This is a genomic window from Mycobacterium kyogaense, from assembly GCF_036946525.1.
Taxonomy (GTDB): domain Bacteria; phylum Actinomycetota; class Actinomycetes; order Mycobacteriales; family Mycobacteriaceae; genus Mycobacterium; species Mycobacterium kyogaense_A.
In genome coordinates this window covers 1-56,437 of record NZ_JAQIIY010000011.1, presented here as the reverse complement: position 1 = coordinate 56,437, position 56,437 = coordinate 1, and the positions used below count along the sequence as shown (strand labels likewise).

The following is a 56,437-nucleotide window of genomic DNA, read 5'->3' as shown; positions in this document are numbered from 1 at the left end:
CTCTGTCTCGATCGCGGCACCGGCCCGGTGGCAGGCACCCGTGAACACCGCGAGGTCGACGCTGTTCGGATCGACGTCGAGGACATACCCGGGTGGACGACGCACGATCGGTGAGGCCATCTGCGTCTCCGCCGACCCGCCACGCAGGGCGCGCCGCAGGTTCGACACATAGGCCTGCAGGCTCGCCGTGGCGCTGGCCGGGACGTCGTCGCCCCACACCGCGTCGACGAGACGGTCGACCGAGACGACCCGTCCCGCAGCCAGTGCCAGCATCGCCAGGACCACCCGCTGCTTGGGCGGACCGATGTCCACCGGGGTGTTCCCGTCGGCCACCTCGAGGGGGCCGAGCAACCGATACTGCACCGGCCCAGGGTGTTACGAGGCCGACTTGTATTCGCTCACCGCGTCGTCGAGGCGTTGCAGTGCCTCGCCGTACCGTGCGAAATCACCACTGCGTTGCGCCTCTTGGAGCGCGTCCAACGCGGTGTTGACCTGCTCCAGCGCAGCCGATTTCGCCGCGGAGAGCTGCGTCGGACCGGTGGGCGGCACCGCCACCGGGACCTCCGGCCGGTTCTGCGGAGTCTGGCCCTGCTGATTCGGCGGCGCCGCGGCCGGCGGCTGACCCGTCTGCGGACGCGACTGTGGTTGCGCCGCAGGGCTGTCCGCCGTCGGCGCCGGACCCGTCGCAGTGGCGTCGGCACCCGGACCGAACAGATCGGTCAGAGCGTCACGCACCGTCGGGCCGTAACCGATCTTGTCGTTGTACATCATCGCCACGCGAATCAGACGCGGGTAAGACGACGCTGCATCGCTGGCACCCGGCGAGGCGTACACCGGTGCCACGTACAGCAATCCACCCTGCCCCAACGGCAGCGTCAGAAGATTGCCCCACCTGATGCGGTTCTGGTTGTCGCGGCCGATGACACCGAGATCCTGGCTGACCGCGGTATCGGTGCTGATCGCGTTGAACGCCAGCTTCGGGCCGTTCACCTGACCCGGGATCGTCAACACCGTGATCTTGCCGTAGGTGTCGGGATCGGAACTGGCGCTGATGTAGGCCGCGAGGAAGTCACGCCGGAACCGGTTCATCGCACTCGTCAACTGGAACGATGTCGAGTTGTTGTTCTCGGCAAGGTTTTTCGCGACGATGTAGTACGGCGGCTGATAGCTGCTCGCGGTCGGGTTCGGGTCCAGCGGCACATCCCAGAAGTCCGACGTCGAGAAGAACGTCACCGGATCGTCGACGTGGTACTTGGCGAGCAGTGCCCGCTGCACCTTGAACAGATCCTCGGGGTAGCGCAGGTGCTGCTGCAGCTCCGGGCTGATCTCGCTCTTGGGCTTGATCGTGCCCGGGAACACCTTCTCCCACGCCTGCAGCACCGGATCGGATTCGTCCTGCGCGTACAGCGTGACCGTGCCGTCGTACGCGTCGACGGTGGCCTTGACTGAGTTGCGGATGTACGACACCTGCTGATCGGGCTGCAACCGGTTCAGCGCGACCTCGTTGGAGTCGGTGGTCGCCGACGACAGGGACATCAACTCCGAGTACGGGTAGTTGTCCAACGTGGTGTAGCCGTCGACGATCCACACCATGCGCTTGTTGACGATCGCCGGGTAGGTCGTGGTGTCGGTGGTCAGCCATGGCGCGACGGCCTTGACGCGGTCGGACGGATCACGCTTGAACAGGATCTTGCTGTTGTTGTTGATGACGTTGGAGAACAGGAAGTTTCGTTCGGCGAACTTCGCCGCGAACACGCTGCGGTTGAACCAGTTCCCCAACGGCACACCGCCGGCACCGGTGTAGGTGTAGTTGCGGGTGTCGGTGTTGGTCTCGTAGTCGTACTCGCGGTCGGCACCGTTCTTGCCGACGATCGCGTAGTCGTCCGCGGCGCTGGCGATCACCGGGCCGAAATAGATCCGCGGCTGATCCAGCGGCGCCGGTCCGGGCGAGATGACCTCACCGTTGGCACCGACCACGCTGGCGAGGAACTCCGGGTAGCCGCCGTTCTGGTTGGGGTCGTTCGCCACGCCGCGCACGGTGTTGGCGGGCGAGGCGATGAACCCGTTGCCGTGGGTGAACACGGTGTGCCGGTTGATCCAGTCACGCTGGTTGTCGATCAACCGGTCCGGATTGAGCTCACGCGCGGCCACCACGTAATCCCGCAGATTGCCGTCGGCATCGGGATAGCGGTCCATGTTGAGCTGATCGGAGAAGAAGTAGAAGTTCTTGCCCTGCTGGAACTGCGTGAACGCCGGCGCGACGATGTTGGGATCCAGCACGCGGATGTTCGAGGTGGTGGCCCGGTCGGCAGCCACCTGCTGCGCGGTGGCAGGCGCATTGCCCGGGTAGTCCCGATAGGTGACCGTGTTCTCTTCCAGGCCGTACGCCTGGCGGGTGGCCGCGATGCTGCGGCCGATGTATTCGCTTTCCTTCTGGGCGGCGTTGGGGCGCACGCTGATCTGCTCGACCACCAGCGGCCAGCCCGCGCCCACGATCAGAGACGACAGCAGCAGCAGTACGACACCGATCGCCGGGATGCGCAGATCCCGCAGAACGATCGCGGAGAACACGGCGGCGGCGCAGATGACCGCGATCGCCATCAGGATCAACTTGGCGGGCAGCACCGCGTTGATGTCGGTGTAGCCGGCGCCGGTGAACGGCTTACCGCCGCGGGTGTGGCTGAGCAGCTCGTACCGGTCGAACCAGTAGGCCACCGCCTTGAGGAGCATCAGGACGCCGATCAGCGTGATCAGCTGGATGCGCGCCGCCCGCGACAGTGCGCCGGTGCGGCCCGACAGCCGGATTCCGCCGAACAGGTAGTGGCCCAACAGGTTCGCGATGAACGCCAGGAACGTCGCGACGAACAGATAGGACAGCACCAGCCGGTAGAACGGAAGGTCGAACGCGTAGAAGCCGAGGTCGATACCGAACTGCGGGTCGGCGATCCCGAAGTCGCCGCCGTGCAGGAACAGCTGCACCTGCTCCCAGTAGCTCTGCGCGACGAAGCCCGACAGCAGACCGATGAACGCGGGCACCCCGAGCCCGATGAGACGCAGGCGCGACATCACCGCGGTGCGGTACCGCGCGATCGGGTCGTTGGGGCCGGCCGTCGGCACGAACACCGGACGGGTCCGATAGGCCAGCGCGAGCGCCGCGAACACGACCGCGCCGATCAGCAGCCCGACCACGAGGAAGATGAGGAGACGGGTGACGATCTGGGTGGTGAACACCGACCGGTAGCCGAGTTCGCCGAACCAGAGCCAGTCGACGTAGGCGTCGACCAACCGGGGCCCGATCAGCAACAGCAGGACCACCACCAGCGAGATGGCGATCAGAATCCTGCTTCGCCGCGTCAGCTTCGGCATTCTCGCGGCCGGCCGCATAGTCACTCGACTACTCCACTCTCGGGTGTTCTCAGTGTTTGTCCAGTCACTCTACTGATCGAGATCGCCGACCTGACTCAGCAGCGAGGAGGTTCGCCACCAGCCGAAAGCGTCCGCAGCCCGTCGATGGCATGGGTGAGGGTGTCGACCTTGATCAGCTCGATGCCCTTCTCGTCGGCCGAGGTCGCCTCGTCGCAGTTGTCGGCGGGCACCAGGAACACCGATGCGCCGGCATCCTTGGCCGCCACGATCTTGTGGGTGATCCCGCCGATCGGGCCGACCTCGCCGTCCCCGGTGATCGTTCCGGTGCCGGCCACGAACTTCCCGTCGTTGAGGTCGCCCGTCGTCAACTTGTCGACCACGGCCAGGCTGAACATCAAGCCCGCCGACGGCCCACCGATGTTGGCCAGGTTGAAGTCGATGCTGAACGGGGCCCACGGCGCGTCGAGCACATTGACCCCGAGGACTCCGTGCGGACGGTCCGGGCGCGACCCCAGGGTGATCTCGGCGATGCCGGCAGGCTCGTTCTTGCGCCGGTAGTCGACGACGACCTTCTGGCCGGGCTTGGTCGCCTGCACGATCTTGCTGAACTCGTCGAGGTTGGCCACCGGGGTGTTGTTCACCGCGTCGATCGCATCGCCGGCCTGCAGCTTGCCCTTCGACGGCCCCTTCTCGTCGATGCTCTGCACGGTGATCGCCATCGGGTACTTCAGGTAGGACAGCGCGGCGTACTCGGCGCTGTCCTCGGAGTTACGGAAGTCGGTGGTGTTCGCCTCGTCGATCTCCTCGCGCGACTTGTCGGGCGGGTAGACGAGTTCGCGCGGAATCAGCTGATCGCGGCCCGACGCCCAGAAGATCAACGCCTGCCCCAGCGTCAGCCCGTCCATCTGCGAGACCGTGGTCATGTTGAGGTGCCCGCTGGTGGGCTTGACGTCGGTGCCCTCGATGTCGACGACTTCCTTGCCATCCACCTCACCGAGCGTGTTGAACGTCGGCCCGGGCCCGAGCGCGACGTAGGGCACCGTCACCGTCGTCGCGAGCACACCGAACGCGATGATCGGCACGAGCGCCACGATCAGGGTGGCAATCCGCCTGTTCACGCCGTTCACAGTAGAGGCCAGGTGCAGGTTCACTCTCAGCGTGACCCGCGTGCGCCCATCGACGCGCCGCGATGAGTACCGTTGGGGGCATGCCTGACCTGCCTTTCGGCTTCTCCTCCGGGGACGATCCTGAGCGCGATGACCGCAAGAAGGACCCCGGCTCGGGCTCGGGTTCCAACAGCGGCCCCGGCGATCCGTTCGGCGGCGCGTTCCCCGGCGGCCAATTCGACATGTCGCAGCTCGGGCAGATTTTCTCCCAGCTCGGCGAGATGTTCAGCGGCACCGCGAAGTCCGGTGGCGGCCCGGTGAATTACGACCTCGCCCGCCAGCTCGCGTCGAACTCGATCGGCTTCGTCGCGCCCGTCTCCGAGCAGACCACCTCGGCGCTGAGCGACGCGGTGCGGCTCGCCGAGACCTGGCTCGACGGCGTCACGCCGCTGCCGGCCGGCACCACCCGGACGGTGGCCTGGACGGCGACCGACTGGATCGACAACACGATCCCGACGTGGAAACGGTTGTGCGATCCCGTCGCCCAGCAGCTCTCGACGGTGTGGGCGCAGGCCCTGCCGGAAGAAGCCCAGGCGATGGCCGGCCCACTGATGGCGATGATGTCGCAGATGAGCGGCATGGCCTTCGGCTCCCAGCTGGGCCAGGCGCTGGGCACCCTGTCGAAAGAGGTGCTGACCTCCACCGACATCGGCCTGCCGCTCGGCCCCGCCGGCGTCGCGGCGTTGATGCCCGAAGCGATCGAGGCGCTGGCCGAGGGCCTGGAGCAGCCACGCAGCGAGGTCGTCACGTTCCTGGCCGCGCGCGAAGCCGCGCACCACCGGCTGTTCAGCCACGTGCCGTGGCTCTCGCCGCAGCTCCTCAACGCCGTCGAGGCGTTCGCCAAGGGCACCAAGATCGACATGAGCGGTATCGAAGAGTTCGCCCGCGACTTCAACCCGGCGTCGCTGACCGACCCGTCGCAGATGGAGCAGCTGCTCAACCAGGGCATCTTCGAACCCAAGGCCACGCCGGAGCAGACCGCCGCGCTGGAACGGCTCGAGACGACGCTCGCCCTGGTCGAGGGATGGGTGCAGACGGTGGTGTCCAACGCCCTCGGTGATCGCATCCCCGGCACGGTGGCGCTGTCGGAGATGTTGCGCCGGCGCCGCGCCAGCGGCGGCCCGGCTGAGCAGACGTTCGCGACGCTGGTCGGCCTCGAGCTGCGGCCCCGCAAGATGCGGGAAGCGGCCGCGCTGTGGGAGAAGCTGACCGACGCCGTCGGTGCCGACGCGCGCGACGGCGTGTGGGCGCACCCGGATCTGCTCCCCGACTCGTCCGATCTCGACGAGCCTGCGGCCTTCATCGACCGCGTGATCGGCGGCGACACCAGCGATCTCGACAGCGCGATCGAAGCCGCACTTCGCGAAGGCGATCAGGACCCACCGCGCGACGCCTGAGGGCCTGTGGATAACTACGCTCGGCGGGTGAGCGACGTGTCACTGTCGTCGCATGACGCGCTACGCCCTGAACTCGGCCACCCCCGTGCTGTCCCGCCCGGACGGCACCGTGCAGGTCGGCTGGGATCCGCGTCGCGCCGTCGTCGTGCACCCGCCGCCCGGCCTGGCCGCCGGCGTCCTCGCTGACCTCCTGCGCGCCCTGCAAGCCGCAGCAACCCTGCCCGAACTGCAGGTACTGGCCGCCGGACGCGGCACCGACGCCACCGTCGTCACCGACCTGATCACGCACCTCGTCGACTCCGGGGTCCTGACCGCAGCACCACCGCCCCCCAACCGCTCGGCGTCGGTCCGCGTCCACGGCGACGGACCACTGTCGGACCTGATCGCCTCCACACTGGCCGGCTCCGGCATCCGCGTCAGCTCCAGCAGCAGGCCCTACGCCTCGCCCGCCGGCGCCGACCTCGCCGTGCTGACCGACTACCTGGTGGCCGACCCACGCGTGGCACGAGAGCTGCACGAGGCCGGTGTCCCCCACCTCGCCGTCCGCGTCCGCGACGGCACCGGCCTCGTCGGCCCCCTCGTCATCCCCGGCGCCACCAGCTGCCTGCGCTGCGCTGACCTGCACCGCAGCGACAAAGATCCCGCCTGGGCAGCCGTCGCCACACAACTGACACGCACCGTCGGCACCGCCGACCGGGCCACCGTTCTGGCCACCGCGGGGCTGGCGCTGCGCGAGATCACCCACATCCTGCGCGTCGTCCACGCCGACGGCGGACCCACCGCAGCGCCGCCGGCGACCGTCGACACCACACTCGAATTCGACCTGAACAGCGGCACCGTCACCGCGCGCCGATGGTCCCGGCACCCCGACTGCTCGTGTTGAGCGGCACTAACCGGTTGGAAGTTCAGCTCGGTCGTGGATGATGGACTGGTGAGCGACATCAAGCGCGGGGCGCGCGGCGCGCAACGCCAAGCTGGCCACGTTGCCGGTGGGTATGGCCGGGCGTGCAGCGCTGGGCTTCGGCAAACGGTTGACCGGCAAGTCCAGGGACGAAGTCAACGCCGAGCTGATGGATAAGGCCGCACAGCAATTGTTCACTGTGCTGGGCGAACTCAAGGGCGGCGCGATGAAAGTCGGCCAGGCCCTGTCGGTGATGGAAGCCGCCATCCCCGAGCAGTACGGCAAGCCCTACCGCGAGGCGTTGACCAAGCTGCAGCGCGAGGCTCCGCCGCTACCCGCAGCAAAGGTGCACCGGGTGCTCGACCAGCAGCTGGGCACCAAGTGGCGGGACCGCTTCCAATCCTTCGACGACAAGTCGGTGGCCTCGGCCAGCATCGGCCAGGTGCACAAGGCGGTCTGGGGTGACGGGCGCGAGGTCGCCGTCAAGATCCAGTACCCGGGCGCCGACGAGGCGCTGCGCGCCGACCTGAAAACCATGCAGCGGATGGTGGGTGTGCTCAAACAGCTCAGCCCCGGCGCCGATGTGCAGGGCGTCGTCGACGAGCTGATCGAACGCACCGAGATGGAGTTGGACTACCGGCTCGAAGCCGACAACCAGCGCGCCTTCGCCAAGGCCTACGCCGGCGATCCGCACTTCGTCGTCCCCAACGTGGTGGCCAGCGCCCCCAAAGTCGTGATCCAGGAATGGATCGAAGGCATCCCGCTGTCGCAGATCATCCGCGAGGGCACCCAGGAGCAGCGGAATCTGATGGCCACCAGGCTTTTCGAGTTCTGCAACGACGCACCGACGCGGCTGGAAATGGTGCACGGCGACGCCCACCCCGGCAATTTCATGCTCATGCCCGACGAGAAGATGGGCGTCATCGACTTCGGCGCGGTCGCCCCGATGCCGGGCGGTTGGCCGGTGGAGCTGGGTCAGATCATGCGGTACGCGCTGGACAAGAACTACGAGAAACTGCTGCCCACGATGGAGAAGGCCGGCTTCATCCAGAAGGGCCAGCAGGTGTCCACCCGCGAGATCGACGACATGCTCAAGCAGTACGTCGAGCCGCTGGAAGTGCCCGAGTTCCACTACAGCCGAAAGTGGTTGCAGCGCATGACCGCCCTGGAACTCGACAAGGCCGCCGGGCAGATCAAGGCAGCTCGGCAGATGGACATCCCGCCGAAGCTCGCCATCCCCATGCGCGTCATCGCCTCCATCGTGGCGATCTCCTGCCAGCTCGACGCGCACGTGCCGACCCGCGCCATCGCCGAGCGCACGGTGCCCGGCTTCGCCGACCCCGACGCGGTGTAGCGCCGGGGTCGGACGATCAGGCCGCCACGGGTTGTTTGGCGTCCTTGCGCGGGCGGCCGCGTGGCCGTTTGCGGGCGATGACGGTGCCGCGTTCGAAGATCTCGCCGCCCCACACACCCCACGGCTCTTGCCGTTCCAGCGCTGCAGTCAGGCACTCCCGCCGGAATGGGCAGTCTCCGCACAGCGCCTTGGCGCGTTCGAGATCGCGCGGGTCCTCGGCGAACCACAGGTCGGGGTCCTCGACATGACACGGCACCGCCAGCTTCGATCTCTCACATGTCAGGGAAGACATGTCCGGTCCTTTCGCTTCCTGGTCGTTTTCGTCTTGTCTTGTGCTCGCTCGGGGATCGGTGACCAGGTCTGTCAAAAGACGAAGGCCACGGATCCGGTGTCGGGTCCGTGGCCTTGGGGGGCGGTCGAGGCTTTACCTAATGAAAGCCCCTCACGGACGCGGCAGCCGTGCCGGCGGCGGCGCGGCGCTTAGGCGCGGCGGCAGCGGTGGCGGCGACAGCAGCGGGTGCGGAATGCACCTCGGCAATGGCGCGCGGGAACCACGGGGTGCCGGCTACGGCGTAGAACATGTGATTGCTGATCATGATGACGGCACCCTCCTTTCGCACGCGGACGTTCGTGTGTTGCTCTGAGGTTAGACGGTAGCAGGAAAAACTCTCAACACATTTTTGACCAGCGCTTTTGGCGCGATCTTTACGTTTTCTGGCGCTCTTTGACCAGCGTGAGCACGTCGGCGCCGTACTGCTCCAGCTTGCGGGCACCGATCCCCGGGATCGCCACGAGAGCAGCGTCGTCGGTCGGGAGCGACTCGGCGATGGCGATCAGCGTGTTGTCGGTGAACACCACGAACGCCGGCACGCTCATCTCCTTCGAAATACGCAACCGCCAGTCCTTGAGCTGCGCGAGCAACTGTTCGTCGATGTCGGATGGGCAGGATTCGCAGCGGCGGAGCATGATCGCCGCCGAGGCGGTCAACGGGGTGTTGCACACCCGACAGCGCGGCGCGGGACCGCGAGGTTTACGCGGCCGACTGGGGCCGTCGTCTCGCTGCGGCTGCGGGGCGACCCCGTTGAGGAAGCGCGACGGTTTGCGCCCCTGCCGCCCGCCGGGCGTGCGCGCCAGCGCCCAGCTCAACGCCAAATGCACACGCGCCCTGGTGATTCCGACATAGAAGAGACGACGCTCCTCCTCGACCGGCTCACTGTCGGGGCCGTGTGACAGCGCGTGGGAGATCGGCAGCGTGCCGTCGGCCAGACCGACGAGGAACACGGCGTCCCACTCGAGGCCTTTGGCGGCGTGCAGCGACGCGAGCGTGACGCCCTGCACCACCGGTGGATGGCGCGAGTCGGCACGCTGCCGCAGCTCCGTCAGCAGCGTGCGCAGGTCGAGCTGCGGGCGTTGCGCGACCTCGTCGTCGACCAGATCAGCCAAGGCGGACAACGCTTCCCAACGATCCCGCGCACGTGTACCCGCCGGCGGCTCCGCCGTCAGACCCAGCGGTTCGAGGGTCGCGCGCACCAGGTCGGGTAGTGGACCGTCGACGTCGCGCTCGCCGGCCCGCTGTAAGGCCACGAGCGCCTGACGGACCTCCTGGCGACTGAAGAAGCCCTCGCCGCCGCGCACCTGGAACGGCACACCGGCCTCGGTGAGCGCCTCCTCGTAGACCTCCGACTGGGCGTTGATCCGGTAGAGCACCGCGATCTCGGCCGGCGACGTGCCGGACTCGACCAGCCGCTTGACGCTGCGCGCCACCGCCGTGGCCTCGGCGACCTCGTCGGGATGCTCGGTGAAGGTGGGGTTCGGGCCGGGTGGACGCTGACCGACCAGATGCAGCCGGCTGCCCGCCATCCGGCCACGGGCCGCGGCGATGACCCGGTTGGCCAAGGAGACCACCTGCGGCGTCGACCGGTAGTCGCGCTCCAGCCGGACAACGGTCGCCTCGGGGAAGCGCCGCGAGAAATCCAGCAGGTAGCGGGGTGAGGCGCCGGTGAACGAGTAGATGGTCTGGTTGGCGTCGCCGACGACGGTCAGATCGTCACGATTGCCGAGCCATGCATCGAGCACCCGCTGCTGCAGCGGCGTCACGTCCTGGTATTCGTCGACGACGAAGCAGCGGTAGCGATCGCGGAATTCCTGGGCGACCGCTGCGTCGTTCTCGATGGCGGCCGCGGTGTGCAGCAGCAGGTCGTCGAAGTCGAGCAGCATCAGGTCGTTACCGCGGGCCTTGAGTGACTCGTAGCCGGCGTAGGCGGCGGCCACCTTCGCGGCGTCGAACGGGATGTCGCGCCCGGACCGCGCGACCGTCGCCGCATAGTCCTCAGGACTGATCAACGACGCCTTGGCCCACTCGATCTCGCCTGCCAGGTCCCGCACGTTGTCGGTGCCGGTGGGCAGCCCGGTGCGATTGGCGGCCTGGGCGACGACGGCGAACTTCGAGTCCATCAGCTGCCAGTCGGTGCTCCCGACGACGCGGGGCCAGAAGTAGGCGAGCTGACGGCGCGCGGCGGCATGGAAGGTCTGCGCCTGCACGCCGCCGGTCCCGGTTCCGTCGTCCAGCGTGCGCAACCTGGCCCGCATCTCCCCCGCTGCACGCTGGGTGAACGTCACGGCCAGCACCTGCCCGGGGGCGACGTGCCCGGCCGTCACCAGGTGCGCGATGCGCCGGGTGATGGTGCGGGTCTTGCCGGTGCCCGCGCCGGCGAGCACGCACACCGGCCCCCGCGGCGCGAGCACCGCCTCGCGCTGCTCCTCGTCGAGATCCTCGAGCAGCTGGTCGCGCGAAGCCGTCGGGGACATGGCGACCATCATGTCAGCGCGGCCCGACAAACGCGGGCTGCGCCGGGGCATGTTCGACGGGTCGGCTACGTTGAAGGCCTTATGAGCGCTGACGACACTGCTGCTGTGACCATGTACACGACGTCGTGGTGCGGGTACTGCGTGCGCCTGAAGAAGGTGCTGAAGAACGAAGGCATTTCGTTCACCGAGGTCAACATCGAAGAGGACCCGGCCGCGGCGGAGTTCGTCGGATCGGTCAACAACGGCAACCACGTGGTGCCGACGCTGAGGTTCGCCGATGGTTCGACCCTGACCAACCCGAGCGGGGCGCAGGTCAAGGCGAAGCTCGCCGTCTGACTCAGTACAGCGCCGGGGTCAGTCGATCGCCGGGGTCAGTCGAGCGCAGCCCAGGATTCGATGATCTCCCGGGCGATCGAGATGGAGCCCGGCAGCAGCAGCCGCGAAGTGCTCTGCGAACTCCAGTCCCCCTGATCCAGCGCCTCGCGGATCTCGGCGCGGGTGAACCAGTCCGCCTCGGCGATCTCACCGTCGTTGAACGCAAACGGCTGCTCGGGATCTGCCTGCGCGTGGAAGCCGACCATCAGCGAGCGCGGGAACGGCCACGGCTGAGAGCCGAGATATTCGACGTTGGTCACCGTGAGACCGACCTCCTCGGCGATCTCGCGGACCACACACGATTCGAACGACTCGCCGGCCTCGACGAAGCCGGCGAGGATCGAGAACAGCCGCGGCGGCCACACGGTCTGGCGCGCCAGCACCGCACGGTCGTGTCCGTCGTGCACCAGGCAGATCACCGCCGGGTCGATGCGGGGGAATTCTTCCTGGCCGGTCACGGTGTTGACTCGCGACCAGCCCGCCTTGGTGGCTTTGGTGGGTGCGCCGTCGACAGGACTGAACCGTGCGCTGTCATGCCAGTTCAGCAGCGCGGTCGCGGTCGCGGTCAGCTGGGCACTGACGTCGTCGAACACGTCGCCGGTGCGGCGCAGGTCGAGCACATGGACGTCGGCGTCCGGGTCGTCAGGGGGCTGCAGTTCGGAGCGCACCGCCCACACGTGGCGGCCGTCGTCGAGCCTGCCGAGGAACACGGCGTCCTCGGGCGGTGCGTCGGCGACATCGGCGGCGCGGTTCAGGACGGCCTTGCCGTCGGCGATCAACACCTGGTTGCGCCGATCCACTCGTAGGAGCAGCGCGTCGGCCCAGCCGGCGATCGCCGCGTCGACGTCGGTGCGCAGTGTGTCGGCACGGTCGGCGCCCACCCGGGACAGCAGCGGGATGTTGCGCAGTCGGAAGCTCGTCACCAGGTCCCCAACTCGACGTAATGGCGTGCTTGCCTCGCAAGTTCCCGCCCGAACGTCGGTTTGGGCGTATGTGGGGTGCGGGTCATCGTTCGGCGTCCGCGGAGCGGATGTAGAGCAGCCGATCGCCGAGTTCGAGCGCGTCGACCTCCGGATCGTCCACGCGGATCAGCGTGCCGCCCCGCACCACACCGAGCACGATGTCGGACTGGTGCCGCGGCGAACCGCCCGCCTCCTTGGGCGTCACCTCCCGCTCGGCGATCGCGAACCCTTCGTCGGGAGTCAGCAGGTCCTCCATCACCTCGACGACGCTGGGCGTCTGCACCGCGATGCCGAGCAACCGGCCCGCCGTCTCGGAGGTGACCACGGTGGAGTCGGCCCCCGACTGCTTGAGCAGATGCTGGTTCTCCGCCTCGCGGACCGCGGCGATGATCTTGGCGCCCGGCGCCAATTCGCGGGCGGTCAGCGTGACGAGGACCGCGGTGTCGTCACGATTGGTGGCCACGATGATCGACTTGGCGTGCTGGGCGCTGGCCAGCCGCAGCACCTCGGAATCGGTGGCGGAGCCGCGAACCGTGACCAGGCCTGCGCTCTTGGCCCGTTCCAGCGCGGCGGGGTCCTCGTCCACGACGACGATGTCGGCGGGCGCGACCTCGTCGCCGACCATCGCCGCGGCGGCGGTACGGCCCTTGGTGCCGTAGCCGACGATGATGATGTGGTTGCGCACTCTGCTCCTCCAGCGCTGGATTTGGTAGACCTGGCGCGACTGCGTGGTGAGGGTCTCGACGGTGGTGCCGATCAGCACGATCAGGAACGCGATACGCAGCGGGGTGATCACCAGGACGTTGACCAGCCGCGCCGAGGGCGTCACCGGGGTGATGTCGCCGTAGCCGGTGGTCGAGAGCGAGACCGTGGCGTAGTAGACGCAATCCAGGAACGTCAGCGGGTCGTTGGGGTTGGGCGCACTCTCGACATCGCGATAGCCGTGGCGATCCAGGTAGACGATGAAGACCGCGGCGAAGAGCGCGGTGAGCGCGTAGATGACCCGGACGGTGATCCGCCGAGCCGGGCTGACCAGCGTGGTGGGGATCTGTACGCGGTCGGTCAGCGCGTGCACCGGCTGATCGGCCAGCGACTGGTCGAACCGGCGGAGGCGCCGGCGCAGCGAGCCCTCAGCCACGGGGGCCAGTCACGATATGAGGCTGTCGCACCAGCACAATGTAATCATGACCTCCTCTCCCGCTGCAGTGCAGCAGCTCGCGTCGTCATCACGCGGTACGAAAATGGGCATCTGGCTGATCGGCATGGGAGTTCTGCACTTCCTCGCCCCGAAGCCGTTCGATTCGATCGTCCCCGAGGAACTGCCCGGCACGCAGCGGTTCTACACGTTGGCCTCCGGCGTCGCCGAGGTCGGTGTGGGTGCCCTCTTGGTGACGCCCTCGACTCGCCGATTCGGCGCCCTGAGCGCGATCGCGCTGTTCATCGGCGTCCTGCCCGGCAATGTCAACATGTGCCGGTTGTGGTTCAAGGATCCGAGCAAGTCCCTGCCGATGCGCCTGGTCTCCATCGCACGGTTGCCGCTGCAGATACCGATGATCACCCAGGCGCTCAAGGTCTACCGGGAAAGCTGACGTCAGGCCGCGTCGGTGCCGGCCGGACCCGCGGGTTCGGCGGGATCGGCGAGCAGCGCCGCGAGTTCGTCGACGTCCGGCCACTCCTGCGGCGTGATCGTCCGTCCTGACCGGACGTAGTGGAACGCCGCACGCACCGAGGACAGCGGACGGCCGTGCAGCCGGGCCCACGCCAGCCGGTAGACGGCGAGCTGAATTGCGTTGTGTTGCAACTCTTCCTGCGTCGAAGGCGGGTCACCGGTCTTCCAGTCGAGCACGGTGACCCCGCCGTCGTCGTCGGCGAAGACCGCGTCGATGCGGCCGCGCACCACCCGGCCGCCCAGCATCATGTCGAACGGGACCTCGACGTCGATCGGTGTGCGCGCCGCCCATTCCGACACCGCGAACGCGGACTGCAGATCTTCGAGCTCGCCGCGGTCGTGCCGGCCGGCGTCGACCGCACCGGGCAGATCGTCGAGATCGAACAGCTTCTCGGCTTGGTAGTAGCGCTGCACCCATTCGTGGAACACGGTGCCCAGCAAGGCATGCGCGGCCGGTGGGCGAGGTAGGCGCCGGTGAAGGCGGCGCGCCGCGGCCTCAGGGTCACGACCCAGGTCGACCATGGCGCTGACCGACACCTGCACGGGCAGCGGTGGAACCCCGGCCTGGTCGGCGCGTTCCCGCTCGGCCAGCAGCGCGTCGACATCGGCGATCCAGCCGTGCGCGTCGTCGACGGCCGCCGCCACCTCTCCGGCCATGGCCGCGGTCACCAGCGCTGCACCCTGATGCACGCCGGTGCGCCGGCCCGCCAGCGGGTCATGCGGCCACATCGCCTCGACCACGCGGCCGCGCAGTGGGTTGGGTTCGCCGTCGGCGGGCGCATCGGCCCACACGTCGACCTCACCGCACGGTGTCCCCGCCGCCTCCGCCGCATCGATCGCATCCTTGAGTTCGGTGAGGAACGTCGACGGTCCGCGGGGCTTGGACTCCGTGGCGCCCCAGTGATGACCCGACACCAGCAGGGTGTGCTCGGCGCGGGTGAGCGCGACGTACAGCAGCCGCCGCTCCTCGTCGGCGCGCCGTTGGTCCAGGCTCCGCTTGTGATCAGAAATGGTGTCGGACAGCGACTTTCGATCGTTGACCCGCGATGTGTCCAGAACGGGTACGCCGAGCGCGGACACCGCGGCACAGTCACCGCGCAGCAGCGGAGGCAGGTCCGCGGCATCGGTGAGCCACGTCCGCGGTGACGCCGTCGACGGAAACACCCGACCGGACAGATGCGGCACCGCCACGATCTGCCATTCGAGACCCTTGGCCGCGTGCACGGTCAAGATCTGTACGCGGTCCGCGGCGACGGTGACCTCGGCGGGCGCTAGGCCGTTCTCGACCTGCTCGGCAGCGTCGAGATAAGCCAGCAACCCCGACACCGTTGCGCCGGAACGAGTGGCGAAGTCGGCGACGACGTCGGCGAAGGTGTCGAGATGTTCGGTACCCGACCATCCGGCCGACACCGGGCGGGCGGCCCTGGCCTCGGCATCCACGCCGAGCATCCGGCGGACCTCGGCGACGAGATCGGTGAGCGCGCCGTCGAGATGAGCGCGTAGCGCCGTGAGTTCGCGGCCCAGTTCGACGATGCGGGCCAAGCCGTCTGCCGAATAGGCCGCCGCGGGACCCGGATCGCAGACGGCGTCGGCAAGGCACGCCGCATCCGCCTCCGGGCCGAGTTGCGACAGGACCTGCTCGGCGCTGCCGCGCTCGGCCGCCGGTGCGTCGTCGAGCGCGACGGCGCGACGCCAGAGCGCCACCAGATCGGCGGCACCAAGGCGCCACCGCGGGCCGGTGAGCACCCGCACCGCCGCGGCTCCCGCCATCGGATCGGCGGCGAGCCGCAGCATCGCCACGACGTCGGCGACCTCGGGCACCGCCAGCAGCCCCGCCACCCCCACCACCTCCGCGGCGATGCCCTGACGCGCCAGGGCATCGGCGATCGGCGCCGCATCGGCGTTGCGCCGCACCAACACTGCGGCCGTCGGCGCGGCACCCGTTGCTGCGGTTGCCGCGCGGTAGGCGTCGGCGACCTGCCCGGCGACCCACTCCCGCTCGGCCTCGACGTCGGAGAGCAGCGCACACCGTACGTGTCCCGGTGCGGCGTCGGGGCGGGACAACAGCGGGCGCACCGACACCGAGCGCTGCCGCGCCTCGGTGGACACCTCGTTGGCCAGGTGCAGCACCTCGGGAGGGTTGCGCCAGCTCGTGCGCAACTCCAGCGTAGGAGCCGGCGTGCCGTCGCTCAACGGGAAATCGGTGGTGAACCGCGGCAGGTTGGTGGCTGACGCACCGCGCCAGCCGTAGATCGACTGGATGGGATCGCCGACCGCCGTCAGCGCCAGGCCGTCATCGACACCGTTGCCGAACAACGACGTCAGCGCCACGCGTTGCGCGTGGCCGGTGTCCTGGTACTCGTCGAGCAGCACGACGCGATAGCGCTGCCGCAGCTGTTCGCCGACCTGAGGGAACTGCGAGGCCAACCGGGCTGCCGCGCTCATCTGGGTGCCGAAGTCCACGACGCGCTCCTCGCGCATCCGTTGATGCAGTGCGTCGATCAGCGGCACCAGCGCGCTGCGCTCTGTCTGGGTGGCGAGCATCCGCAGCAACCACTGGCTCGGCCCGCGATCGCGTTGGTAGGGGCCCGCCGGCAGGGTGTGTACCAGCTGCTCGAGTTCGACATGGGTGTCGCGCAGCGATGCGGTGTCCACCAGATGTTCGGAGAGTTGACCGGCCAGGCGCAGCACCATCGCGGTGATCGACGCCGGAGACTTCTCGGTGTCCAGGGGTCCCGGATACTCGCACACCACGCGGAAAGCCAGCTGCCACAACTCTGTTTCCCCGAGCAGTCGAACGTCGGGCTCGACGGGGAGCAGCAGCCCGTGCTCACGCAGCAGCGTGCCGGCGAAGGCATGGTAGGTGCTCACGGTCACCGGATCGTCGACGAGTCCGGTGGCGTCCGGCAGTGCCAGCCCGGCGCCGGCGAGGCGTGCCAGTCGCGTCCGCACGCGGCGCAGCAGCTGCCCGGCCGCCTTACGGGTGAAAGTGAGGCCCAGGACCTCGCCGGGGGTGGCGAAACCGTTGGCCACCAGCCACACCACCCGCGCGGCCATCGTCTCGGTTTTGCCCGCCCCGGCGCCGGCGATCACGACCAGCGGACCGGGCGGGGCGCAGATGACGGCGGCCTGCTCGTCGGTGGGCGCGAAAAGACCGAGAGCGTCGGACAATTCGGCAGGACTGTAACGCGGGTTCATCGATCCTCATTCGTGCTCTGGCGGGCCGGGCACATCGCCGCCACCGGGCAGTGCGCACAACCGTCGTTGATCCGGGCGACGAACCGCGGCCCCTGTGTCGCCGCGGCGGCCTCACTCACCTGGGCGCGCCACTGCGCGTGACCTTCTGGTGTCAGCGCGTCCTGTTCCCGCTCGGTCGCGCTGCCGCCGCTGGTCTTCCCGAGGTACACCAGCCGCCCGCCGCCGGGCTCGGCGGTTTCGGCCAGCAGGCCTTCGGCGACCGCCAACTGGTACATGGCCAGCTGCGCGTGCGCCTGGGCATCGTCTTTGGTGGCCGGGCTCTTGCCGGTCTTGATGTCGACCACGACGAGCCGGCCCTCGCTGTCGCGTTCGAGGCGGTCCAGACGACCACGGATGCGGACCGCGGGCTGATCGTCGGCGGCGGCCACCACCTCACCGTCGACGGCGATCTCGGTGCCGACCTCGGTGAAGCGGTTGCGCGTGTCGGCACGCCAGCGGGTGAACGTGCTGAGCATCTCCTGATGGCGCTCGAACTCGTTGTCCGCATGCCACTGCGCGTCGAACGGCAGCGCAGCCCAGATCCGGCGGAGCTCGGTGTGCAGATGGGACTCGGAGACGGCGGGATCGGCCACCAGGGCATGCACCAGCGAGCCCAGCGCCGAGCGCACGTCCCTCGCGGAGCTGCCGCCGTGACGTTCCAACAACCACCGCAGCGGACAGTCCAACAGCATCTGAACCGTCGAGGGCGACAGCGTGACGGCGTCGCCGGCACCGTCCCAGAGCGGCGCCTCGGTGGAGACCGCACGCTGGCCGTACCAGGACTGCGGGGCCGCCCCGTGCACGCCAGCTTCGGCAAGGCGAGCCAATTGAGTTGCGGCACAGAGCCGATGATCATCGGTGACATCTTGCGGCGACGCGCACACCACTGACCGCAGGCGCCCCACCACGGCGTTGGCGGCGAGTACCCGCGGGGCGCGTACCGGCCCTTCCGATTCGGTGCACTCGTCGGTGGCCACCGCGGCGAGCTCATTGCAGAACGGCGACGGCAGCAGTGCGGCGTCGCCGGTGTCGCTGTCGACAGCGGTGACGAGAAGCCGGCGGCGTGCGCGGCCCACCGCGGCGATGAGCAGACGCCGCTCCTGCGCCAGCAGAGGTGCCCGTCCCGACAGCGTGCGATCGGCAGGATCGGCCACGCCGTCGAGAACATCGACGAGCTGTTGGGTCGCCAGAATCCCGCCGCGCGCAGACACGTTCGGCCACAGGCCTTCCTGGAGACCGGCGACGACGACGACATCCCACTCGCGGCCCAGCGCCTCGTGTGCACTGACCACCGCGACCGCGTTTGTCGCCGGTCGCTGGTCGGAGCGGGCCGGCGGCAGCGTCAACCCGGCGACGTGATCGACGAGACCGCGCAGGGACGCGCCGGCGGTGCGCTCCACGTACTGCTCGGCGACGTCGAACAGCGCGGTCATCGCATCCAGATCGCGGTCGGCCTGTTCACCCACCGGGCCGCCCCGCTCGGTCGCAGCCAGCCAGCGGCGCTGCAGGCCGCTGCGATTCCACGCCTGCCACAACGTATGTCGCGGATCGTCGCTGCGCCGGATGCTGTCACGCGCGGCATTGAGCACGGTACGCACCCGTCGCAGCGCGCGGTCGAGCTCGCCGGGCACGCTGCCGTCGGATCGGCCGGCACCGCCACGACCGCCCACAGCTGCGACCAGGAGCTCGCCGACATCAGCGGTGGGGTCGGCGGCGCGGCGGCGCAATGCGCGACGCAACTGCCGCAGCGACACCGGGTCGACCCGGCCGATCGGCCCGGTCACCAGAGCCAGCGCGCGCTCGGCGGTCAGTCCGTCGACCGTTGCCTCCAGGACGGTCATCAGCGCTCGCACGGCTGGCACCGCGATCAGTGGCGCGTCGCTCTGCAGGCCGTCCACCGGAACGCCGGCAGCGGTCAGTGCCCGCGACAGCGAGGGCCCGGTCCTGGGCACCGAGCGGACGATCACCGCCATGTCGGACCACGGCACCCCGTCGACCAGATGGGCACGCCGCAAGGTGTCGGCGATCACCGCGCATTCGGCGTGCGGGCTCGCGGCGATGCGCACGGCCACCGACCCTGCCGGATCCGTGCCCGTCAGTGCCTGGGTGCTGTCGACGCCGGGCAGCCGGCGCGTGAGCGCCTCGACCGCCTGCGCCACGGGCGCCGAGCACCGGTGCGACTGCGTCAGCGTGATCGCCGGACCCTCCCCGCGGAGCAGCCCGGGATCGGCGCCGCGATAGCCGAACACCGTCTGATTCGGATCGCCGGCGATCACGCAGAGCTCCGCGCCGGACGCCAGGACCTGCACCAGCCGCGCGGCCTGCGGGTCGAGGTGTTGCGCATCGTCGACGAGAAGCAGCTTCACGCGGGCCCGTTCGGCAGCCAGCAGGTCGGCGTCAGCAGCCAACGCTTCCAGCGCGGCGCCCACGAGCTCGGCAGCCCCCAGCGCAGGCACCGTGGCCTGCGGAGCGGCCATACCGACCGCGGCGCGCAGCAGCATGATCTGCTCGTAAGCCTGCGCGAACCGGCCGGCCGCCTGCCATTCGGGGCGCTGCGCGCGCCGTCCGAGACGTTGCAGCGCAACCGGATCGACGCCGCGCTCGTTGCACCGTGCCATCAGATCCCGCAGCTCGTTGGCGAACCCGACCGTCGCCAATGCGGGCCGCAGCCGCTCGGGCCAGCGCACCGGCGAGGCGTCGCCGTCCTCGAGGTCACCGGCGAGCAACTCGCGGATGATGCCGTCCTGCTCGGCTCCGGTGATCAGCCGCGGTGGTGCGCCTCCGGAGCGCTGGGCAGCCAGCCGGAGCACCGCGAATGCGTAGGAATGCACGGTGCGCACCAGCGGCTCACGGACAACGGTCTGGTCCCCCGCGGCCAGGACCTTGGCGGTGATCGTCGCGCGCGCCTGGGCACTGAGCCGCGACGAGCCCGTGAGCAGCAGAACAGATTCCACGTCGCGGCCCGCCGCCAGGTGCGCCGCCGCGGTCTCGACGAGCGCCGTCGACTTCCCAGTGCCGGGGCCGCCGAGCAATCGGACCGTGCCCCGCACGCCGGGACGGGTCAGTGCCTCGAGCGTCATCTCGGTGTGCGGCGCAGACATGGACGCACTACATCACGAGGGTCTGACAAGCGGCCCGAACTGGTGCGCCGACCGGCATCGATGGCAGCATCGTGGGGTGACCGACCTGTTGTGCACCTACCGATTCGGACCGGCCTCACCCGCCCGGGTCCTGGCGATCCACGGCCTCACCGGCCACGGCAAGCGGTGGGAGACGCTGTTCGATCGCCACCTTCCCGAGGTGCCGGCGCTCGCACCCGATCTCCTCGGGCACGGCCGCTCGTCATGGGATGCGCCGTGGTCGATCGAGGCGAACGTGAGTGCGCTCGCGGCGCTCCTCGACCGTGAGGGCGGTGAACCGGTGGTGGTGACGGGCCACTCGTTCGGCGGTGCGATGGCGCTGAATCTCGCTGCGGCACGGCCTGACCTGGTGTCCAGCCTGGTACTGCTCGATCCCGCGGTGGCCCTCGACGGACGCTGGATGCGCGAGGTCGCCGACGACATGTACGCCTCACCCGACTACACCGACCGCGCCGAGGCCCGCGACGAGAAGACGGGCGGCTCGTGGGGTGAGGTCGAGCAGGCCGAACTCGACCGGGAACTCGACGAGCACCTGGTGGATCTGCCGAACGGCCGAGTGGGCTGGCGGATCAGCATCCCCGCGATGCTCTCCTATTGGAGTGAGCTGACCCGGCCGGTGCCGATCCCGCGCGACGGCACCCCCACGACGCTGGTGCGTGCGCTGCGCACCGAGCCGCCGTACGCCACCGACGAGTTGGTCGCGGCCCTCGATGCCGGTCTCGGACCGAATCTGACTGTGCTGGAATGGGATTGCGACCACATGGTGCCGCTTGCCAAACCCGCGGAGACGGCCGCGCTGATCGCAGACCTGCTGGGCTGACGTGGCGGCGATCACCGACGCGCAGGTCGAGGCCGTCCGCGCACTCGTGGCGTCGGTCCCGGCGGGAGCGGTCACCACCTACGGTGACATCGCCGCGGCTGCCGACCTGTCCAGTCCACGCATCGTGGCCTGGATCATGCGCACCGATTCGTCGGATCTACCGTGGCACCGGGTGATTCGGGCGTCTGGCCGCCCCGCGCCCCATCTGGCGACGCGTCAGCTCGCGCGCTTGCGCGCCGAGGGCGTGCTGGCCGTCGACGGCCGCATCCCCCTGGCGCAGCATCGCCACACGTTCTAGCGTCGCCGAAGGTGCAGTGACGGTAGCGATCCGGGCCCGGGCACTACCGCCAGAGCACTCTCGCGCAGACCGGTCACACGGCCAGGCGAACCAGGGACGCTGTCCGCGCCAGGCCCGGGAAGGCAGCCGCCGTCGACCGCGGATGCAGCGCATGGACAGCGAGGCGAAACAGCAAGGCGCGCAACAACATCTGCGGCCACTCCGGCAGGGCGTCCCACCGTTCGATCAGGGCGTCGTCCGCCTCACCCCACGACAGCGCGTCGACCACGACGACACCCGCGGCCCAGGCGGGCGGCCGCCAGTAGGGCGTGATGTCGGTGATGCCGGGAGCGGCGGTACCGGCGAAAAGCACTGTGCCGTAGAGATCTCCGTGCACCAGCTGGCTCGGGCTCTTCGTCGGTCTGCGTAGCATGGCGAGCTGGTTGATCAGATCGATCGACTTCTGCCCGTCCGCCGTCCCCGGGGCGACCCGCGCGCCCGGCGGCAGCGAATGCAGAGGCCGCTCCTCCCACGCCGCACGGTCGGCGGCGATGAACACGTCCACATCCGCCCACGGAGCCACCGGCGGCTGCGTCAGGAACCGCGGCCGCTCCAACGTCGCGGTGGCCTCGTGCAGCCGGACAGCGGCCGAGACGACCTCGTCGTGACGCGGCTCAGGGGTGCCTGCGACGTAGGTGTCGGCGCGCCAGCCGGCGACGACGTAGCGCCCGTCGGTGGACCGCACCGGCCGCGCGAGCCGGATACCGTCGACGAACAACGTTTCCCGCACCTTCGCCGACCAGGCGGCGCGGGCATGGTCGGCCACCATCGACAGCACGACCTCACCGCAGCGCCAGCCGCCCTCCCAGCTCGACCCGAGCGGCACCGGCTGCACTCCGGACAGCCCGAAGGCCGTGAGGACATGCTCGGGTGGTCGCTCGAAGGTCACCGCATCAGCGTAATTGCCGCGGCCGCCAACCCCGCGTTAGTACATCACCATGTCGGGTTCGAGTTGCTTACCCCACGCCACGATTCCGCCCTGGACGTGCATCGCATCGGAGAAGCCGGCCTTCTTGACGATCGCCAGCACCTCGGCGGAGCGCACCCCGGTCTTGCAGTAGAACACCGGCGTGCGGTCGACGGTCAGCTTCGACAGCGCCTCACCGGATTCGAAGGCGCCCTTGGGGATCAGCTGCGCACCGTCGATGTGGTTGATGTCCCATTCGACGGGCTCGCGAACGTCGATCAGCGCCAACGGCTTCCCCGAGTCGAGAAGCTCGGCCAGTTCGCGCGGGGTGATCGTCGACTCCGCGGCAGCCTCGGCGGCGGCCTCGGAGACCACGCCGCAGAACTCCTCGTAATCGATCAGCTCGGTGATCTTCGGCGTCGCAGGGTCCTTGCGGATCTTGATCGTCCGATAGGTCATGTCCAGCGCGTCGTACACCATCAGCCGGCCGAGCAGCGGGTCACCGATACCGGTGATCAGCTTGATCGCTTCGGTGCCCATCACCGAGGCGATGGACGCACACAGGATGCCCAGCACGCCACCCTCGGCGCACGACGGCACCATCCCCGGTGGCGGTGGCTCGGGGTAGAGATCGCGGTAGTTCAGGCCCAGACCGTCGGGCGCGTCTTCCCAGAAGACCGACACCTGGCCCTCGAAGCGGTAGATCGATCCCCAGACATACGGCTTCCCGGCGAGCACGGCGGCGTCGTTGACCAGGTAGCGGGTCGCGAAGTTGTCCGTCCCGTCGAGGATCAGGTCGTAGTCGCTGAAGATCTCGACGGCGTTCTCGGGTTCGAGGCGGACCTCGTGCAGGATCACGTCGACGAGCGGATTCACCTCGAGAACGGAGTCCTTGGCGCTCTGCGCCTTGGAGCGGCCGATGTCGGACTGGCCGTGGATGATCTGGCGCTGCAGGTTGGACTCGTCGACGACGTCGAACTCGACGATGCCGATCGTGCCGACCCCGGCCGCGGCGAGGTAGAGCAGCGTCGGCGAGCCGAGGCCACCGGCGCCGATCACCAGCACGCGGGCGTTCTTCAGCCGTTTCTGACCGTCCAGGCCGAGGTCGGGAATGATCAGGTGACGGCTGTAGCGGGCGACCTCGTCGCGGGTCAGTTCAGCGGCTGGCGCGACCAGCGGTGGCAGCGGTGAGGACACCGGACTCTCCTTGGTTGACTTTCGACACCCATCTCAACAGGTAGAGGGTGCAACAGCAACGAGGGCCCGACGCTTCCCGGATGGCCCGGGCGGACCGATCAGGCGATCGGGTAGGGCCACGGGTTGAACCGGCAGGTCTTCCCGTCGGGAGTGACCGTACCGGGATCGAACCGCGCGGCATCGTTGTTGCTGGTCGAGAAGGTCTGCTGCATCATCACCGGGGCGAGCTCGCCGCTGACCGCGCACTGCTCGTGGCGGGGATAGCCGATCGCGTGACCGACCTCGTGGTTGATGACGTACTGCCGATAGGAGCCGATGTCTCCTTGGAAGGGCACGGCACCGCGCACCCAGCGAGCCTCGTTGATGAAGACGCGCGGCTGATTCTCGTACGCCGGGTTGTAGCAGGACGCCTCGAGCTGGATGTCGTACCCGCAGCCCTCCCGCACCGTCATCGACGAGGTCAGCGATACCCGGAAATCCGGCTGCACACCGGATGTGTCGTCGACGCGGACGAAGCCGAACTGCGGGTTGTGGGTCCAGCTCTTCGGATTGGCGAGCGTTTCGCTGACCATGCGGGCGAAGCCGTCGTCGCCGCCGAAGGTCGTGGTGTCGACGCCGTCTTCGACCTCGACGGTGTAGGTGAACACCTTGCTGGTGCCCTCACCGACCTGCGGGGTGGTGCCGGGCACAACGTGCCAGGTGCGCGCGCCGGCCTCGGTGAAGGGGCCGCCTTCGGGCAGGATGCCGGTCGGCAGGTTGGCGTCGAACTGGGTCAGCCCTTTGGGCGGGGCACCGATGATCGCGGTGCTGGCGACGCCGATCGTCGGCGGTCCCTGCACCGGCCCCTCGTCTTCGGCCACAGGCGGGGCGACGCTGGCGCCGGTGATGGTCTGGTAGACGACGACGGCCGTCAGCGCGACGAGCAGGGGCAGCGCGTACGCGCGCCAGCCGTAGGTGGACACGAACCGTCCGAGCCAGGTCTGCTTGCGCCAGCGCTGGTGTCCGTCGCGATTGGATCGGGCCCGCCCGGTCTCTTCGGCCAGGGGATCACGCTGCGCGCGCAGGGGTTCGCGCCATTCGTCGCGGAGCACGGGAACGCGACCGTTCCCGCGATGCCCCGGGTCGTAGGTCACCGACACAGGATGACACAGGTTGCTGGGAGGACATGGCTTGCAGGACACCGTCGGCGCGCCCGCCGCCGGGCTGCCGTCCTCCCGTCCGGGAGCAGCTAACGGTAGTAATGTCGGGAGACCGAACTCACGACGGTCTGTCCGTCGGCAGTAGAACTCGAGGATCTGATGAGCGAAGTCGCCCGAGCGGCGCAACGGCGCAGTGGGCAGCCGGCCAACGGTACGGGGCCATCCAGCTCCGGCACAGCCAGGCGCGGCAACCGCCTACCTCGCGACGAGCGCCGCGGGCAGCTTCTGATCGCGGCGAGCGAAGTATTCGTCGACCGCGGATACCACGCCGCAGGCATGGACGAGATCGCCGAGCGGGCCGGCGTCAGCAAACCCGTGCTGTACCAGCACTTCACGTCGAAGGTGGAGCTGTACCTCGCTGTCCTGCAGCGCCACGTCGACAATCTCGTCTCCGGGGTCCGCCAGGCGCTGCGCACCACGACCGACAACCGGCAGCGGGTGCGTGCCGCGGTGGCGGCGTTCTTCGACTTCATCGAGCACGACGGCCAGGGCTACCGGCTGATCTTCGAGAACGACTACGTCACCGAGCCGCAGGTGGCGGCCCAGGTCAAGGTGGCCACCGAGGCCTGCACCGACGCGGTGTTCGACCTGATCAGTCATGACTCCGGGCTCGAGCCGCACCGCGCGCGGATGATCGCCGTCGGCCTGGTCAGCATCAGCGTCGACTCGGCGCGCTACTGGCTCAACAACGACCGTCCGATCGCCAAAGACGATGCGGTCGAAGGCACCGTCGCTTTCATCTGGGGCGGTCTGTCGCACGTCCCGCTGACGCGCTCCTGACGCGGCTCTTCCGGACTGGCCGGCCTCAGCCGGCGCTGCGCGTCACCTCGGCACCCACCGCGCCCACGCCGAAGCCGACCCGGCGGGCGTCCGCGGCACCGATCTCGACGTACGCGATGCGCGCGCCCTGCACGAGGTAGCGTCGCCCCTTCTCGTCGGTCAGCGCCAGCACGCCCGCGCCCGCCTCCAGCGCGTCGGTGACCAGTTTCTCCACCTCGGCCGGTGTCTGCGCACTGTTGATGACCAGCTCGCGCGGGCTGTCGGTGACACCGATCTTGACCTCCACAGTGGAACCCTTCTGTCGTCGAATCTCTCCCCAGGAGGCTAGTGGACAGCGCCCGTGCCGTGCGTGCCCGGGACCTACGCGGTCAGCGAACGCGGCACCGGCCCGCCCGCCGGCAGCCCCGCGCTGTGCAACGGCGCAGCGACCGAACCGAGTCCCGACCGTGACCGCCACAGCAGGCGCGTCAGCCCCATCCGTCACAGCAGTGTTCGTAGCATCGGCCCCGCAACGCCGAAAGCGACGACTGGGACAGCTGGATGAACAGGCCATACACCGCACAATCGCCGTACTCCCTGACGCCGACCGAGCGCGTCCGCACCTCTGGTGGGCGCAGCCGGTACGACCGGGAAGGCGACACGGACGTCTACCCGCGCGATGAGGACTACCTGGGCGCCGAGTATGACACCAACTACGACGACACCAACTACGGAGACACCGACTACGACGCCGATTACGAGGACTACCTCGACGAGGCGCGCGTCGACCGGCGCTGGATGTGGATCGCCGGCGTGTCGGGGGCCGTCCTGTTCATCGCCGTGATCATGGTCAGCATGATCCTCGGCGGCGGGGACAGCGGTTCGGTGTCGGCGACCATCGCATCCGACACCACCCAGGACGCCACCACCAGTTCGGCACCCGAGCCGTCGGCCACACCGCGCGCGCCCGCACCTGCACTGCCCGCGCAGCCGTCGCTGCCCGCCGAGACGGTCACTACGATCTCCCCGACGCCCACGGCACAGTTGCCGGTCCCTGCGCCCGCCGCGCCGCTGCTGCCCGCACCGCAGGCCGCTCCCCCGCCGCAGTCCGCAGTGCCGGGCACGGTCACCTATCGCATCACCGGGACCAAGGGGCTTCTCGACCTGGTCACCGTCATCTACACCGACGCCCAGGGCGCGCTGCAGACCGACGTGAACGTCGCCCTGCCGTGGTCGAAGACCATCACGCTGGACCCCGGTGTGACGCTCAGTTCGGTGACCGGGACCAGCGTCACCGGTCAGCTGAACTGCGAGGTGCTGGACGCCAACGGCGCGGTGATCGCGGCGCAGAACGGCAACTCGATCATCACCAACTGCACCCGCTGAGTCAGGCCAGCCCCAGCTCCTGCATGCGGGTGCTGTGGGTCTGCTGCAGCCGGTCGAAGAACTCGGTGATCTGAGACAGCCCGCCGGCCGACATCACCAGGTCGACGAGCTCGTCGTGGTCGGCCAGCACGTACTGAGCCTGAGTGATGGCCTCACCGAGGAGCCGCCGCGACCACAGCGCCAGTCGGTGACGCTGTCGGTCGCTGGCCGTCACCGCGGCCCGCACCTCGGCGACCACGAACTGCGAGTGGCCGGTCTCCGACAGCACGGACCTGATGACGTCGGCGACGGCGCCGGGCATCGCGTCGGCGATCTCGAGGTAGAAGTCGGCCGCCAACGCGTCACCGACGTAGGTCTTGACCAACGCTTCGAGCCACGTGCTGGGCGTGGTCAGGCGGTGATAGTTCTCGAGGGCGGACGCGTACCGCGTCATCGCCGGCACCACGTCGACACCGCGTTGTTCCAGCTCGTCGCGCAGCACCTCGTAGTGGTTCATCTCCGCCGCCGCCATGCTGGCCATGTTGATCCGGCCCCGCAGGTTCGGCGCCATCCGCGCCTCCTCGGTCAGCCGATAGAACGCCGCGACCTCGCCGTATGCCAGCAGGGAGAACAGTTCGACGACGCCGGGATGGTCGGCCGGCAGCGCGGCGGACGCGGAATTCGGCTGCGCTGCGGGGGCAGATGCAGAGGCCGCCGGCGGCGTGGAAGTCATGGCTGCAACTGTAGACGGCAGCAGTGCATGTGACTGAGCACCGGCAGACCAGCTAGCATAGAGCCCGGTGTCGGCGGTTCGGCCGACCGATCGATCCAGGTCAGGGCTGGCGTGTGACACGCCGCAGGCACCATGACAATGTGCGTGCACAGTCTCGAGTTACCGCACGGCCCGCCCAATAGAGCTGGGCCGCAGCGAAGTTCACTTCTCAACTCGTGCGCGCGTGGAAACGCATGAGATGACAAGTGAAAGGTCTCTCCTCTCTATGACACCCGTGACCCCGCATCCCACTCCGACGTTCGCCGAGCTGGGGGTGCGCGACGAGATCGTGCGCGCCCTCGCCGAGAACGGCATCGAACACGCCTTCGCGATCCAGGAGCTGACGCTGCCCCTGGCGTTGGCCGGCGACGATCTGATCGGCCAGGCCCGTACCGGTATGGGCAAGACGTTCGCCTTCGGCGTGCCGCTGCTGCATCGGATCAGCACCGACACCGGGCGCCCACTGACCGGCATCCCCCGGGCCCTGGTCGTGGTGCCCACCCGTGAGCTGTGCATCCAGGTCTACGAGGACCTGGTCGGCGCCTCGAAGTACCTGATGGCTTCCGGAGGCGCTTCGGCGCCGACATCCGACACGGAGTCGCGCAAGCTGACCGTGACCGCGATCTACGGCGGCCGCCCGTACGAGCCGCAGATCGAGGCGCTGCAGAAGGGCGTCGACGTCGTCGTCGGCACCCCGGGCCGCCTCCTCGACCTCGCCCAGCAGGGTCATCTGCAGCTCGGCGGGCTCTCCACGCTGGTCCTCGACGAGGCCGACGAGATGCTCGACCTGGGCTTCCTGCCCGACATCGAGCGCATCCTCAAGCAGATCCCCGCCGAGCGGCAGGCCATGCTGTTCTCGGCCACCATGCCGGACCCGATCATCACGCTGGCCCGCACCTTCATGAACCAGCCGACGCACATCCGCGCCGAGGGCGTCCAGGGCTCGGCCACCCACGACACCACCGAGCAGTTCGCCTACCGGGCGCACGCTCTGGACAAGGTCGAGATGGTGAGCCGCATCCTGCAGGCCGAGGGCCGCGGCGCGACGATGATCTTCACGCGTACCAAGCGCACCGCCCAGAAAGTCGCCGACGAACTGGCCGAGCGTGGCTTCAAGGTCGGCGCCGTGCACGGTGACCTCGGCCAGGGCGCGCGGGAGAAGGCGCTCAAGTCGTTCCGCACCGGCGAGGTCGACGTCCTCGTCGCCACCGACGTCGCGGCGCGCGGCATCGACATCGACGACATCACCCACGTCATCAACTTCCAGATCCCCGAAGACGAGCAGGCCTACGTGCACCGCATCGGTCGCACCGGCCGCGCCGGTAAGACCGGAATCGCGGTGACGCTGGTCGACTGGGACGAGCTGCCCCGCTGGTCGATGATCGACAAGGCCCTCGGGTTGGAGACACCGGACCCGGCCGAGACGTATTCCAGCTCGCCGCACCTCTACGAGGAGCTGAACATCCCGACCGATGCCGGCGGCTCGATCGGCAAGCCCAGTCGCAGCACCGACAAGCCCAAGCGTGAGCCCCGCGAGCGCACCGAACGACCGGCCCGCAACCGCAGCCGGCGTCGGACCCGCGGCGGAGAGCCGGTCGGATCGCACCCGGAGACCGTCGAACAGCCCGCCGACGGCGAGGCGCAGCCGGCCGACTCCGGCGAGGCCACCCGGGCCCCGCGGCGGCGTCGTCGGCGCCGGCCGAACAAGGCCGCGGCCGCCAACTAGCGCCGCATGGTCAGACCCGAGCGCCGCACCCGCGCAGACGTGGTGGCGGCGGTGGCGATCGCCGCTGTCGTCGCGATCGTCGCAGCGATCATCTGGTGGACCAGCGACGCCAGGGCCACCATCAGCACGCCCGCGGTGACGCCGGTGCCCACGCTGGCCCCTGCCACTGCCGTCCCGGCGACGCTGCGCCAGGTGTGGGCTGCGCCGAGCGCCCGGACCAGCCAGCCACTCGTCGTCGCCGGCGCGGTGGTCACCGGCGACGGCCGCACCATGGACGGCCGCGACCCGGCCACCGGCAACACCCTGTGGAGCTACACCCGCGACCTCGACCTGTGCGGGGTCACGTGGGTCTACAACTACGCCGTCGCCGTCTATCCCGACGTGCGGGGATGCGGGCAGGTCAGCGCCGTGGACGCCCGCACCGGGATGCGTGGGCCCACCCGGACCAGCTTCACCGACAAGCAGGTGACGCTGTCCGGTGACGGCACCACCGTGCTGTCCGCCGGGGACACCCGCCTGGAGATGTGGCGTTCGGACCTGGTGCGGATGCTCAGCTACGGCGCGCTCGACGCGCCTCTGAACCCGGGCAAGCCCGCTTCCCCGCAGTGCCGCTTCACCTCGGCCGCGGCGAGTTCCACGGCGGTGTCGGTCCTCGAGGCGTGCCCCGACCAGCCCGATCTGCGGCTGACGCTGCTGCGACCGTCCGACGAAGAGGACACCCCGGAGCTGAAGTACGTGCCGCAGAAGGGGGTGACCGACGGCACCGGTGCGCGCGTGGTGGCGGTGTCGGACACCACGACGGCGCTCTACGTGCCCACCCCGAAGCCTCGCCTCGACGTCGTCGACGAGACCGGCGCGACGATCGACAGCACCGTGGTGCCTGGCGCGCCCTCGGCCGACGCGACGATGTCGCGCGTCGGGGACCTGATCACGTGGTGGACCGGTGATGCCGTGATGGTGTTCTCCGCCAACGACTTTCGCTATCGCTACACCGTCGCCGCGTCAGGGCCGAACAAGCCCGTGGGCCCTGCGACGATCATGGCGGGCCGCCTGCTCGTGCCGGTCACGACGGGCTACGACGTGTTCGACCCGGTGACCGGCGCCGGTGAGCGCCACATCGCGCTGCAGCGCCCACCTGTGAGCGGGCCGGTGGTGCCGGCGGTCGCGGGATCGATGGTGGTGGAGCAGAGGGGCGACGAGATCGTCGCGCTGTCGGGCTAGGAGGGCGACGATCAAGCGGCGAGGTACGAGCCGCGTTAAGGAGTCCGACCAGACAACTAGAGCTCGGGGGTGAACGTCGCCAGCGCCTTGCCGTTCTTCCAGTGCTTGAGCAGCGACTCGGCGAATTCCCGGTACGCGACCGCGCCCTTGTTCTTGCGGCCCGTCAACACCGAGGACCCCGACGCGCTGGCCTCCGCGAAGCGCACGGTGCGCGGAATCGGCGGCGCCAGCACCGGCAGCCCGTAGCGGTCGGCGACGTCGAACAGAACGTCCCGGCTGTGGGTGGTGCGTGAGTCGTACAGCGTGGGCAGCGCGCCGAGCAGCGTCAGATCGGCGTTGGTGATCTGCTGCACGTCATTGATGGTGCGCAGGAACTGACCCACGCCGCGGTGCGCCAGCGTCTCGCACTGCAGCGGGACCACCACATCGTCGGCCGCGGTCAGTCCGTTGAGGGTGAGCACGCCCAGCGAGGGCGGGCAGTCGATGATCACCACGTCGAAGCGGTCGGTCAGCTTCGCCAGCGCCCGCTTGAGGGCGTATTCGCGGCCCGCCCGCATCAGCAGCATGGCCTCCGCGCCGGCGAGGTCGATGTTGGCCGGCAGCAGGGTCATCCCCTCCGCGGTGTCGACCAGCGCGGCGTCGGGCTCGACGTCGCCGAGGAGTACCTCGTGCACCGAGACCGCGAGCTTGTCGGGGTCCTGCCCCAGCGAGAACGTCAGACAGCCCTGCGGATCCAGGTCGACGAGCAGCACTCGCTTGCCCATCTGCACCATCGCCGCACCCAGCGACGCCACCGTCGTCGTCTTGGCGACCCCACCCTTTTGATTGGCGACCGCCAATACCCGCGTCACAGCACCCATCTTGGCACGACCTGCCCCGACCGCGCCGTTCGGTGGTGCCGCGCGTGCGGCAGAAACCGGGCCGTGCGGCAGAATCGAACACTGTGGCACTTCTGCAACACCGGCTGATCCTGCTTCGCCACGGCGAGACCGAATGGTCGAAATCCGGGAAGCACACCGGACGCACGGAACTGGAGCTCACCGAGCACGGGCGCGCTCAGGCCTCCGCCGCCGCCGAGACGGTCGGCCAGCTGCGCCTGCAGAACCCCTTCGTGATCAGCAGCCCGCGGGTGCGCGCCCGGACCACCGCCGAGCTCGCAGGACTGCACATCGACGAGGTCAATCCGCTGATCAGTGAGTGGGACTACGGCGACTACGAGGGCACCACGACCGAGGAGATCCGCAAGGCGGTACCGAACTGGCTGGTGTGGACGCATGGCTGTCCCGGCGGGGAGACCACGGCGCAGGTCTGCGAACGTGCCGACCGCGCGATCGCGGTCGCACTCGAGCACATGGAGACCCGCGACGTGGTGTTCGTCGGCCACGGCCACTTCTCCCGCGCGGTGATCACCCGCTGGATCGAACAACCCGTCTACGAAGGCATCCGCTTCGCGATGCCGGCCGTGTCGATCGCGGTGTGCGGCTTCGAGCACGGGGTGCGTCAGCTCAGCGCGCTGGGCCTGACCGGTCGTCCCGACCCGGCCGTGTCCACGTGACACGAGAGCCGACGTTCGTCCTGGCCGGACCGGGCGAGGTGGTGGTCGCCGACGGCGTGCACACCGCGTTCCCCCGGATCGCCGACGCACGGGCCGCGCTCGCGTCACACAGCGCACCGGTCATCGTCGGGGCGTTGCCGTTCGACCTGAGCCAACCGGCGGCACTGATCCGGCCGCAGACCATCCGCTTCACCCCCGACCTGCCCGCGTGGCCGCTGCGTGAACTCCCGGCGGCGCGCATCACCGCGACGACGCCCGACGCTCAGGAACACCGTCGTCGCGTCGCGGTCGCTCTGGAGCGCCTCGCCGATCCGGCGACGGCGCTGCACAAGGTGGTGCTCGCCCGCGCATTGACGGTCGGGGCGGAGGGACCGCTCGACGCGCGCACACTGTTGCACCGGCTCGCGGGTAACGACGGGCAGGCGGTCAAGTACCTGGTCGACCTGTCGGCGGCGGGCGAGGGCCATTCCGGTGCGGCACTTATCGGGGCCAGCCCGGAGTTGCTGGTGGCGCGCCGCGGCCAGCAGGTGACCTGCCGACCGTTCGCGGGCTCGGCGCCGCGACTCGCCGATCCCGATGCCGACGCGAAAAGCGGTGCAGCATTGGCCGATTCGGCCAAGAACCGGCACGAGCACCAGCTCGTGGTCGACGCGCTGCGCGACGCCCTGGACCCGCTGTGCACCGACCTGCAGATCGCCGAGCAACCGCACCTGACCAAGACCGCCGCGGTGTGGCACCTCTACACCCCGATCACCGGCCGTCTGCGTGAGACGTCGACCACGGCGCTGGACCTGGCGGTCGCCCTGCACCCGACCCCGGCCGTCGGGGGCGCTCCGACCGCGGCGGCGACGGAACTGATCGCCGAACTCGAAGGCGATCGCGGTTTCTACGCCGGCACGGTGGGCTGGTGCGATCAACGCGGCGACGGCCGCTGGGTCGTGTCGATCCGCTGCGCGCAGTTGTCGGCCGACCGTCGCTCCGCCGTCGCGCATTCCGGGGGCGGCATCGTCGCAGAATCCGACCCCGACGACGAGTTGGCCGAGACCACAACGAAATTCAAGACGATTCTGGCAGCGTTGGGAGTGCGCGATGAGTGAGTCGATTCGGGTCGTGCGCCCGGGTGACGAAGCGGAGTTGACCGCGATGATCCATGAACTGGCCGCGTTCGAGAAGGCATCGGCGGAGTGCACGGTCACCGAAACCCAGTTGCGGGACGCTCTTTTCGGCGAGAACCCGGTGGTCTACGGCCTGCTGGCCGAGGTCGACGGCCAGGCCGCCGGCGGCGCGCTGTGGTTCCGTAACTTCTCCACCTGGGACGGCGTGGCAGGCGTCTACCTCGAAGACCTGTTCGTCCGGCCCGAATTCCGTCGGCGCGGGCTGGCCCGCCGACTGTTGGCCAGATTGGCGCGCGAGTGCGTGGATCACGGCTACACCCGGCTCACCTGGGCGGTGCTCGATTGGAACACCAACGCGATCGCCCTCTACGACGGGGTGGGCGGACGTCCGCAGAGCGAGTGGATCACCTACCGGGTGTCGGGACCCGAATTGTCCGCGCTCGCATCGGAATCCGCCTGAGTGAACCAGGCCAGCCCCGCGGGGCTGAACAACAACCCCAGTACCGCGATCGACGCGGCAGCCACCACGACGGCATAGCCGAGCCGTCCGGAGCTGTACACGTACCAGGCCACACCCAGCAAGACGAGATTGGCGAACACCGCGATGCCGCGGCCCCACCGCCGCCCGGTCAGCAGGGCCCAGCCGGCGGCCGCGACGGCCGACCCCATGACCGCGAACCACACCGCGGTGCCGTAGCCGCTGATCGCCGTCTCGTGGTGTCCCGCGGCTTCCCGCACGACCAGCACGATCGCCGTCACCAGTGCGAGCGCGCCCTGCAGTGCGGCGATCACACCGGCCACCCGCACCGGCCCCGGCGTCACGGCGCGAGCCTGTCCGCGAGGTAGCGGACCGCCATCTCGTAGCCGAGCGGTCCGGCGCCGGCGACCACCATGTCGGCGACGGCAGACACGTAGGAGTGGTGCCGAAACTGTTCGCGCGCATGGATATTGCTCAGGTGCACTTCGGCGACCGGCAGGTCGACCGAGCGCAGCGCGTCGGCGATGGCGACCGAGGTGTGGCTGTAGGCCGCCGGGTTGATCACGATCGCCACGCAGTCCTTGCGGGCCGCCTGGATCGCGTCGATGAGTTCGCCCTCGTGGTTGCTCTGCACCGCGCGCACAGCCAGATCGTGTTCTGCGGCCACCTCGCTCACCCTCGCCTCGATCTGGGCGAGCGTGGTCGATCCGTACACCTCGGGCTGCCGGGTGCCGAGCAGGTTGAGGTTCGGCCCGTTGACGAGGAGGAGGCGGCGTGTGGTCACGGTCGTACGGTACCGGCGCGGCTCCGGCGAGTGGCGAGCCGAGCAGATGTCATCGCCGCTGGGCGGCGAGCCGGACGGGGGCATTGTCGGTTCCGTAGCCGTCGTAGTGGCCGAACCGCTGCACGAACTCGAAGAACACCGACCCGACCGTGCGGGTGTAGAAGTGCACGAAGTAGTCCCCGGGTGAGCCCGGTACCCGGTCGTAGAGCAGGTTGAGGGCCCGCAGCTGCGCCACCTCGTCGGCGCTGAGCCCGAATCGGCCCTGCAGGTAGTCGTAGTAGTTGTCCGACACCGGAAGGAATGACAAGCCGCGGTCGGCCGCGCGCTGCGCCACGCCGACGACATCGGAGCAGGAGAACGCGACGTGCTGGGCGAGCCCGGAATGGTCGAGGACATGAGGCGCGACGTTGAGCGGGATGCGGACCGCGCCGTCCTCGGTGCGCATCACCTGGCTGCGGATCAGGCCAGTCGGTCCCGGCACCTCGGCGGGCGCGTCGGGGCTCAGACCGAACACACTGCGCAGGAACAGAACGGTGTCTTCGGCGGTCTGCCAGGGTTGCGTGAGGTTGGCGTGGTCGATCGCACGGATGGGGCTGGGCTCGACATCGGCGACGCCGCCGTCGAATTCAGCGACCCACTCGGGTGCGCCGTGCGCCTCGGGGATCCAGTAGAACTCGGTGCCGTCGGGTGCGACGGCGGCGCCGAAGGGCTGTTCCGAGGCGTAGGTGCGACGGTAGGCCACCGGCGCCATCAGCTGAGCAGCCCTGGCCGAGGTGGCGCCGGCGTCGGGCACCTGCAGGCCGACGGCCGCGACATGCGGAGCGCGATCGCGCGCCTGCTGTTCGTTGAGCACGATGCGCGCATCCCCTGCCGACCACAGCGCCACCGGCTTGGTGCGATGCCTGCCCCGCATCGTGAACCCGAGCTGCCCCAACAACACCTCGACCTCGCTGGTGTCCTCGGCCTTGAGCTCGACGAAGTCGAACGCCGTGGGCGGCTTGGCCGCGGTCAGCGTCGCGAGATCGGGCCGCCAGCCCTCCGGGTTGGCGACAGCCACCTTGTCCTGCAACCACTTCAGTGAGCGCAGTGCGTGGATCGCGGTGTGCCCGGGGTCGGTCTGGCGGAAGGTGTCGTTGAACACCTCCAGCGAGAGCGGCCCGGTGTAGCCCGCGGCGAGCACGCAGCTCACGAAGCGGGTCAGATCGAAGGCCCCTTCGCCCGGGAACAGTCGGTGGTGACGGCTCCACGACAGCACGTCCATCGTCAGCGCGGGCGCATCGGCGAGCTGCAGGTAGAAGATCTTGTCGGCGGGGATCTCGGTGATCTGCGCCGGATCGTGCCCCAGGGACAGCACGTGGAAGCTGTCCAGGCACACCCCGACGGCGGGGTGGTCGGCGAGCTCGACGACGCGCCAGGCGCGCCGGTAGTCGTCGATGAAGCGGCCCCAGGCCAACGCCTCGAACGCGATCCGCACACCGTAGGTCTGCGCGACGTCGCCGATGCGGCGGAGCTGACCGGCGGAGACCTCGTCCGAGTCGACCGTCGCGGTCGCCACGTTGCTGCACACCAGGACGGTCTCGATGCCGAGGCGCTGGGCGGTGGCGAAGGTGGCCGCGGCGCGCCGCAGATTGTCGGCGAACGTGGTCTCGTCGACGCCCTCGAGATCACGCAGCGGCTGGTACAGGTCGAGGGTGAGACCGAGGCGACGGGCCAGGGCCCGGATCTCCTCCGGCGAGTGGGCCCCGGCGATCAGGTCGGGCTCGAAGATCTCGACTCCGTCGAAACCCGCGGCCGCACATGCGTGCAGCTTCTCGACCAGTGATCCAGAGAGCGAGACGGTGGCGATCGAGGTCTTCATCACAGCAATGTACCAATTAGTTCATTAGGACGGAAGACTGCTGATCGTTCCCGTCGGCGAACAGTAAGCTCAGCCAGCATGGCCGCCAAGCCGAAAGCCGAACTGCAGCGGGATGCCGAGCGCACCCGGTCCGAGCTGCTGGCCGTGGCCACCGAGGTGTTCGCGGAATCGGGATACTCCGGCGCCCGGGTCGACGAGATCGCCGAGCGCACCCGCACCACCAAACGGATGATCTACTACTACTTCGGCGGTAAAGAGCAGCTCTACCTGGCAGTTCTGGAAGACGCCTACCGCGGCATCCGGCAGGCGGAACAGAAGCTCACCGTCGACCACGCCAATCCCGTCGAGGCGATCCGCCGGCTGGCCGAGGTGACGTTCGACCATCACATCGCCCACGACGCGTTCGTCCGCCTGGTGTCGATCGAGAACATCCACCGCGGCGAATTCATTCGGCAGTTACGGGAACTGCCGGAGCTCTCCCAGCCGGCGACGTCCCTGCTCAACGAGATCCTGCGGGACGGACGGGACGCCGGCGCTTTCCGGTCGGACGTCACCGCGCTGGACGTCCACCTGGTGATCAGCGCGTACTGCGTGTTCCAGGTGGCCAACCGCTACACCTTCGGCTATCTCTTCGACATCGACCTGACCGACATCTCCCAGCGCGCCCACCTGCGCAGGATGATCGGCGACGTCGTCGTGGGCTGGCTGACCGCCCCCGCCTGAGCCGTTCCCCGCGTTGACCCCACGACGTTGGGGACAGACGCGACCTCGCGCGCCGCGACCCCTTTTTCGCGCGAGGTCGCGTCTGCTCGCGCCGGGAGCGGGATATGGGCCCGATCACAATTCGCTCTTGACGCGACCGGCACCACAGTGCTCTACTTTGCGTACTAACCAGTTAGTACATTAAGAGAGGCTCGCATGAACCCGCGTCCCTACCTCGTCGGTCTCGTCGGCACCGGCGTCGGCCCCTCGCTCACCCCCGCACTGCACATGACCGAGGCGCGAGCACAGGGACTCGACTACGTGTACCGCACGATCGACCTGGACGAGCTGGCCATCTCCCCCACCCGCATCGGCGAGGTGGTGTCCTGGGCGCGAGCGCTCGGATTCGACGCGCTGAACATCACCCACCCCTGCAAGCAACTGGTGCTCGCACACCTCGACGACATCGACCCCGCCGCGGCGGCCCTCGGCGCGGTCAACACCGTCGTCTTCGATGCCGACGGACGCACGCGGGGTCACAACACCGACGTCACCGGCTTCGCCCACGGTTTCGCCGAAGGCCTGCCCGACGCGGCGACAGACACGGTGGTCCTCGTCGGCGCCGGCGGGGCGGGCACCGCGGTCGCCGACGCGCTGGTTCGGCTCGGCTGCCTCAACCTCCACATCGTCGATCTCGACCTCACCCGCGCCGGGCAGCTCGCCGCGGACCTCGGCACCCGGCATCCCCACGCCCGGGTGATGGCGGCGGGGTTCGACGACCTCCCAGACCTGCTGCCCGTCAGCGACGGCGTCGTGCACGCCACCCCGACCGGTATGGCCGCTCACCCGGGCATGGCCTTCCCCGCCGAGCTACTGCACCCGCGGCTCTGGGTGGCCGACATCGTGTACCGCCCGCTGAACACCGCGTTGCTACAGGCCGCGCGGGCCGCGGGATGCCGCACGCTCGACGGCGGCCACATGGCAGTGCACCAGGCCACCGATGCGTTCGCCCTCATCACCGGAATCACCCCCGACGCGGAACGGATGTCCAAGCACTTCCGCTCCCTGGTCGTCGACTGACCAGTTCAGCCCGCAAGAAACCCGCCATCCGGCACAATTCGCCAAAGGAGTCACCGATGACCACCACCCACGAACCCGGGGCCCTCCCCGAGAAGACGCCCAGGCGGGCTGCGCTCGCCAGCTTCATGGGCAGCGCAGTCGAGTACTACGACTTCTTCCTGTTCGGCTCGGCAGCCGCACTGATCTTCCCTCAGGTGTTCTTCCCCTCCGGCGATGAAGCAGCCCTGGTGATGTCGTTCGCCACGTTCGGCTTCGCCTACATCGCTCGTCCCGTGGGCGCCGTCATCCTCGGCCATTTCGGCGATCGCATGGGTCGGCAACGGGTCCTGATGTTCACCCTCGTGCTGATGGGCCTGTCGACGTTCTTGATCGGCTGCCTGCCCACCTTCGCCACCATCGGCTGGGCCGCACCGGCACTTCTCGTGATTTGTCGCCTGCTGCAAGGCCTTTCGGCCGCCGGCGAACAGGCGGGTGCGAGCTCACTGACCCTCGAACACTCCCCCGACGAGCGACGCGCCTTCTTCACCTCGTGGACGTTGACAGGCACCCAGGGCGGTCTGATCCTCGCCTCGCTGGTGATGATCCCGTTCATGGCCCTGCCCGACGAGGCGAAGTACAGCTGGGGTTGGCGTGTCCCGTTCTGGCTTTCGGCCGCGGTGGTCGTGGTCGCCTACTTCATCCGCCGCCAACTGCACGAGACCCCGCAGTTCACCGAAGCCAAGAACGCCGGGACCATCGCCCGCATGCCGCTCGTGCCCCTGATGCGCCACCACTGGCGTGACGTCCTGCGCGTCGTTCTCTGCGCCTTCATCGCCGCCGTCTCGACGGTGTTCGCCAACCTCGCATTGGCCTACGGCAAGAAGGTCGGGCTGGACGCCGATCTGACGCTGTGGCTCGTCGTGGCCGCCAACGTGGGCGCCCTGTTCACCCAGCCGCTGTTCGGCAAGCTCGCCGACCAGATCGGTCGCAAACCGGTCTTCATCTACGGCGCTCTCGCCTCGGCCGTCCTGATGCCCTTCTACATGCTCTCGATGAGCCAGGGCAATCACCTGCTCACCTTCGCGCTGGCCATCGCGACGTTCTCGTTCGGCTACGCAGCGGCCAACGCGGTCTGGCCGTCGTTCTACGGCGAGATGTTCTCGACCCAGGTCCGGTTCTCGGGTATGGCGATCGGTACGCAGCTCGGCTTCCTGCTCGCCGGCTTCGCGCCGTCGATCGTCACCGCGCTCGGCGGTGTCCGCGAAGGTGGCTGGGTTGTCATCAGCATCTTCACCGCCGTGGTCTGCCTGATCTCCGCCGGCGCAGCGCTCACCGCGCGTGAGACGAAGGATGTCCCGACGGCCGAGCTCGGCCACTCCACCGTGACGACCTCGAAGACGCTCGTCTCGCACTGATCTACAGGAGCCGCCCGATACCCCGGGCGGCGACCTGCAGTGCACCGATCAATCGTTGGCGGTCGCGCTTGAGGGTGGGTACCACCACCCCCAGCGCGGCCGCCACGGCATTGTCGGAGGCCTGGATCACCGGCACCGCCAGCGAACACGCGCCCAGTGACATCTCCTCGGCGGTCATGGCGATGCCATCACGTCGAATCCGCTCCAGTTGAGCGTCGAGGACACGCGGCGAGGTGATCGTCTGGGGAGTGACCCGCCGCAAATTCACCATCACGCGTTCGCGGACGTCGGCGGGCGCATGCGCCAGCAGGACCTTCCCCACTCCCGTGCAATGCATCGGCAATCTGCTGCCGACCGTGGACACGATGGGCACCGACGCCCGGCCCGCCAGCCGATACAGGTAGAGCACTTGATCGTCGTCACGCACCGCGAGGTGGACCGTAGCCAGCGTCGCGGCATACACATCGCTCACGAACGGCTCCGCGACCTGCGTCAGCCGCCCCGTCACGGGGGCGAGGAGGCCGGCTTGCCACAGCAACCGCCCGACCACGTACCGGCCGTCGGGGCGGCGCTCGAGTGCCCCGCCCCCGAGCAGTTCCCCGACGAGGCGGTGGGCAGTGGGCAGCGCGAGATCCGCCCGCTGCGCGAGGTCGGTGAGCGCGAGCGCGCGATGCCTCTCGTCGAATGCGCTGACGATGGCCAGCAAACGTTGGGCCACCGTGACGCCCGCCGTTGAGGCGTTTCCAGCCATTCGTAGGTTCCTTCCGCTCAGCGGAAGTCTAACCTTCCGTCCGGCTATCGATACCGCCTAGCGTCGTGCCCATGACAGCAATCATCGACACCGACCCCGACAGCGCGTCGGCGAGCCAGGCGCAGATCAGTGCCGAGATGGCGGCGATCGAGTCGGCCTACCTGCGCTCGGGCCGCGAGGAGACACAGCCCCGGCTGGACTACGCGCCCTACCGCAGCAGCCTGCTGCGCCACCCCACCAAGGACCTGCACCACGCAGACCCCGAGGGCATCGAGCTGTGGTCCCCGGTGTTCGGCCGCAGCGACGTGCACGCTTCGGAAGCCGACCTCACCATCGCGCACAGCGGCGCCCCGATCGGTGAGCGGATCATCGTCACCGGCCGCATCGTCGACGGCGCCGGTCGCCCGGTGCGTCGCCAGCTCGTCGAGATCTGGCAGGCCAACGCCGCCGGGCGCTATGCGCACAAGCGTGATCAGCATGCCGCCCCGCTGGACCCCAACTTCACCGGCGTGGGCCGATGCCTGACCGACGACTACGGGAACTACTCGTTCACGACCATCAAGCCCGGTCCGTACCCGTGGAAGAACCACCACAACGCGTGGCGCCCCGCCCACATCCACTTCTCGCTGTTCGGAACGGATTTCACGCAGCGGATGATCACGCAGATGTACTTCCCCGGCGATCCCCTGTTCGCGCTGGACCCCATCTACCAGTCGATCACCGACCAGAAGGCCCGCGACCGTCTGGTCGCCACCTACGATCACGACGTCGCCACGCACGAGTGGTGCACCGGCTATCGGTGGGACATCGTGCTGACCGGAGCACAGCGCACCGTGTTCGAGGAGGACGAGTCATGAGCACCCTCCACGCCCCGACACCGGGACAGACCATCGGCCCCTTCTACGGTTACGCGTTGCCGTTCGACCGCGGCAACGAACTCGTGCCGCCGTCGTCGCCCGGTGCGATCCGGTTCCACGGCACCGTGACCGACGGCGACGGCCAACCCGTCCCCGACGCGCTGCTCGAGATCTGGCAAACCGGCCCCGACGGCGTCGTGCCGCGGCAGGCGGGGTCGCTGCACCGCGACGGCTGGACGTTCACCGGTTGGGGACGCGCTGCAACCGACGATGCCGGGCATTTCTGCTTCTCCACCGTGGAACCCGCTGCGGCGGAGGCGGATCGGGCCGCGTTCATCATGGTGACCGTGTTCGGTCGGGGCTTACTCAATCGACTGTTCACCCGCGCGTACGTACCCGGTCCGGCGCTGGACAGTGATCCGCTGCTGGCATCCCTGCCCGCCGACCGGCGACTCACGTTGATCGCCGAGCGCGACGCCACAGGACTGCGATTTGACGTGTCGCTACAGGGCCCCGACGAAACGGTGTTCCTGCGCTACCCGGGCCAGTGACCATGACCGACATGTTCTGGCCCGGCGATCACCGCGCCGGCACCGTCATGAGCGACGAGGCGTTCCTCACCGCACTCGCCGACGTCGAGCACGCGTGGCTCGACGTGCTGGTGGAGCACGCGATCGCCCCGCCCTCGGCGGCGGCCGATCTGCGGACCCTCGTCGCGACGACGGACATGGCGAGCCTCGCCGTGGGAGCTGAACAGGACGGCAACCCCGTCACCGGCCTCGTCGCCCTGCTGCGGTCACGGGCCGGCGACGAGACCGCCCGGTGGCTGCACCGCGGACTGACGAGTCAGGATGTCCTCGACACCGCGCTGATGCTGTGTGTGCGCGACGCCCTGACCGTGCTGCGCGCGCAGCTGAGCAGGCACGTGCGAACCTTGGCCGAGCTGGCGCGGAATCACCGGCACGACCCGCTGCTCACCCGCACGCTGACCCAGCCGGCACTACCGGGCACCGCGGGCTTGAAGTTCGCGGTATGGCTGGACGCGGTGCTCGACGCCGTGGACACCCTGGAGTGCGTACCGGAGCCGGCGGTGCAGGCCGGCGGCGCCGCCGGGACCATGGCCGCCGCGACCGAACTGGCGGGCTCGGCCGAGGCCGCGCTGGCGATGTCAGTCTCGCTCGCCTCGAAACTCGGCCTCCGGCAAGCACTTCCGTGGCACACCTCGCGCTCGCGACTGACGCGTTTCGGCGACGCGCTGGTCACTCTCTGCGACGCGTGGGGGCACATCGCCAACGACATCGCGGCCGCTGCGCGCACCGGTGAACTCGTCGAAGGCACAGGCGGCGGGTCCTCGACGATGCCGCACAAGAGCAACCCGGTCCTGACCGTGCTGCTGCGTCGCGCGGCGCTGACCGCACCCCCGTTGGCCGCGACACTGCACGCCGCGTCGGCGGCATCGGTCGACGAGCGCGCCGACGGCGGCTGGCACGCCGAGTGGGCCGCGCTGCGGACGTTGGTCCGGCACACCGTCGCGGCCGCCGACCAGGCCGCTGATCTGGTGGCCGGGTTGCAGTTCGACGCCGGTCGGGCCACAGACAATCTCGCCGCCGCCGCGGGCATCGACGCCGAGCAGCAGGCCATGGCCACGCTGGCGGGTCACCAGCCCGCCGCCACCTACACCGGCGCGGCCGATCAGCGCATCGATGCCGCACTGCACCGCGCGGCCGCCTATCTGAAGGAGACACCATGAGCACGTACGACGACGGGATGGTAGTTCGGCGTGAGGTTCTCGGCGATGCGCACGTCGACCGCGCCGTCGCAGGAACCACCGCGTTCACCGCAGATTTCCAGGACCTGATCACCCGCTACGCCTGGGGCGAGATCTGGACCCGTCCCGGCCTGGACCGCAGATCGCGCTCCATGATCACCCTCACCGCGCTCGTCGCGCGGGGACACCACGAGGAACTCGCCATGCACGTGCGGGCCGCCCGCCGCAACGGCCTGTCCGTCGAGGAGATCAAGGAGGTGCTCCTGCAGTGCGCGATCTACTGCGGGGTGCCCGACGCGAACACCGCGTTCCGTATCGCCGCCGGCGTCCTCGCGGAGTGAAGCCGAACCAGTCACACAGCGGCTTTTCGGCGTCCCCACAGCCCAGATAGGCTCAGCCCTCGTGCGAGCCGTGCTGATCGTGAACCCGAACGCGACGTCGACGACGCCGGCGGGCCGCGACCTCCTGGCCCACGCGCTGGAGAGCCGGACCACGTTGTCCGTCGCGCACACCGACCATCGCGGACACGCGATCGAGATCGCCGCGGAAGCGGCCCGCGGCGGCGTCGACGTGGTGATCGTGCACGGTGGCGACGGCACGGTGAACGAGGTCGTCAACGGGATTCTCGGTGAATTGGGGCCCGGCAACCGCGGCCCCGCCGTCGGTGTCGTCCCCGGCGGGTCGGCGAACGTGTTCGCCCGTGCCCTGGGCATCAGCCCCGACCCGCTCGAGGCCACCAACCAACTCGTCGACCTGCTCTCGGAATACCGGCGCACCCGCAGGTGGCGGCGCATCGGCCTGATGGACTGCGGCGAGCGCTGGGCGGTGTTCACCGCCGGCATGGGCGTCGACGGCGCCGTCGTGGCCGCAGTCGAGGAACAGCGCGCGAAGGGCCGCAAGGTCACCGCCGCCCGCTACATCCGGGTGGCGATCCGGGAGGTGCTGGCCAGCGCGCGGGAGGAACCCACGCTGACGTTGCACCTGCCCGACCGTGACCCGATCAGCGGGGTGCACTTCGCGTTCGTGTCCAACTCCAGTCCGTGGACGTACGCCAACGCCCGCCCGGTCTGGACGAATCCGGACACCACGTTCGACACCGGGCTCGGCGTGTTCGCCACCACCAGCATGAACGTGTGGGCCAACCTGCGCCTGGTCCGGCAGATGCTGTCCCGTAAACCCCGGCTGACGGCCAAGCATCTGGTGCGCGACGACGACCTCGCCGGTCTGACGGTGACCAGCGACGGGCCTGTCGCCTGTCAGATCGATGGGGATTTCATCGGCGCGCGCGAAAAAATGACGTTCACTGCGGTTCCGGATGCACTGGCTGTGGTGGCGCCGCGGGCGACTGACCACTCTTGACGGCCTCTGACCTGCGCCGGAGCATTCTGGGAGACACTTCACAGGCCCGAACAAGGGCGCAGGTGAGTTAAGAGTAGTACAACGGTGTGGAGGGTCGGAAAACGGTCCGCTGTAGTGAGATAGCCCACGTGTTAACGAACTGCTATTGACATCTGTTCAGCCTGTGAAAGCATCGGATGCAACAGCGCAGAAACATTTGGAGCGCTTGCGTTAACAGCCGAAGGAAAAGCTCGTGCGCTTCGCTGCGCACACGATAAGGAGTAGAACTCATGGATTGGCGCCACAAGGCGGTCTGTCGCGACGAGGATCCGGAACTGTTCTTCCCGGTGGGAAACAGCGGCCCGGCCCTCGCCCAGATCGCTGACGCGAAGCTCGTGTGCAACCGGTGCCCCGTCACCGCGGAGTGCCTGAGCTGGGCTTTGGACTCCGGCCAGGACGCCGGCGTCTGGGGTGGCATGAGCGAGGACGAGCGCCGCGCCCTCAAGCGCCGCAACGCTCGCACCAAGGCTCGCACCGGCGTCTAGCCACCGACGCGAACTTCTGCCGACGGCCCCGACGAAAGTCGGGGCCGTCGCTGTGTGAACTGAATTACACGCCAGCTATCCGTAATGCGAACACAGAGAATGGCAGTCTCAGCCACAACCTGACAGCTGCAATTGCTCAGAATTGACTCGTGCGGGCCCGGCGGCCGATCGGCACCCGCAGCACGACATCGGTTCCTCCGTCGGGCACGTCGTGCATCCCCAGTGATCCGTCGAGCTCGGCAGACACCAGGGTCCGCACGATCTGTAAGCCCAGGCGGTCGGACTTCTCCAGGCTGAAACCTGCGGGCAGCCCCCGGCCGTCGTCATGGACGACCACATCGAGCCAGCGCGCCGACCGCTCCGACCGAATCGTCACGCAGCCCGTCGCGGTGGTGCTGTCGAAGGCGTGCTCGATGGCGTTCTGCACCAGTTCGGTGATCACCATGATCAGCGCGGTCGCGCGGTCGGCGTCCAGGACGCCCAGGTCGCCTTCCCTGTTGATGCGGATCGGCGAATCCACGGTGGCGACGTCGTTCATGATCGGCAGGATCCGGTCGATGACCTGGTCCAGGTTCACCTCTTCGTCGACCGACATGGACAGCGCGTCGTGCACCAGAGCGATCGACGAGACGCGGCGCACCGATTCGATGAGCGCCTCCCGGCCCTCCGGGTTGGTGGTGCGTCGCGCCTGCAACCGCAGCAGCGCAGCCACGGTCTGCAGGTTGTTCTTCACCCGGTGATGGATCTCGCGGATCGTGGCGTCTTTCGACAGCAGCGCCCGGTCGCGGCGTTTGACCTCGGTGACGTCCCGGATCAGCACCGCCGCACCCACCGCGGCACCGTGGGCCAGCAGCGGCAGCGTGCGCAGCAGGACCGCCGCCCCGCCGGCGTCGACCTCCATCCGCATGCTGGAGCCGCCGCCGAGTGAGTCCCGTATGTGGTTGGCCAGCTCCTGCGCCTCGAACGGATCGGAGATCAGCGGCCGGGTCACGGCGACGAGGTTGTGCCCCTCGAGTTCGGCCGTCAGCCCCATCCGGTGGTACGCCGAGATGGCATTCGGACTGGCGAAAGTGACGTCCCCGGCCTTGTCGAGCCGGATGAAGCCGTCACCGACGCGCGGACTCGACCGCGACATCGCAAGGTCGCCGACGTTGGGGAAGGTGCCTTCCGACAGCATGAGCAGGAGGTCCGCCGCACAGTCGACGTAGGCGGCCTCGAGAGGGCTCGCCTGCCGGGGCGCCAGCGACGTCTGATGGGTCAGCACGGCGACGACGTGGGAGCCGTGACGGACGGGGACCGCTTCGACGTTCAGACCGGGCGCGGACTCGGTGCCGTCGATCGTGGACCGTCCGATGGCGCCGGAATCGAACGCTGTCGCGATGATCGGCACCGTGGCGGTCTTGGCGACGGTGCCGACGGCGTCGGCGAGCAACACGGTCGGCGCGGTGTTGGGGCGGACCTGAGCGACGCATACGACGCGGTCGTCGTCGCGGCGCACCCACATCAGGAAGTCGGCGAACGACAGGTCGGCCAGCAACTGCCATTCGCCGACGACGGCGTGCAGGTGATCGACGGCGTTGCCGGGCAGGACCGTGTGCTCGGCGAGCAGGTCACCGAGAGTGGACATGAACCTGCCGCGGGCTAACTGATGACGGCGATGAGATCGCCGGCCTGGATCACGTCACCGACCGAAACACTGACCTTGCTGACGGTGCCGGCGACCTCGGCGAGCACCGGGATCTCCATCTTCATCGACTCGAGCAGCACCAGTGTGTCGCCTTCGCCGATCTGATCGCCCTCGCTGACCACGACCTCGAGCACACTGGCCACGATTTCCGCGCGAACGTCCTCGGCCATCTTCAACCCCACTCATCCACCGGCGTCTTTTGTCCGGTCTATCGAACCACACCCTGCTGTGGACAGAGCACCAACTGGCCCGTGAGACAATGGCTGCAATCAGTTGAGCAATTCGGAGGTGGATGATGGCCAAGCGGGGCCGCAAGAAGCGCGATCGGAAGCACAGCAAGGCCAACCACGGCAAGCGACCCAACTGCGGGTCGAAGTCAGTGCGCTGACCGCCTGAGCAACGACGAACCGCCCGGACTTCTCCTCGAAGCCGGGCGGTTCGTCATTTTTTGGGGGTCGTTGCTGGGGGTGGCGGGGTCAGCCCCCGCGGATGATCGTGGTCTGGCTGATCTGGATGCGCAGCCGCTGCCGCAGGCTCTCGGGAGCGCGCTCACCGCTGCACTTGGTGGCGATGAGGTTCTTGACGCGTTCCTCGACGCCGTAGTGCCGCAGGCAGGTGGGGCACTCTTCCAGGTGATGACGCAGCCGGTCGCGGGTCTCGACAGTGCACTCACCGTCGAGCAGCGTCCACACCTCGGCGATCACCGCGGCGCATTCAGGATGCTCGGGGTCGACCGGACCGATCGGCGGGCTCCAGCGTTCCTCATCGGATCCGCCCTGCGTGCCGCTCATGACGTGACCTCCTGGGTTGCCTCGGCCTGCTGGTCCCGGATGAAGCCGCGGTCGCGGGCCACGTCGGCCAGCAACTCGCGCAATTGGCGCCTGCCGCGGTGCAGCCGCGACATCACCGTCCCTATCGGCGTATCCATGATCTCGGCGATCTCCTTGTAGGGGAAGCCCTCCACATCGGCGTAGTAGACAGCCATCCGAAAATCTTCGGGCAGCGCCTGCAGGGCTTCTTTGATCTCACTGTCGGGCAGCATCTCCAGCGCCTCCACCTCGGCGGACCGCAGCCCCGTCGACGTGTGTTCGGCGTTGGCCGCAAGTTGCCAGTCGGTGATCTCCTCGGTCGGATACTCCGCCGGCTGGCGCTGCTTCTTGCGGTAGCTGTTGATGTAGGTGTTGGTCAGGATGCGGTAGAGCCAGGCCTTGAGATTGGTGCCCGCCCGGAAGGAGCGGAACCCGGCGTAGGCCTTGACCATCGTTTCCTGCAGCAGGTCCTCCGCATCGGCGGGGTTGCGTGTCATGCGCAATGCGCCGCCGTAGAGCTGATCGAGCAGCGGAATGGCATCCCGCTCGAAGCGGGCGGTCAGCTCGGCGTCGGTTTCTTCGGCGGCGGGCGTTACCTCTGGATCCAGGGTGGCTTCGGCAGCCGACCCGTCGGTGTCAGTCATTCTCAGGAACACCGTCCCTTCTGTTGCGGCACCATCGAGGCGATCCGGCAGACGCACCAGACGCAACGGGGCCTCTACGGCCAACGTTGGCACCATCTATCCCCTCCTGTCGATCCTAGAGGTCATGACTGACGACTTTCTCCGTAGCCGCAACCTGCGCAGCTGATCGAGACAACAGCAGCGGCGCCACAGCTGTTCCCGCGCGGCTCGCCGTACCCTGTCCCCGTGGCCCGCGCAGCGACCCCGGCGATCGCAGCCCTGGTGGCGGCAGGCGTGCCGCACACGGTGCTGGCCTACCACCACGATCCCCGCAGCGAGGCGTTCGGCGACGAGGCCGTCGAACAGCTGGCGGGTGACGGCCTGGTCGCCGAGCAGATCTTCAAGACGCTGGTCGTGGCGCTGCCGAAGGGGTTGGGCGTCGCAGTGCTGCCCGTGCCGTCGAAACTGTCGCTGAAGGCGGCCGCGATGGCGCTGGGAGCTGCGAAAGCGACGATGGCGGAGCCGGCCGCGGCGCAACGTTCCACCGGGTACGTGCTGGGCGGGATCTCCCCGCTGGGGCAGCGCAGACCGCTGCCGACGGTGGTGGACTCCTCGGCGCTGCGCTGGGATCGGGTGCTGTGCAGCGCAGGCAAGCGAGGCCTCGACGTCGCACTCGCTCCGCAGGATCTGGTCCGACTGACCAACGCGGTCACTGCCGAGATCACCGCGCTCTAGGGTGAAGCCCATGTCACTTGCGGGAAAAACGATGTTCATCTCCGGAGCGAGCCGCGGTATCGGGCTGGCGATCGCCAAACGCGTCGCCTCCGACGGCGCCAACATCGCGCTGGTCGCCAAGACCGCGGAGCCGCATCCGAAGCTGCCGGGCACCATCTACACCGCGGCCAAGGAGATCGAAGAGGTCGGCGGGCAGGCGTTGCCGATCGTCGGCGACGTGCGCGACGGGGATTCGGTGGCGGCGGCGGTGGCGGCCGCGGTCGAGCAGTTCGGCGGGATCGACATCTGCGTCAACAACGCCTCGGCGATCAATCTCGGCTCGATCGAGGACGTGCCGCTCAAGCGGTTCGATCTGATGAACGGCATCCAGGTGCGCGGCACCTACGCGGTGTCCCAAGCGTGCATCCCGCACATGAAGGGCCGGGAGAACCCGCACATCCTGACGCTGTCCCCGCCGGTGCTGCTGGAGTCCCAGTGGCTCAAGCCGACGCCCTACATGATGGCGAAGTTCGGAATGACGTTGTGCGCGTTGGGCATTGCCGAAGAGATGCGGGAGGCGGGGATCGCGTCGAACACGCTGTGGCCGCGCACGATGGTGGCCACCGCCGCGGTGCAGAACCTCCTCGGCGGGGACGAGGCCATGGCGCGGTCCCGCAAGCCCGAGGTGTACTCCGACGCGGCGTACGCGATCCTGACCAAGCCGTCGAGCTACACCGGCAACACGCTGCTCTGCGAGGACGTCCTGCTGGAGTCGGGCGTCACCGATCTCTCGGTGTACGACTGCATCCCGGGCTCGGAACTGGGCGTGGACTTCTGGGTCGACTCGGCGAACCCGCCCGGCTACACCCACCCCTGAGGAATTTCGCCGCGAAAGTGCGCTCTCTGTAGCCAAACGCCTTGTGGCGCTACCGGGAGCACACTTTCGCGGTCAGGCGACGCGCGTCGGGCGGCCGAATCGACGGCGAACCCACTCATGAGCCCCATCGTGGCACGCTGATCGGCATGACCTCGTCGATCTGGGCCGGCGGACGTTACGACGCTGTCGGTGACCGTATTGCGCACATCGCTTCTCGCGTGGTCGATGCGGCCGCACGCCGGCGTCCGCTCGAGAAGGCCACGGTGGTGGATCTCGCGTGCGGCACCGGCAGTGCTGCGCGCGCCGCCGCCGCAGCGGGAGCGCACGTCACCGGCGTCGACGTCACCCCGGAGCTGATCGACCTGGCCGCGCAGCGTGCGCCCCACATCGCGTGGAGTATTGGCGACGCCGCCGACACCGGGTTGCCGCCGTCGTCATTCGACGTCGCGGTGTCCAACATGGGCATCATCTTCGTCGACCCGCAACGGCAGATCGCCGAGGTCGCACGACTGCTCAAACCCGGTGGCGTGCTGGCATTTTCGGCGTGGGTGCGACGCGGGGGCAACCCGCTGTTCGATCCGATCGTCGAGGTGCTCGGCCCGCCCGCGCCGGCGCCCTTCACCCCCGACCAGTGGGGCGACGAACGCATCGTCGCGCAGCGGCTGGCGCAGTTCGACGGCGTCGCCTTCGACCACGGCGACCATCGGTGGGAGTTCGAGTCGGTCGCTCAGGCGCTGCAGTGGCTGCGGACCGGGTCACCCATGCACGTCGCGACGTTCGAGCGCGCCGGCACCGCGGGCAAGGATCTCGCCGACGCATTCGCCGCGACCCTGCAGCAGCACACCGGACCCTCGGGCGCCGTCACGGTCACCTCCCCCTACGTCGTGGTGACCGCCACCTACCGCGCCTCGTAGAGGACGCCGCGGCCGATCGCTTCCCGCACGACGGGCATCGCGGCGGCGGCCAGCGCGTCGGCGTCGACACCGTGGTGGGCGGCGAGCAGGTCGATCAGCATGCCGAGCGGCACCTCACCTCGACATCCCGCGAGCAGGGCGCGCGACACCTCGTCGACGCCGATGACCGCACCTGGCCCGCCGGGGCGACGCACCGCGGCGCCGACGGTCGTCCACCCGTCCGGGCCGGGCAGCGAGTGCTCCTCGAGGACGACGGGTGCGGTGGTCAGGCGGGTGGCGAGCAGCTGGTCGTCCCCGGTGCTGTGCAGGTATTCGCGGCGGGCGAAGAACGCCTCCACCTCGGGACCCGTCAGCTGCTCGTCGGCGCCGGTGATCTCTTCGAAGATCTGCTCGGGCGTCCGGTTCTCGCCGCGGCGTCGAGCGCGCACCACGATCATGCCCATGCCGACCCCGGCGATCCCTTCGGCGTCGAACCAGTCCAGCCACCGCCCGCCACGCCTCGCTGCGTCCTCGGGCAGTTCCCCGGCGTCGGAGGTCCACAGCGAGACGTAGCTGATCGGGTCGGCGAACTCGCGTTGCACCACCCACGCGTGTAGTCCGCTGCCGTCGAGCCACCCCCGCACGCGGTCGCGCCAGTCATGGCCGTCGCGCACGATCCAGTTCGCCATGATCTGCGCGGTGCCGCCCGGCTCGAGATGCTCACCGACCTCGCGAATCATACTCTCGCACAGCGCGTCTCCGACCATTCCGGAATCGCGGTAGATGTAGTCGAGGTCTCCCACGCCGACCACGAACGGCGGGTTGGACACGATCAGGTCGAACCTCTCCCCCGCGACCGGTTCGAACAGGCTGCCGGCCCGTAGATCCCACGACATGCCGTTGAGCCGGGCCGTCGCGGCCGCCAGCGCCAGCGCGCGGTCGTTGGTGTCGGTGGCCACGATCTCGTCGCAGTGTGCCGCCAGGTGCAGCGCCTGGATGCCGCAGCCGGTGCCGACGTCCAGGGCCCGGCCGGCGCGCGAGCGAATCACCGCATGCGCCAACGAGATCGACGCACCACCGATGCCGAGAACGTGGTCGTGGCGAACCGGGCCGGGGCGCAGCGCCGCGTCCTGGTCCGAGACGACGAGGAAGTCGTGCACCTCGTCGCCGTGGGGCCGGATGTCGAGGACGGCCGTGACGCCGTCCGCCCCCGCGGGCTCCACGACGCCGGCGGCGATCAAGGCGTCGACACCCGTGCGGGGGAACGCCTGCGCGATGCGGTCGCGGGGCTCGTCGGCGCCGAGCAGGAACAGGCGCACGAGCGTGGCCAACGGTTGGCCGGCGGCAGGGGCTCTCTCGGTGGCGCGCAGCGCCGACCACCACAGCCCCCGGCTGAACGCACCGCCGGCGTCGGCGCCGAGGAGTTCCCCCACCCCGTCGGTGGTGTACTGCGCGGCCACCAGATCGGCGGCCAGGGCGTCGACGACCGCCGGATCAGTCAGCGGCAGGCTCACAGCAAGGTGCCCTGCTCGGCCTGCGGTTCGACGGGCTCGATCAGCTCCGGTCCGTTGTTGCGCACGCTGTTGACCAGTCGCGACACCTCCCGGATCTCGATGCGATCCAGGTCGCCGTGGCCACGCAGCAGCCCCTCGTCGATCGGGGCGTCCGGGTCGAGCCAGTGGTCCCAGTCGCCGGCGCTGATGGTCAGCGGCATGCGGTCGTGGATCTCGGCCAGCGGGCCGGCCGCATCGGTGGTGATGATCGTGCAGCTCAGCAGCGGAGGCGCGTCCTTCGGCGCATCCTTCGGCCGCCACGTCGACCACAGTCCCGCCATGAACAACGGCTCACCATCAGACGCGTGCATGAAAAACGGTGTCTTGGCGCCCTTCTGGCCCTGCCATTCGTACCAGCCATCCATCGGCACCAGGCACCGCTTGGCTTTCACGGAGCTCCGGAACGCCGGGGACGTCGTAATCTTGTCGGAGCGGGCGTTGATCAGCAGCGGGCCCTTGGTTTCCGGGGCACCGGCGTCGGTGGCCTTGACCCACGGCGGCACCAGGCCCCAGCGCATCAGCCGCACGCGGCGCGTCGACTCGTCATCGGGGTCGGTGTGCCGCTTGACGACGGTCGCGACGGTCGTCGTCGGAGCCACGTTGTAATTGGCGGTGGGCCGGTCCTTCGCCTGGGAGGTGGCCTCGTCGATCGCCTTGATCTTCTCGGCCAGCAGCGCCGGATCGGTGGTCACCGCGAATCGCCCGCACATGATCCCCATGGTGGCAGAAACCCACGACACGCCAGAATGGACCTGTGAGCACCTGGCCGGCCCCGTCGACGTCGACCCCTGTCCACGCCACCGTGACGGTGCCCGGCTCCAAGTCGCAGACCAATCGCGCGCTGGTGCTGGCCGCCCTCGCCGCTGCCGGCGGCGGCTCATCGGGTGTGTCCGGGGCGTTGCGCAGCCGCGACACCGACCTGATGATCGCCGCGCTGCAGGCGCTCGGACTGCAGGTCGACTCCTCGGCCACCGACGACACCTCGTTGACCATCAGCGGCGGGCTGACACCGGAGCCGGGCACCCGTATCGACTGCGGACTGGCCGGAACCGTGTTGCGGTTCCTCCCGCCGGTTGCGGCGCTGAGCTCGCAATCGGTGACGTTCGACGGCGACGAGCAGGCGCGCGCCCGGCCGATCGCACCGCTACTCGACGGATTGCGCGGGCTGGGTGTCGGCGTCGACGGCGACGGTCTTCCGTTCGAGGTGAGCGGCAACGGAGCCGTGCGCGGGGGCACCGTCGAGATCGACGCGTCGGGCTCGTCGCAGTTCGTCTCCGGGCTGCTGCTTTCGGGTGCCGCCTTCGACGAGGGGTTGGAGATCGTGCACACCGGCGCGGAGGTGCCGTCCGCTCCGCACATCGCGATGACCGTCGCGATGCTGCGCGAGGCCGGCGTCACCGTCGACGACACGACCCCGAACCGCTGGCGGGTGGCGCCGGGGCCCATCGCGGCCCACGACTGGGCGATCGAGCCGGACCTGTCGAATTCGGTGCCGTTCCTGGCGGCGGCGATCGTCAGCGGCGGCAGCGTCCGGGTCACGGGCTGGCCCGATGTCAGCGTCCAACCGGCTCAGGCGATCCTGTCGCTGCTGAAGGGGTTCGGCGCCGTCGTCCGCCGCGGCGACTCCTATCTCGAGGTGCAGGGCACCGCCACGTACGACGGCGTCGACGTCGACCTGCGCGCCGTCGGCGAGTTGGCCCCGTCGGTGGCGGCGATGGCTGCGCTGGCCACTCCCGGATCGGTGAGCCGTCTGCGGGGTATCGCGCATCTGCGCGGCCACGAGACGGATCGGCTGGCGGCATTGAGCACTGAGATCAACCGCATCGGCGGCCAGTGCGAGGAGACCGAGGACGGGTTGACGATCACCGCGCAGGTCATGCACGGCGGCGTGTGGCACTCCTATGCCGACCACAGGATGGCGACCGCAGGCGCGATCGTCGGGCTGCGGGTGCCCGGCATCGAGGTGGAGAACATCGGTACCACCGCCAAGACGCTGCCGGACTTTCCGCAACTGTGGGCCGACATGCTGGCCGGGCAGACCGACTCCACGGCCGGTCTTTGAGATGGCCGGTCTTTGAGATGGCCGGTCTTTGAGATGGCCAGCCTTTGAGTCGACGCGAGTACGACGAGTCCGACGTCCGGGTACGGCCCGGGCGCGGCTCGCGGCCGCGGACCAAGACCCGCCCCGACCACGCCGACGCCCGGTCGGGCATGGTCGTCACCGTCGACCGGGGCCGATGGGGCTGTGTGCTCGACGGCGACCCCGACCAGCGCGTGACCGCGATGCGGGCGCGCGAGCTCGGCCGGACGTCGATCGTCGTCGGCGACGACGTCGACATCGTCGGTGACCTGTCGGGTCGGACCGACACGCTCGCGCGCATCGTGCGCCGGGCGGAGCGCCGAACGGTGCTGCGCCGCACGGCCGACGACACGGACCCGACGGAGCGGGTGGTGGTCGCCAACGCCGACCAGCTGCTGATCGTGGTGGCGCTGGCTGATCCGCCGCCGCGCACGGGGCTCGTCGAGCGCGCGCTGATCGCGGCCTACGTCGGCGGCCTGACCCCGATCCTGTGCCTGACCAAGACGGACCTGGCCGCACCGGAGCCGTTCGCCGCGCAGTTCGCCGGGCTGGACCTGACGATCGCGACGGCGGGGCGCGCAGATCCGCTGGAGGTCGTGCAGACGTTGTTGGCCGACAAGGTCACGGTGCTGCTGGGTCACTCCGGGGTGGGCAAGTCGACGTTGGTGAATCGCCTTGTGCCCGAAGCGGATCGGGCCACCGGCGCGGTCACCGACATCGGCCGCGGCCGGCACACGTCCACGCAGTCGGTGGCGTTGCCGCTGGCCGCAGGCGGGTGGGTGATCGATACGCCGGGCATCCGGTCGTTCGGCCTGGCGCACATCGCGCCCGACGACGTGGTGATGGCGTTCTCGGATCTGGCCGATGCCATCGAGGACTGCCCCCGCGGCTGCGGGCACATGGGGCCGCCGGCGGACCCCGAGTGCGCGCTGGACGGGCTGTCGGGTGCGGCGGCCGACCGGGTGGCGGCAGCCCGTCGCCTCCTCGCCGTGCTCGGGTGACCGTCCCTCGGCGAGCGCGCGTGTCTGCACGCCGACGCGCCCACATCTGCGTGCACTGAGCGCGCGCTCGCGCCCGATCGAGGGCAGAATCTGACCGCCTGGCGACGATCCCGCGACCGTGTTTGCCGCCCACGTCGACCGGGCACGCTGCCCCGCGAAGGAGGAATGGACTGTGACACACGTACCCACCATCAAGCTCAACAACGGCGTGGAGATCCCCCAGCTGGGATTCGGCGTCTACCAGATCAAGCCCGAGGAGACCGCGGACGCGGTGAAGACGGCCCTGGACATCGGTTACCGCCACATCGACACCGCGGAGATGTACCAGAACGAGAAGGGCGTCGGCGAAGGCATCCGTAACTCCGGCGTGGACCGCAACGAGGTGTTCGTCACCAGCAAGCTGAACAACGGCTTCCACAAGCCCGACGACGCCCGCCGCGCTTTCGACAAGACGCTCTCGGAACTCGGCTTCGATCACGTCGACCTGTTCCTGATCCACTGGCCGCTGCCGACGCTCTACGACGGCGACTACGTCTCGACGTGGAAGACGTTGGAGGAGTTCGCCAAAGACGGCCGCGCCCGCAGCATCGGCGTTTCCAACTTCCAGGTCGACCATCTCGAGCGGCTGGCAGCTGAGACGGGCACCGTCCCGGCCGTCAACCAGATCGAGGTGCACCCCTACTTCACCAACGAAGAGGTGCGCGCCTACGGCACGCAGCACAACATCGCGACCGAGGCCTGGTCGCCGATCGCGCAGGGCAAGGTGCTCGACGATCCGGTGATCACCCGCATCGCCGAGCAGGCCGGCAGGACCCCGGCACAGGTGGTGCTGCGCTGGCACATCCAGCGCGGCGACATCGTGTTCCCGAAGTCGGTGACCGAGCAGCGCATCAAGGACAATTTCGCGTTGTTCGACTTCGAGCTCACGCCCGACGATCTGGACGCCATCTCGGCGCTGGACAAGGGTGAGGACGGCCGCACCGGCCCGAATCCGGACACGTTCGACTACGTCCCGTAAGCCCAGCGGGTCGCGATAACCCCGCCAACAGACAGGAACTCGAGCGACGCCGACGGGGGTCGCTCGAGTTCGTGTCTGTTCAGCAGAAAATCAGGCGGCGAGTTCCCGGCGCTCCAGGACTGCGGCCTTGCGGGCGCGCCGGCGCGCACGCACCGCCGAGATAGCGGACTTCAGACCACGCCGCTCGGCCGGGTCCAGCTCGACGAACATCCGCTCGCTGCGCGTCTCGGGTGCGTCGTCGGCGGTATCACTCAGGAACCGGTCCGGCAGAGACAGTTT

Annotated in this window: 55 protein-coding genes and 2 pseudogenes (1 of these 57 cut by a window edge); 30 read left to right on the top strand and 27 right to left on the bottom strand. The window is 69.1% G+C overall.

The features are described from left to right. From PGN37_RS09705 to PGN37_RS09695, 3 genes are all read right to left on the bottom strand, one after another. On the bottom strand, positions 1–363 hold the 5' portion of the coding sequence (locus tag PGN37_RS09705) for a BTAD domain-containing putative transcriptional regulator (RefSeq protein WP_335330824.1). 3,111 nt of this gene lie to the left of the window's left edge; 363 of the gene's 3,474 nt are visible here — the first part of the coding sequence; its start codon is at positions 361–363; its stop codon lies beyond the left edge, outside the window. A 12-nt stretch (positions 364–375) separates the two neighbouring features. Beyond that, the gene (locus tag PGN37_RS09700; protein ID WP_335330823.1) at positions 376–3,390 is read right to left on the bottom strand and encodes a UPF0182 family protein; all 3,015 of its coding nucleotides are present in this window, start codon (positions 3,388–3,390) and stop codon (positions 376–378) included. A gap of 71 nt (positions 3,391–3,461) precedes the next feature. Further along, positions 3,462–4,484 (bottom strand): YlbL family protein, encoded by a 1,023-nt coding sequence (locus PGN37_RS09695; RefSeq protein WP_335330822.1) that lies wholly within the window; start codon positions 4,482–4,484, stop codon positions 3,462–3,464. Between the two features lie 89 nt (positions 4,485–4,573). Here PGN37_RS09695 and PGN37_RS09690 point away from each other — a divergent pair, with 89 nt between their 5' ends. The 3 genes and pseudogenes from PGN37_RS09690 to PGN37_RS09680 all read left to right on the top strand — a co-directional run bounded on the left by PGN37_RS09690 (position 4,574) and on the right by PGN37_RS09680 (position 8,184). Further along, positions 4,574–5,929, top strand: coding sequence for a zinc-dependent metalloprotease (locus PGN37_RS09690; protein ID WP_335330821.1), 1,356 nt, complete (start codon positions 4,574–4,576; stop codon positions 5,927–5,929). A 52-nt stretch (positions 5,930–5,981) separates the two neighbouring features. Continuing rightward, entirely contained in the window at positions 5,982–6,812 is an 831-nt protein-coding gene (locus PGN37_RS09685) for a TOMM precursor leader peptide-binding protein (RefSeq protein ID WP_335330820.1), read from the top strand. 33 nt (positions 6,813–6,845) lie between these two features. Continuing rightward, a pseudogene (locus tag PGN37_RS09680) lies at positions 6,846–8,184 on the top strand (macrolide-binding ATPase MABP-1). A gap of 16 nt (positions 8,185–8,200) precedes the next feature. On the opposite strand, the gene PGN37_RS09675 reads toward PGN37_RS09680, so the two are convergent. The 3 genes from PGN37_RS09675 to PGN37_RS09665 form a co-directional block, all read right to left on the bottom strand. Next, on the bottom strand, positions 8,201–8,476 hold the full coding sequence (locus tag PGN37_RS09675; protein ID WP_046365196.1) for a WhiB family transcriptional regulator: 276 nt from the start codon (positions 8,474–8,476) through the stop codon (positions 8,201–8,203). 136 nt (positions 8,477–8,612) lie between these two features. Beyond that, a complete protein-coding gene (locus tag PGN37_RS09670) occupies positions 8,613–8,780 on the bottom strand; it encodes a hypothetical protein (RefSeq protein WP_335330819.1) in 168 nt (55 codons plus the stop codon). A 109-nt stretch (positions 8,781–8,889) separates the two neighbouring features. Further along, positions 8,890–10,992 (bottom strand): ATP-dependent DNA helicase UvrD2, encoded by a 2,103-nt coding sequence (locus PGN37_RS09665; RefSeq protein ID WP_335330818.1) that lies wholly within the window; start codon positions 10,990–10,992, stop codon positions 8,890–8,892. An 81-nt stretch (positions 10,993–11,073) separates the two neighbouring features. Here PGN37_RS09665 and PGN37_RS09660 point away from each other — a divergent pair, with 81 nt between their 5' ends. Next, positions 11,074–11,328, top strand: a complete 255-nt coding sequence (locus PGN37_RS09660; RefSeq protein ID WP_335330817.1) for a mycoredoxin — start codon at positions 11,074–11,076, stop codon at positions 11,326–11,328. 35 nt (positions 11,329–11,363) lie between these two features. Here the strand turns inward: PGN37_RS09660 and nudC are convergent, their stop codons facing one another. Continuing rightward, positions 11,364–12,290, bottom strand: coding sequence for an NAD(+) diphosphatase (gene nudC / locus PGN37_RS09655; protein WP_335330816.1), 927 nt, complete (start codon positions 12,288–12,290; stop codon positions 11,364–11,366). Between the two features lie 82 nt (positions 12,291–12,372). Beyond that, a complete protein-coding gene (locus PGN37_RS09650; RefSeq protein WP_335330815.1) occupies positions 12,373–13,467 on the bottom strand; it encodes a potassium channel family protein in 1,095 nt (364 codons plus the stop codon). A gap of 46 nt (positions 13,468–13,513) precedes the next feature. On the opposite strand from PGN37_RS09650, the gene PGN37_RS09645 reads away from it, so the two are divergent. Further along, positions 13,514–13,918 (top strand): DoxX family protein, encoded by a 405-nt coding sequence (locus PGN37_RS09645; RefSeq protein ID WP_335330814.1) that lies wholly within the window; start codon positions 13,514–13,516, stop codon positions 13,916–13,918. Positions 13,919–13,920: 2 nt separating this feature from the next. On the opposite strand, the gene PGN37_RS09640 is transcribed toward PGN37_RS09645, so the two are convergent. Together PGN37_RS09640 and PGN37_RS09635 are read right to left on the bottom strand one after the other, a co-directional pair. Then, positions 13,921–17,196 carry an ATP-dependent helicase gene (locus PGN37_RS09640; protein WP_335330813.1) on the bottom strand — a complete coding sequence of 1,092 codons (3,276 nt, stop codon included), beginning with the start codon at positions 17,194–17,196 and terminating at the stop codon, positions 13,921–13,923. Next, complete coding sequence (locus PGN37_RS09635) at positions 17,193–20,336, bottom strand: ATP-dependent DNA helicase (protein ID WP_335330812.1); 3,144 nt, start codon at positions 20,334–20,336, stop codon at positions 17,193–17,195. The genes PGN37_RS09640 and PGN37_RS09635 overlap by 4 nt, the downstream gene beginning before the upstream one ends. A 76-nt stretch (positions 20,337–20,412) precedes the next feature. On the opposite strand from PGN37_RS09635, the gene PGN37_RS09630 reads away from it, so the two are divergent. After that, positions 20,413–21,195, top strand: coding sequence for an alpha/beta hydrolase (locus PGN37_RS09630; protein ID WP_335330811.1), 783 nt, complete (start codon positions 20,413–20,415; stop codon positions 21,193–21,195). Between the two features lies 1 nt (position 21,196). Continuing rightward, positions 21,197–21,493: an MGMT family protein gene (locus PGN37_RS09625; protein WP_335330810.1), complete on the top strand. Its 297-nt coding sequence runs from the start codon at positions 21,197–21,199 to the stop codon at positions 21,491–21,493. Between the two features lie 73 nt (positions 21,494–21,566). On the opposite strand, the gene PGN37_RS09620 is transcribed toward PGN37_RS09625, so the two are convergent. The 3 genes from PGN37_RS09620 to PGN37_RS09610 form a co-directional block, all read right to left on the bottom strand. Continuing rightward, positions 21,567–22,421, bottom strand: coding sequence for a TIGR02569 family protein (locus PGN37_RS09620; RefSeq protein ID WP_335330809.1), 855 nt, complete (start codon positions 22,419–22,421; stop codon positions 21,567–21,569). 36 nt (positions 22,422–22,457) lie between these two features. Further along, positions 22,458–23,636: an adenylyltransferase/sulfurtransferase MoeZ gene (gene moeZ, locus PGN37_RS09615; RefSeq protein ID WP_335330808.1), complete on the bottom strand. Its 1,179-nt coding sequence runs from the start codon at positions 23,634–23,636 to the stop codon at positions 22,458–22,460. Positions 23,637–23,734: 98 nt separating this feature from the next. Beyond that, a complete protein-coding gene (locus PGN37_RS09610; protein ID WP_335330807.1) occupies positions 23,735–24,769 on the bottom strand; it encodes a DUF3152 domain-containing protein in 1,035 nt (344 codons plus the stop codon). Between the two features lie 165 nt (positions 24,770–24,934). Here PGN37_RS09610 and PGN37_RS09605 point away from each other — a divergent pair, with 165 nt between their 5' ends. Beyond that, positions 24,935–25,615: a TetR/AcrR family transcriptional regulator gene (locus PGN37_RS09605; RefSeq protein WP_335330806.1), complete on the top strand. Its 681-nt coding sequence runs from the start codon at positions 24,935–24,937 to the stop codon at positions 25,613–25,615. 25 nt (positions 25,616–25,640) lie between these two features. On the opposite strand, the gene PGN37_RS09600 is transcribed toward PGN37_RS09605, so the two are convergent. Further along, positions 25,641–25,901 carry a DUF3107 domain-containing protein gene (locus PGN37_RS09600; RefSeq protein WP_335330805.1) on the bottom strand — a complete coding sequence of 87 codons (261 nt, stop codon included), beginning with the start codon at positions 25,899–25,901 and terminating at the stop codon, positions 25,641–25,643. Positions 25,902–26,155: 254 nt separating this feature from the next. Between PGN37_RS09600 and PGN37_RS09595 the strand changes: the two genes are divergently transcribed. Continuing rightward, the gene (locus PGN37_RS09595) at positions 26,156–26,980 is read left to right on the top strand and encodes a hypothetical protein (RefSeq protein ID WP_335330804.1); all 825 of its coding nucleotides are present in this window, start codon (positions 26,156–26,158) and stop codon (positions 26,978–26,980) included. Position 26,981: 1 nt separating this feature from the next. Here the strand turns inward: PGN37_RS09595 and PGN37_RS09590 are convergent, their stop codons facing one another. Next, positions 26,982–27,692 (bottom strand): ferritin-like fold-containing protein, encoded by a 711-nt coding sequence (locus PGN37_RS09590; RefSeq protein ID WP_335330803.1) that lies wholly within the window; start codon positions 27,690–27,692, stop codon positions 26,982–26,984. Between the two features lie 265 nt (positions 27,693–27,957). On the opposite strand from PGN37_RS09590, the gene PGN37_RS09585 reads away from it, so the two are divergent. Both PGN37_RS09585 and PGN37_RS09580 read left to right on the top strand, forming a co-directional pair. Further along, on the top strand, positions 27,958–29,457 hold the full coding sequence (locus tag PGN37_RS09585; RefSeq protein WP_335330802.1) for a DEAD/DEAH box helicase: 1,500 nt from the start codon (positions 27,958–27,960) through the stop codon (positions 29,455–29,457). A gap of 6 nt (positions 29,458–29,463) precedes the next feature. After that, positions 29,464–30,678 (top strand): Rv3212 family protein, encoded by a 1,215-nt coding sequence (locus PGN37_RS09580; protein WP_335330801.1) that lies wholly within the window; start codon positions 29,464–29,466, stop codon positions 30,676–30,678. A gap of 56 nt (positions 30,679–30,734) precedes the next feature. Here the strand turns inward: PGN37_RS09580 and PGN37_RS09575 are convergent, their stop codons facing one another. Then, positions 30,735–31,538 carry a ParA family protein gene (locus PGN37_RS09575; RefSeq protein WP_335330800.1) on the bottom strand — a complete coding sequence of 268 codons (804 nt, stop codon included), beginning with the start codon at positions 31,536–31,538 and terminating at the stop codon, positions 30,735–30,737. Between the two features lie 83 nt (positions 31,539–31,621). Here PGN37_RS09575 and PGN37_RS09570 point away from each other — a divergent pair, with 83 nt between their 5' ends. Genes PGN37_RS09570 through PGN37_RS09560 form a run of 3 tightly spaced genes read left to right on the top strand, consistent with a single transcriptional unit; the run spans position 31,622 to position 33,808 of the window. Then, positions 31,622–32,233 carry an acid phosphatase gene (locus PGN37_RS09570; protein ID WP_335330799.1) on the top strand — a complete coding sequence of 204 codons (612 nt, stop codon included), beginning with the start codon at positions 31,622–31,624 and terminating at the stop codon, positions 32,231–32,233. Continuing rightward, positions 32,230–33,330: an isochorismate synthase gene (locus PGN37_RS09565; protein WP_335330798.1), complete on the top strand. Its 1,101-nt coding sequence runs from the start codon at positions 32,230–32,232 to the stop codon at positions 33,328–33,330. The genes PGN37_RS09570 and PGN37_RS09565 overlap by 4 nt, the downstream gene beginning before the upstream one ends. Then, positions 33,323–33,808 carry a GNAT family N-acetyltransferase gene (locus tag PGN37_RS09560; RefSeq protein ID WP_335330797.1) on the top strand — a complete coding sequence of 162 codons (486 nt, stop codon included), beginning with the start codon at positions 33,323–33,325 and terminating at the stop codon, positions 33,806–33,808. Before PGN37_RS09565 ends, PGN37_RS09560 begins: the two co-directional genes overlap by 8 nt. On the opposite strand, the gene PGN37_RS09555 is transcribed toward PGN37_RS09560, so the two are convergent. From PGN37_RS09555 to PGN37_RS09545, 3 genes are read right to left on the bottom strand one after another with little or no spacing between them, the layout of a single operon-like run. After that, on the bottom strand, positions 33,757–34,170 hold the full coding sequence (locus PGN37_RS09555; protein ID WP_335330796.1) for a hypothetical protein: 414 nt from the start codon (positions 34,168–34,170) through the stop codon (positions 33,757–33,759). The genes PGN37_RS09560 and PGN37_RS09555 overlap by 52 nt on opposite strands. Beyond that, entirely contained in the window at positions 34,167–34,610 is a 444-nt protein-coding gene (gene aroQ / locus PGN37_RS09550) for a type II 3-dehydroquinate dehydratase (RefSeq protein ID WP_335330795.1), read from the bottom strand. Before aroQ ends, PGN37_RS09555 begins: the two co-directional genes overlap by 4 nt. 49 nt (positions 34,611–34,659) lie before the next feature. Further along, positions 34,660–36,468, bottom strand: a complete 1,809-nt coding sequence (locus PGN37_RS09545) for a bifunctional sugar phosphate isomerase/epimerase/4-hydroxyphenylpyruvate dioxygenase family protein (RefSeq protein WP_335330794.1) — start codon at positions 36,466–36,468, stop codon at positions 34,660–34,662. A 78-nt stretch (positions 36,469–36,546) separates the two neighbouring features. Between PGN37_RS09545 and PGN37_RS09540 the strand changes: the two genes are divergently transcribed. From PGN37_RS09540 to PGN37_RS09530, 3 genes are all read left to right on the top strand, one after another. Continuing rightward, positions 36,547–37,191 (top strand): TetR/AcrR family transcriptional regulator, encoded by a 645-nt coding sequence (locus PGN37_RS09540; protein ID WP_335330793.1) that lies wholly within the window; start codon positions 36,547–36,549, stop codon positions 37,189–37,191. 195 nt (positions 37,192–37,386) lie between these two features. Next, positions 37,387–38,250, top strand: coding sequence for a shikimate dehydrogenase (locus PGN37_RS09535; protein WP_335330792.1), 864 nt, complete (start codon positions 37,387–37,389; stop codon positions 38,248–38,250). Between the two features lie 56 nt (positions 38,251–38,306). Then, positions 38,307–39,644, top strand: a complete 1,338-nt coding sequence (locus PGN37_RS09530) for an MFS transporter (RefSeq protein ID WP_335330791.1) — start codon at positions 38,307–38,309, stop codon at positions 39,642–39,644. Between the two features lies 1 nt (position 39,645). Here the strand turns inward: PGN37_RS09530 and PGN37_RS09525 are convergent, their stop codons facing one another. Beyond that, entirely contained in the window at positions 39,646–40,395 is a 750-nt protein-coding gene (locus PGN37_RS09525; RefSeq protein ID WP_335330790.1) for an IclR family transcriptional regulator, read from the bottom strand. Between the two features lie 71 nt (positions 40,396–40,466). Between PGN37_RS09525 and pcaH the strand changes: the two genes are divergently transcribed. The 6 genes from pcaH to whiB1 all read left to right on the top strand — a co-directional run bounded on the left by pcaH (position 40,467) and on the right by whiB1 (position 44,903). After that, positions 40,467–41,252 carry a protocatechuate 3,4-dioxygenase subunit beta gene (pcaH, locus tag PGN37_RS09520; RefSeq protein ID WP_335330789.1) on the top strand — a complete coding sequence of 262 codons (786 nt, stop codon included), beginning with the start codon at positions 40,467–40,469 and terminating at the stop codon, positions 41,250–41,252. Then, positions 41,249–41,803, top strand: coding sequence for a protocatechuate 3,4-dioxygenase subunit alpha (gene pcaG / locus PGN37_RS09515; RefSeq protein ID WP_335330788.1), 555 nt, complete (start codon positions 41,249–41,251; stop codon positions 41,801–41,803). Before pcaH ends, pcaG begins: the two co-directional genes overlap by 4 nt. Before the next feature lie 2 nt (positions 41,804–41,805). Beyond that, a complete protein-coding gene (locus PGN37_RS09510) occupies positions 41,806–43,002 on the top strand; it encodes a lyase family protein (protein ID WP_335330787.1) in 1,197 nt (398 codons plus the stop codon). Then, positions 42,999–43,361 carry a 4-carboxymuconolactone decarboxylase gene (gene pcaC / locus PGN37_RS09505; RefSeq protein WP_335330786.1) on the top strand — a complete coding sequence of 121 codons (363 nt, stop codon included), beginning with the start codon at positions 42,999–43,001 and terminating at the stop codon, positions 43,359–43,361. Before PGN37_RS09510 ends, pcaC begins: the two co-directional genes overlap by 4 nt. A 61-nt stretch (positions 43,362–43,422) precedes the next feature. Next, positions 43,423–44,379 (top strand): diacylglycerol/lipid kinase family protein, encoded by a 957-nt coding sequence (locus PGN37_RS09500; protein ID WP_335330785.1) that lies wholly within the window; start codon positions 43,423–43,425, stop codon positions 44,377–44,379. A 269-nt stretch (positions 44,380–44,648) separates the two neighbouring features. After that, on the top strand, positions 44,649–44,903 hold the full coding sequence (whiB1, locus tag PGN37_RS09495) for a transcriptional regulator WhiB1 (protein ID WP_335330784.1): 255 nt from the start codon (positions 44,649–44,651) through the stop codon (positions 44,901–44,903). A gap of 136 nt (positions 44,904–45,039) precedes the next feature. On the opposite strand, the gene PGN37_RS09490 is transcribed toward whiB1, so the two are convergent. Both PGN37_RS09490 and PGN37_RS09485 read right to left on the bottom strand, forming a co-directional pair. After that, positions 45,040–46,530, bottom strand: a complete 1,491-nt coding sequence (locus PGN37_RS09490) for a sensor histidine kinase (protein ID WP_335330783.1) — start codon at positions 46,528–46,530, stop codon at positions 45,040–45,042. A 14-nt stretch (positions 46,531–46,544) separates the two neighbouring features. Further along, on the bottom strand, positions 46,545–46,760 hold the full coding sequence (locus PGN37_RS09485; protein WP_043414713.1) for a biotin/lipoyl-binding carrier protein: 216 nt from the start codon (positions 46,758–46,760) through the stop codon (positions 46,545–46,547). Positions 46,761–46,885: 125 nt separating this feature from the next. On the opposite strand from PGN37_RS09485, the gene PGN37_RS27295 reads away from it, so the two are divergent. After that, a complete protein-coding gene (locus PGN37_RS27295) occupies positions 46,886–46,978 on the top strand; it encodes a 50S ribosomal protein bL37 (protein ID WP_104863173.1) in 93 nt (30 codons plus the stop codon). Between the two features lie 88 nt (positions 46,979–47,066). Here the strand turns inward: PGN37_RS27295 and rsrA are convergent, their stop codons facing one another. Continuing rightward, positions 47,067–47,381: a mycothiol system anti-sigma-R factor gene (rsrA, locus tag PGN37_RS09480; RefSeq protein WP_335330782.1), complete on the bottom strand. Its 315-nt coding sequence runs from the start codon at positions 47,379–47,381 to the stop codon at positions 47,067–47,069. After that, a complete protein-coding gene (locus PGN37_RS09475) occupies positions 47,378–48,043 on the bottom strand; it encodes a sigma-70 family RNA polymerase sigma factor (protein WP_335330781.1) in 666 nt (221 codons plus the stop codon). Before PGN37_RS09475 ends, rsrA begins: the two co-directional genes overlap by 4 nt. Positions 48,044–48,268: 225 nt before the next feature. Between PGN37_RS09475 and PGN37_RS09470 the strand changes: the two genes are divergently transcribed. The 3 genes from PGN37_RS09470 (at position 48,269) to PGN37_RS09460 (ending at position 50,527) form a co-directional block, all read left to right on the top strand. Next, the gene (locus PGN37_RS09470; protein WP_335330780.1) at positions 48,269–48,757 is read left to right on the top strand and encodes an aminoacyl-tRNA deacylase; all 489 of its coding nucleotides are present in this window, start codon (positions 48,269–48,271) and stop codon (positions 48,755–48,757) included. Positions 48,758–48,767: 10 nt separating this feature from the next. Then, the gene (locus PGN37_RS09465; RefSeq protein ID WP_335330779.1) at positions 48,768–49,613 is read left to right on the top strand and encodes an SDR family oxidoreductase; all 846 of its coding nucleotides are present in this window, start codon (positions 48,768–48,770) and stop codon (positions 49,611–49,613) included. A 146-nt stretch (positions 49,614–49,759) separates the two neighbouring features. After that, complete coding sequence (locus PGN37_RS09460) at positions 49,760–50,527, top strand: class I SAM-dependent methyltransferase (protein WP_335330778.1); 768 nt, start codon at positions 49,760–49,762, stop codon at positions 50,525–50,527. On the opposite strand, the gene PGN37_RS09455 is transcribed toward PGN37_RS09460, so the two are convergent. Then, positions 50,512–52,020 carry a DUF7782 domain-containing protein gene (locus tag PGN37_RS09455; RefSeq protein WP_335330777.1) on the bottom strand — a complete coding sequence of 503 codons (1,509 nt, stop codon included), beginning with the start codon at positions 52,018–52,020 and terminating at the stop codon, positions 50,512–50,514. The genes PGN37_RS09460 and PGN37_RS09455 overlap by 16 nt on opposite strands. Beyond that, positions 52,017–52,769 carry an SOS response-associated peptidase gene (locus PGN37_RS09450; RefSeq protein ID WP_335330776.1) on the bottom strand — a complete coding sequence of 251 codons (753 nt, stop codon included), beginning with the start codon at positions 52,767–52,769 and terminating at the stop codon, positions 52,017–52,019. The genes PGN37_RS09455 and PGN37_RS09450 overlap by 4 nt, the downstream gene beginning before the upstream one ends. A gap of 44 nt (positions 52,770–52,813) precedes the next feature. On the opposite strand from PGN37_RS09450, the gene aroA reads away from it, so the two are divergent. The 3 genes from aroA to PGN37_RS09435 all read left to right on the top strand — a co-directional run bounded on the left by aroA (position 52,814) and on the right by PGN37_RS09435 (position 56,158). Beyond that, entirely contained in the window at positions 52,814–54,121 is a 1,308-nt protein-coding gene (gene aroA / locus PGN37_RS09445; RefSeq protein ID WP_335330775.1) for a 3-phosphoshikimate 1-carboxyvinyltransferase, read from the top strand. 44 nt (positions 54,122–54,165) lie between these two features. Continuing rightward, a complete protein-coding gene (gene rsgA, locus PGN37_RS09440) occupies positions 54,166–55,140 on the top strand; it encodes a ribosome small subunit-dependent GTPase A (protein WP_335330774.1) in 975 nt (324 codons plus the stop codon). A 172-nt stretch (positions 55,141–55,312) separates the two neighbouring features. Then, the gene (locus PGN37_RS09435; RefSeq protein WP_335330773.1) at positions 55,313–56,158 is read left to right on the top strand and encodes an aldo/keto reductase; all 846 of its coding nucleotides are present in this window, start codon (positions 55,313–55,315) and stop codon (positions 56,156–56,158) included. Positions 56,159–56,248: 90 nt separating this feature from the next. Here the strand turns inward: PGN37_RS09435 and PGN37_RS09430 are convergent. Then, a pseudogene (locus PGN37_RS09430) lies at positions 56,249–56,437 on the bottom strand (fatty acid desaturase); the annotation flags it as partial.

Coding starts and splice junctions, on each gene's coding strand:
- whiB1 (WP_335330784.1), top strand. CDS start 44,649: ATGGATTGGCGCCACAAGGCGGTCTGTCGCGACGAGGATCCGGAACTG.
- PGN37_RS09685 (WP_335330820.1), top strand. CDS start 5,982: ATGACGCGCTACGCCCTGAACTCGGCCACCCCCGTGCTGTCCCGCCCG.
- PGN37_RS09465 (WP_335330779.1), top strand. CDS start 48,768: ATGTCACTTGCGGGAAAAACGATGTTCATCTCCGGAGCGAGCCGCGGT.
- PGN37_RS09560 (WP_335330797.1), top strand. CDS start 33,323: ATGAGTGAGTCGATTCGGGTCGTGCGCCCGGGTGACGAAGCGGAGTTG.
- PGN37_RS09475 (WP_335330781.1), bottom strand. CDS start 48,043: ATGACTGACACCGACGGGTCGGCTGCCGAAGCCACCCTGGATCCAGAG.
- PGN37_RS09595 (WP_335330804.1), top strand. CDS start 26,156: ATGAACAGGCCATACACCGCACAATCGCCGTACTCCCTGACGCCGACC.
- PGN37_RS09575 (WP_335330800.1), bottom strand. CDS start 31,538: ATGGGTGCTGTGACGCGGGTATTGGCGGTCGCCAATCAAAAGGGTGGG.
- pcaC (WP_335330786.1), top strand. CDS start 42,999: ATGAGCACGTACGACGACGGGATGGTAGTTCGGCGTGAGGTTCTCGGC.
- PGN37_RS09490 (WP_335330783.1), bottom strand. CDS start 46,530: ATGTCCACTCTCGGTGACCTGCTCGCCGAGCACACGGTCCTGCCCGGC.
- PGN37_RS09530 (WP_335330791.1), top strand. CDS start 38,307: ATGACCACCACCCACGAACCCGGGGCCCTCCCCGAGAAGACGCCCAGG.
- PGN37_RS09640 (WP_335330813.1), bottom strand. CDS start 17,196: ATGAACCCGCGTTACAGTCCTGCCGAATTGTCCGACGCTCTCGGTCTT.
- pcaG (WP_335330788.1), top strand. CDS start 41,249: ATGAGCACCCTCCACGCCCCGACACCGGGACAGACCATCGGCCCCTTC.
- PGN37_RS09540 (WP_335330793.1), top strand. CDS start 36,547: ATGGCCGCCAAGCCGAAAGCCGAACTGCAGCGGGATGCCGAGCGCACC.
- PGN37_RS09545 (WP_335330794.1), bottom strand. CDS start 36,468: ATGAAGACCTCGATCGCCACCGTCTCGCTCTCTGGATCACTGGTCGAG.
- PGN37_RS09660 (WP_335330817.1), top strand. CDS start 11,074: ATGAGCGCTGACGACACTGCTGCTGTGACCATGTACACGACGTCGTGG.
- PGN37_RS09525 (WP_335330790.1), bottom strand. CDS start 40,395: ATGGCTGGAAACGCCTCAACGGCGGGCGTCACGGTGGCCCAACGTTTG.
- pcaH (WP_335330789.1), top strand. CDS start 40,467: ATGACAGCAATCATCGACACCGACCCCGACAGCGCGTCGGCGAGCCAG.
- PGN37_RS09580 (WP_335330801.1), top strand. CDS start 29,464: ATGGTCAGACCCGAGCGCCGCACCCGCGCAGACGTGGTGGCGGCGGTG.
- PGN37_RS09645 (WP_335330814.1), top strand. CDS start 13,514: ATGACCTCCTCTCCCGCTGCAGTGCAGCAGCTCGCGTCGTCATCACGC.
- PGN37_RS09535 (WP_335330792.1), top strand. CDS start 37,387: ATGAACCCGCGTCCCTACCTCGTCGGTCTCGTCGGCACCGGCGTCGGC.
- PGN37_RS09635 (WP_335330812.1), bottom strand. CDS start 20,336: ATGTCTGCGCCGCACACCGAGATGACGCTCGAGGCACTGACCCGTCCC.
- PGN37_RS09460 (WP_335330778.1), top strand. CDS start 49,760: ATGACCTCGTCGATCTGGGCCGGCGGACGTTACGACGCTGTCGGTGAC.
- PGN37_RS09590 (WP_335330803.1), bottom strand. CDS start 27,692: ATGACTTCCACGCCGCCGGCGGCCTCTGCATCTGCCCCCGCAGCGCAG.
- rsrA (WP_335330782.1), bottom strand. CDS start 47,381: ATGAGCGGCACGCAGGGCGGATCCGATGAGGAACGCTGGAGCCCGCCG.
- PGN37_RS09670 (WP_335330819.1), bottom strand. CDS start 8,780: ATGATCAGCAATCACATGTTCTACGCCGTAGCCGGCACCCCGTGGTTC.
- PGN37_RS09690 (WP_335330821.1), top strand. CDS start 4,574: ATGCCTGACCTGCCTTTCGGCTTCTCCTCCGGGGACGATCCTGAGCGC.
- PGN37_RS09605 (WP_335330806.1), top strand. CDS start 24,935: ATGAGCGAAGTCGCCCGAGCGGCGCAACGGCGCAGTGGGCAGCCGGCC.
- PGN37_RS09675 (WP_046365196.1), bottom strand. CDS start 8,476: ATGTCTTCCCTGACATGTGAGAGATCGAAGCTGGCGGTGCCGTGTCAT.
- PGN37_RS09450 (WP_335330776.1), bottom strand. CDS start 52,769: ATGTGCGGGCGATTCGCGGTGACCACCGATCCGGCGCTGCTGGCCGAG.
- PGN37_RS27295 (WP_104863173.1), top strand. CDS start 46,886: ATGGCCAAGCGGGGCCGCAAGAAGCGCGATCGGAAGCACAGCAAGGCC.
- PGN37_RS09665 (WP_335330818.1), bottom strand. CDS start 10,992: ATGTCCCCGACGGCTTCGCGCGACCAGCTGCTCGAGGATCTCGACGAG.
- PGN37_RS09585 (WP_335330802.1), top strand. CDS start 27,958: ATGACACCCGTGACCCCGCATCCCACTCCGACGTTCGCCGAGCTGGGG.
- PGN37_RS09510 (WP_335330787.1), top strand. CDS start 41,806: ATGACCGACATGTTCTGGCCCGGCGATCACCGCGCCGGCACCGTCATG.
- PGN37_RS09485 (WP_043414713.1), bottom strand. CDS start 46,760: ATGGCCGAGGACGTTCGCGCGGAAATCGTGGCCAGTGTGCTCGAGGTC.